Here is a 54,930-nt window from a genome sequence, read left to right as displayed (position 1 = left end):
ATTCTTTAATATAAATAGAAAAACCCGAAGCTTTAGAAGTTTCGGGTTTTTTGATAATAAATTATTGCCTTTTACAAATATATAAATTAATCTTTTGGAGATTTAAATCTATAATGTAAGTATGTGTAAGCATCTCTAGGTATAATAGTAATCCACTTTTTATGTTTTAAATACCATTTAAAACGAATAGAATTTACGCCTTTTAATAAATAGGCAGCAATAAAAGGATGCAAGTGTAATTGTATCTTTTTATTCTTTGGATTAGAGATAAATTTCTCTAAATCTGCTTCAATTTTGTCTAATAAGACAATTGGCGCTTCTACATCTCCATTTTTATTTGGGTTGGCTTCGGTAGTTTTTATACTTAACTCTGGTCTAACCCTTTGTCTTGTAATTTGTACCAATCCAAACTTACTTGGAGGTAATATTTTGTGTTTTGTTCTGTCGAAAGCCATTTGCTCTTTCAGATGTTGAAACAATTTATTTCTGTTTTCAACTTTGTGCATATCAATAAAATCTACAACTATAATTCCGCCCATATCACGCAATTGTAATTGACGTGCTACTTCTGTCGCTGAAATTAGATTTACTTCTAATGCAGTATCTTCTTGCGAACCAGCTTTGTTAGAACGGTTTCCGCTATTTACATCAATAACGTGCAAAGCCTCTGTGTGTTCTATTACTAGATACGCACCTTTGCTCATAGAAACTGTTTTACCAAATGATGTTTTTATTTGTCTTTCTATTCCGTACTTCTCAAAAATAGGAATTTCAGATCTATGCAATTTTACTATTTTTTCCTTTTCAGGATAAATTTCTTGCAAATACTCTTTAATTTCTTCTTGAAGAGTCTCATCATTGGTTACAATACTTGTAAACGATTCATTCATAACATCTCTTAAAATAGAAGATGCTCTGTTTAATTCACTCAAAATTTTTGTTGGCGTATTTGTATTCGCGATACTTTTACACATCTTTTTCCAACGCTCTAATGAGTTTTGCAAATCTTTATCTAGTTCTGCTACTTTTTTTCCTTCGGCAACAGTTCTTAGAATAACGCCAAAACCTTTTGGTTTTATGCTTTTTGCTAATCTTTTTAATCGTTCTTTTTCTTTTGGGTCTTCAATTTTTTGAGAAACTGAAACTCTGTTAGAAAAAGGAACTAATACCAAAAATCTACCTGCTATAGATAACTCGGAACTTAACCTTGGTCCTTTTGTAGATATTGGTTCTTTTACAATTTGTACTAATAGGTTTTGCCCCGATTTTAGTACATTATTTACACTACCGTCTTTGTTAATGTCTTCCTCAAATCGGAAGTTTTTTAAAGTGAATTCTTTATAATTACCTGTGCTTACTTTCTTAATGAATGCATTTAATGAATTTACCTGCGCACCTAAATCATGATAATGTAAAAACCCGTCTTTTGGGTAGCCTACATTTACAAAAGCTGCATTTAAACCTGTTAACACCTTTCCTATTTTAGCTAAAAAAATATCGCCAACAGAAAATTTATTACCAGTTGTTTCATTATTTAATTCAATAAGTTTTCCATCTCTTAATAAGGCAAAATCAATATCAGATGAATTTGAACGAATTATTAATTCTGTTTTCATACTGAATTTGGTTTTAACACTGCACTTTATTGTGCAAATGGATTAATACTGTCAGGTATTTTGTAATACCGTGAGAAGATTTACTGCCTTACACAACGAGTAAATCTTCGAATGTCAATGAACTTTTTTAATTGATTGATTCTTTTCGTTAGATAATAAACGAAAAAGTAAGCATTAGCTTACTTTTTCTTTTTGTGTCTATTTGCTCTAGCTCTTTTCTTTCTTTTGTGTGTAGAGATTTTTGCTCTCTTTCTTTTTTTACCACTTGGCATAATGTTTCGGTTTTTTTTTAAATCCGTTAAGACTTAGATTAGTATTGTATTAATGTTATTTTACAGCAACTTTACTTTTTACCCCTTCAGTAAAAGTTTTTGCTGGTTTAAAAGCTGGAATATTATGAGAAGGAATCTTAATAGTTGTATTCTTTGAAATATTTCTACCAGTTTTTTCTGCTCTTGTTTTGATAATAAAACTACCAAAACCTCTTAAATAAACGTTATCCCCATTTTCTAAGGCATCTTTAACTTCAGTCATAAATGCTTCCACTGTTGCTAAAACATCTGTTTTTTCAATTCCTGATTTATCTGAAATTTTAGATACGATATCTGCTTTCGTCATGTCTCTATTTTTACTATATTTTTATTAATTTACTTCCAAAAATGCGGATGCAAATATATGATAATTAATCAATTCCGAAAAGATAAAGACTTAATTTTATCTTAATTTTAAAATGTAATATTGCAATTCTATTTTTTATCGATGAAATTTTCTAACACATTAGTATACTGGTATTTACAAAACAACAGAACGCTTCCTTGGCGCAAAAGTAAGAACCCATATTTTATTTGGCTAAGCGAAATCATGTTGCAACAAACAAGAGTTGCTCAAGGTTTGTCTTATTATTCGGAATTTACAACCACTTTTCCAACAGTTTTTGACCTTGCAAAAGCAGACGAAAGTACTGTTTTAAAAATGTGGCAAGGACTGGGTTATTATTCGAGGGCAAGAAATTTACATTTTTCTGCAAAACAGATTGTAGAAGAGCTAAATGGCGAATTTCCATCAACTTATAAAGAAATAATAAAGTTAAAAGGAATTGGAGATTACACAGCATCTGCAATCGCATCAATTTGTTTTAACGAACCAACTGCAGTTGTAGACGGAAACGTTTACAGGGTGCTTTCTCGCTACTTTGGCATTCACACAGCAATCAACTCAACTTCTGGCATTAAGGAGTTTAAAACCCTTGCACAATCTCTTATAGATAAAACGCAACCTGGTACTTTTAATCAGGCTATTATGGATTTTGGCGCACTACACTGCAAACCACAAAATCCGCTATGTGACACCTGTCCTCTTTCTAATAGTTGCATCGCTTTAGAAAAAAACCTGACCAAAGAATTGCCCGTAAAAGAGAAGAAAATAAAAGTTAGAAAACGTTATTTTAATTTTTTGGTGATAAAAACTGATAATAATAAAACAATGCTAACAGAAAGAAAAGGAAAAGGCATTTGGCAAGGATTATATCAATTTCCATTAATTGAAAGCGAGAAGAGCATCGACCAAAAAGAAATTATTTCTTCAGATACTTTTATCGAACTATTCCCAGAAGAAACAACCATTTCACTTTTTAACGAAAAAGAAATTGTTCATAAATTATCTCATCAACATTTATACACACAATTTTGGGTTGTAGAAACCAAAACACTTAAAAATGCTGATGTTTTTTGGAAGAACATTCAAGATTTTCCTGTTCCTGTCTTAATTGCCAATTTTTTAGAAGCTTATCAAGCTAAAAAGTAATTGATATTTTTGTACATTTGATTTGTTTAAAAATTTGAAAATATGGCAGCAGGAACAATAAATAAAGTAATACTTATTGGTAATTTAGGTGATGACGTAAAAATGCATTATTTTGATGATAAAAATAGTGTTGGGCGTTTCCCTATTGCAACTTCAGAAAGCTACACAAGCAAACAAACAGGTGAAAAAGTAACCAATACAGATTGGCACAATATTGTAGTTCGAAATAAACTAGCAGAAATTTGTGAGAAATATTTATCGAAAGGAGATAAGGTTTATGTAGAAGGAAAATTAAAAAATAGGCAATGGGAACAAGATGGTGTAAAGCGTTATTCCACAGAAGTTATTGTTACAGAAATGACCATGCTAAGCACTAAAAAGAACTCAGAAAACAGCGTTGCTACTCCACAACAAAACACACCAACTACCAGTGAACCAAAAACGGTTGCACCAGAAGAAAACGACGATTTACCTTTTTAACAATTATAAACTTTTAAACCTTGGACCCAGATCCCGAACATTTATTTTTTTTATTAGCTTCCTTCGATTTTATTACAGTTTTAAACGGAATTGTTTTAATTGCACTACTTGTTAGTTCTGCATTAATTTCTGGTTCTGAAATTGCTTTTTTCTCATTAAATCAAACAGATATAAATCAACTTTCTAACAACGGAAAAGAAGAAAACATTGTTGTGAATTTATTAGACAGACCTAGAAGACTACTAGCCACTATCTTAATTACCAACAATTTTATAAATATTTTAATTGTACTTTTATTTGCTTCTTTAGCAGAAACTTTATTTGGCAATTTCGACCTTACTTTAGATTTATACTTCTTTACACTTCCTGTTCGGTTTGTCTTAGAAGTAATCTTAATAACTTTCTTAATTCTATTATTTGGCGAAGTCTTACCAAAAGTATATGCTTCTAGAAATGCATTGCCTTTTGCTAAGAAAATGTCTAAATTTATTCATGCTGTTAATATTTTATTAACGCCTTTTAGCATGCCGTTAATTGCAATTACAAAATGGGTTGAGAAAAAATTTGGTAGTAAAGCCAGAAATTTCTCGGTAGAAACCCTGTCTCAAGCTTTAGAATTAACATCACAAGGTGCAACAAGCAAAGACGAACAAAAAATCTTACAAGGAATTGTAAACTTCGGAAACACAGAAACAGTGCAAATAATGAAACCGAGAATAGACATTTTTGCAATTTCTGATGATGAATCTTATGAAGAAATTTTAAATAAAATTCAAACAAAAGGTTACTCTAGGAACCCTGTTTACAAAGAAAATATAGATAATATCACAGGTGTTTTATATGCAAAAGATTTGTTAGCACACCTAGATAAGAAATCTTTTAAATGGCAAACCCTACTAAGAGAACCATTCTTTGTGCCAGAAAATAAAAAGCTAGATGATTTATTAGTAGATTTTAGAGCAAAGAAAAATCACTTGGCAATCGTTGTAGATGAATACGGTGGAACTAGTGGATTAGTGACCCTAGAAGACGTTATAGAAGAGATTGTTGGAGACATAAATGATGAGTTTGATGACGAAGACTTATCTTATTCTAGAATAGACAACAACAATTATGTTTTTGAAGGAAAAACATCTATAAAAGATTTCTGTAGAGTTTTAGATGATGAAGATGAAGAAATTTTTGAGGAAGAAAAAGGAGAAAGCGAAACTTTAGCTGGTTTTATTTTAGAGATTTCCGGAAAATTCCCAAAAAGAGGTGAGAAAATAATCTTTAAGAATTATACGTTTACTATTGAAGCGTTAGATAAAAAACGCATAAAACAAGTAAAAGCAACCAGAAATGCGTAACCTATTTTTACTCTTTTTTTTACCTATTTTTCTTTCGTGCAAAAACGATGTTTTTCCAAAACCAAAAGCGTATTTGAGTTTAACGTATGCAGAAAAAACCTACGAGAGTTTAAAGCTTAAAAGACCTTACACTTTTAAAGTTTTACAAAACACAACCATTATTGATGATGAAAATAATTGGCTCACAATTAAATACCCCAAATTAAAAGCATCAATAGATATTACCTACAGACCTGTAAATAACAATATAAAAGAATTACTTACTGAAGCAGAAAAACTCGTTTTTAAGCACACGGCAAAGGCAGAACAAATTATACCAAAAGACTTTATAAATGAAGAAAAAAAAGTTTTTGGTAGCATTTATGAAATTACAGGAAACGCGGCTTCTCACATTCAATTTCATGTTACAGACAGCACAAAAAACTTCATTAAAGGCTCTCTGTATTTCTACGCAAAACCAAACTACGATTCCATTTTACCTGCCTTAAACTATATTAAAGAAGACATTTTACGTTTGGTAGAAACTTTAGAATGGAAAGAGTAAATTATTTTCACGCTTCTTAATAAGACTTAAAAAATTTTATTTTATAATACATTTCACTAAATTACTCACACTACCTCTTGTCTCTACGACATTATATAATTTCCATTTTGTGTAATAAGAAAGAAGCATTCATATTTTTACAAATTCCGTTTTTTAACGTGTAATCGAAATGTAATTCGTTGTCTATAATTTCAGCATCAAAATAGTAGTTTTTAACAGTAGGAAACTCATTTTCTAATTCACACAAACTCACATCATGCGTCGCTATAATTCCTGTAGATTTAGATTTCGTTAATTTTTCTACAAACTTCTTAGAACCAATAGCCTTATCTTTACTGTTGGTTCCTTTTAGAATTTCATCTAAAATTATAAAATAATCTTCCTCTTTAATTTCATCAACAATAAACTTTAAACGTTTTAATTCTGAATAAAAATAAGACTCATCTTCCGTTAAAGAATCTGTAGTTCTCATACTTGTAATCAGTTTTATTGGCGAATATTTAAAAGACGTTGCACAAACAGGCAAACCACAATTTGCCATTACAATAGATAAAGAAATAGTTCTTAAGAACGTACTTTTTCCAGCCATATTTGCTCCTGTAACAATAAAAAACTCTTCTTTTTTAATATTGAAATCATTATCTATTCTTTTATCCGTTTTTAATAAAGGATGTCCTAAATTGGTTCCTTTAATCACTTCTTTTTCTGAAGTTATTTCTGGAAAAATAAATTTTGGGTGATTAAAGTGATAATTTGCTAATGAGTTTTCTGCATCAAAAAAAGCAACTACTTCAAACCATTTATCGACTGTATGTTTATAAGTAGAAATCCATTTTTCTACCTTGCAAGCACTTTTTATATCCCAAAGTAACAATGCATTTCCAAAAACAGCAATCACTAAATTATTTCTTTGATCGAAACTATCTAAAACTTTAGAAAACTCTTTAAAAATTAGAGAAGCTTTTTTATTTTCAGACTTAATAATTTCTTGCTTTTTTGTTAATATTTCTGAAGTGAAAGATTCATTTTCAATCTCATCTAACAAAACATGATATTGTTTAAATGTCTCTCTAACTTTACCTGTTTCTACATACAAGTTGTTCGTTTTTTTCAAGAACCTTCCTGTAACAAAAAGTCCAAAGAAAAACCAAATTATTAGATATGAAAACGGAACAATTCCGAAGGAAACCGAGATAATTAAAACTAAAGAAAGTACAGAAAAGCCTACTTGAATTTTCGCTAAATATTTAGGGAAAACTGAAGCATAATTAAAAATCCAATCTACAATAGATTTAGAAGTATTTTTCACAGAAACTAAACCTGCTAAAGCCCCAAAATGTTGTCTCCAAGCAACTTTTTCAGAAAGCTCTTTTAGCGCACTTTGTTTCTCTAAAATTGCTGTTATTTTATTTTCTGTCAACAAATTTGCTAAAATAACTTTACCATCATTTGTTTTCGTTCTATTCATATATTGAAAGAAAGATCCTTTGCCAAATAAATCGATATCATTGCTATAAAAATGCGCAGGATTTACAAAGTCTTCTCCTGTTTCTAAATGATGAAAATCGCGATTTAGAACACTAATTTCTGTCTTATTAATTTGAATTTTCTCATCAACAATATTTCTTTTTCTTTTAAGATTGATGTGCTTTGAAACCAAAAACCCAAACAATAAAAAACCCAAAAAAGCAATAATAAAAACATCTGGATAAGAACCAAAAGTTAAATAAATTAGAAAACAAGTGCCTAGAAAAACAGCAAATCTAAAAACACTTAAATTAACCGATTTACGTTTTAAAATGGCTGCTTCTTTCTCTAGTTCAGCTTTTGTACTTATATAAAAATCTATAGGATTTTGCATTTAATTATTCTCTATTTTATATTTAGAAATTCCGCCAACCAAACTAAAAACGTTTAGTTCCGGATATTTATTTTTCATCATTTTTGTGGCAATGTAGCTATTTACACCTCTTTGGCAAACCATAACATAGATTTTATTAAAATCTACTATAATCTTTTCTGGCTTAAATTTCTGGATAGGAATTACCTGCTGCACATTAAAAGGCAATTTTAAATTTGGTAAAACCGCAATTAATTCTAAATTTTTATCTTCAAGTTTACTTTTTAAATCTACAGAAGTAATTAACAAATTGTTATTTTGAGTTGCACAAACAGCATCAAAATAAGTTTGTACTTTAAATAATTTTGCTATTTTTTCTTTTAAAACAGTCGGTTTTAACTTCATTTTTAACTGTGTATTTTGAAGTGAATTGTAAATTAATAATTGATTTATTAACGGTTTTCCAATTCCTGTAATCAATTTTAAAACTTCATTTACTTGTTGTGTAGCAATAATACCAACAATAGAGTTTAAAGTTCCCGCTTCCTCGCAATTAGGAATGTCTGTTGCAATTTTTGGGAAAGCATCTCGCAAATTTGCGGAATAACTTCCGTCTTTTTGCAAGACATTAAAGGTAGCAACATACCCATCAAACTTATACAAAGAACCATAAACCATTGGCTTATTTTTAAGAACACAAGCATCGTTTAAAAGATATTTTGTTGGTAATGAATCTGTTCCATCAACCACAATATCTACGTTTTCTAGCAACTCGAAAACATTCTCTTTTGTAATTGGTTTGGTTGTAAAACTTACTGCTGTAAAAGGTGCTCTTTTTTTTATAAATGTTGATAAAACTTCGGCTTTAGATTTACCAACATCCTCTAAAGAAAAGAAAACTTGTCTGTGTAAGTTAGTGATATCAATTGTATCAAAATCTACCAAATGAATTTTCCCAATTCCGCTAGAAGCTAAATACACCGCAATCGGACTTCCCAAACCGCCACAACCAACTACTAAAACAGAAGCGTTTTGTAATTTTTGTTGTCCGACTTCTCCAATTTCTTGTAAAGTAGTCTGACGTTTAAAAAGTTCTTTTTTTGTTGGTTTCATTTTTTGTCATTGTGAGGAACGAAGCAATTAATTTATTCAATATTCGTTCTTTTAATTAACAGATTACTTCGTCATTTTTCCTCCCAAAGACGAATTCGAGAGTTCCTTTTTAGCCACTTCAAATTCTTCAGGCGTATTTATATTTCTGATAAAATAATCGTCAATTTCTACAATTTCAACATCAGAATTAATTAACATTTTACGCGGACAAGAATATCCTTGTGCTAAATATTGTAATAAAATCGGATACGCTTTTGGTTCGTAAATAGTAATTAAAGGTTCTGGAAACTCCTTGCCTTTTCCTTTAATTGCTGTGGCTACTTTACTCGGATTTCTGTGTTGTAATAAAGCCTGAATAATTTCTTCATTTATAAAAGGAACATCTGTTGCTAGTACAAACCAAGCAGTATTTGGATCTTTTTGAAATGCAGAACAAATGCCACCAAAAGGACCAAGATTGATGAATTTATCTGAAATCTCATTTTCTTTATTTAATGAATTTTGAACCGAATAAAAGGTTTCTAAATTATTATTTTCTAATAATTCTTTAGCAGCTTCCTTTTGAGGTTTTCCAAAATAATTCAAATCCGATTTATCTTGCCCCATTCTAGTGCTTTTTCCACCAACTAAAACCAACCCTTTTACAGGTGCAATTTTTTCTTGAATCAGATTATTAATATGATTTGAAATTTTATCAACTTCATCGATTGTATAGCAAATCATGTTTTTTATGTTCGGAATTTTTTCTTCAAGAAAAGAAAAATACGCTGTGTCTTTCGTTAACTTTATGACAAACTGAATACGGTCTAATTGTGTTAATCTTTTTAATACAGAAGCTTCTTTAGCTTCATCTAAAACTAAAATTTGTTTTGCGCCTTGATAATGATTTCCGTTTATAAAAACACAATCGAATTGAGCAAAATCTAAACGTTGCTGAAACTTATTTACATTGCCAGAAGTGGTTATTTGTACATTTCCTTCGTGGTGAAATACATATTCCGACAACTTGTTTTTTTTGACATCTTTTGCATGAGAAGCATCAAAATAAGCTAATTTATATTTAGATAATTTCTGTGATACTTTATGAACTAAATCTGAAATAGCATTACAATTTGTACCTAAAACTGAAATTTCATTTGGTGCAAAAGTATCATTATTTCGTCTTTCTAAATTTGTATGTTTTTGGTGTTTATCCATTTTTTATATCAGATTTTCCTCCCGTTTTTTCTACTAATTTCACTTCTTTAATCACCATTTTCTGACTGATACTTTTACACATATCATAAATAGTTAAACACGTAATATTTGCGCCTGTTAAAGCTTCCATTTCTACACCAGTTTTCCCTTCGATGGTTACTTCGCAAAAAACTTCTATATTTTCTGAATCTATAATATTAATATCGATATCTACGCCATTAATTAATAACGGATGACACATTGGTATTAATTCTGATGTTTTTTTTACACCTTGAATTCCGGCAATAATTGCTGTTTGAAAAACAGGTCCTTTTTTGGTAATTAACTCATCGTTTGTAAAATGAGCAATTACTTCTTTTCCTAAAAACATGGTTGCTTTTGCAATTGCTGTTCTTTTGGTAATTTTCTTGTCAGAAACATTTACCATTTTAGGATTGTTTTTAGAATTTAAATGTGTAAAAGTCATTTAAATAGTTTTTAGTTTTAAATGTTTAGTTTTTAGTTAGATTGCTTTGAGAAGTTTTAACAATAGAAGTTAAAATTCTAATTAATTCATGAATATCTAAAATTAAAGAATCTACTTCTAAATTTGTTAACTCACTTTCTTTTAGTAAACGTAACCAATATTTAGTTTCTCTTGCTTCTTTTGAAGAAATAGACATTTTTGCAGTAAAATCTCTCTTACTTTGTCCTGCTAAAGCTTCCTCTATGTTTGACCAATTGAAGTCCCACTTCTCAAAATTTGATTTGAAATTACAAATTCTTTTTCTCGTTGTAATTTTTTATAAAGAGAAATGATTTTTAATGAAAATTCAAAACTCTTTTTCTGAACAATACTTTCTTTCATAGCTGTATTTTAAACTTAAAACTCAAACCTAAACATTTATAACTATAATTAGCGATAGCGAATTATATTAAAAATCTCTCCACTTTTAAATTCTGTTTTATCATTTGGTAACTTAATAAAAGCATCTGTTTTTACCAAACTTGCTAAATCTCCAGAACCATTTCCTGAAACAGGAAACGCAATTAGTTCACCGTTTTCAATCTGTAATCTTACTTGTAAAAAAAACACTAAATTAGGTCTAAAAGAAACATCTTCTCCTAAAACAGCCATTTCTTGTTTTGTTTCTACTCCTACAGATTTATAATACCAAGGATAAAAATACGCTAAACAATTTACAAAAGTCGAAATCGGGTTCCCTGGAAACCCGAACACGATTGTGTTCTTATGATATTTATCAATTGCCTCTAAATTCGAATCGCCTGTACTTAAAAAAGTTTTTTGTCCGAACCAAAAAGGTTTACCTGGTCTTTGGGCAACTTTATGAAATAGTTTTTCTACACCTAAATCATCAAAAACTTCTGGTAAAAAATCGTATTTTCCTTTGCTAACTGCTCCACTAAAAAGTAATACATCGTATTCTTTTAGATAGGCTTTAATTTTAGCTTTTAAAGCTGATTTATCATCTGTTATATGAGCTGTTTCAGAAGGAATATTTAATCTTTCTAATAACGAAACCAACGTAAAAACATTGCTTCTTCTTATTTGATGTTCCAACGGAGTTTCATCAACGCCAACCAATTCATCTCCCGTAGAAACAATCATTACTTTTGGTTGTTTTGCTACTTTTACAAACGATTTTCCTACAGTTGCCAAAACCCCAATTTCTGCTGCTGAGATTCGTGTGTTTTCTTCAATTAATAAATCGCCACTTCTTCCATCTTTTCCTTTTGAATGAATATTTTGGGCATCGAAAATACCTTCAGCTATTATTTTTGCATAACCATTGTTCGTTTCTACATCTTCATAACGAATAACTGTATTCGCTTTGTTTGGCAAAACTGCACCTGTCATTACTTCAATACAATTTTCAGGATTTTTAAGAGTCAATTGCTCTCTTCCTGCTGCTTGAACTCCTTCAATTTTAAAAGCTCTTTGTCCGCTTTTAAATAAAGTATAGTCAATTGCAATTCCGTCCATAGAAACTCTATTAAATGGCGGAAAATCTCTATCTGCTCTAATTTCTTCTTTTAAAATTCTACCTACAGATTTCATAAACGGAATTTCTTCAATTCCAAAATCTTGAGTTGAATTTAAAACGGTTTCTAAAGCTTGGGTTAGTGAAATCATTTTTTAAGATATGTAATTGTTTAACCTTTTTTTACCCTCCAATTGTACTCATACTTTCTGAAGCACCACCATCTTTTCTATTTGCTTCAGCAATAAAACCATTTTCTGGTTTCTGCTTTACCAAACCTAAAAAAAGTTCTTTTAAATCGTCATTAGATGCTCCTTCTCTTATAAAATCTCTCAGATTAAAAACACCATCATCAAACAAACAATTTTTAAATGTTCCTGTAGAAGTAATTCTAATTCGATTGCAATCGTTACAAATAGTTCTTGTAAAAGCAGGAATTATTCCAAAGGTTCCTAGATGATTATCTATTCTATAATTTCTAGAAGTTGATGATTTTTCAGATTGAATTTCTTTGACATCAAACTCGGTTTTCACTTCGTCTAAAATCTTCTTAAACGTCCAGTTTTCTTCCATTTCACGTTGCCCTTTTCCGTTAAAAGGCATTTCTTCAATAAAACGAACCGCAACATTTTTATCTTTTGTTAATCTTACAAAGTCAACAATTTCATCCGTATTAAAACCAGATTGTACCACTACATTCAGTTTTAAATTTAAACTACTTTTTTCTAATAATTCAAACGTTTCATAAACCTCCGGAAAAAGATCTCTTCTTGTAATTTTAGCAAACTTTTCTCGCTGTAAACTATCGATACTTAAATTGATATGTTTTACTTTTTCTAATTGCTCTATTCTATAAATATGCTTAGAAATCATCGCGCCATTTGTGGTGATATTAATTGCTTCTAATAAATCATTATAAGACAACATTTCTAAAAAACCAACAAAATCTTTACGCACAAAAGGTTCGCCACCAGTTAAACGAACTTTATTAACGCCCAATTCTGTTAATACACGAATTAGACGGTACATTTCTTTAAAGGTGAGTAATTCTTGTCTCGGAACAATTTCTATTCCTTGAGCAGGCATACAATATTGGCAACGCAAGTTACAACGATCGGTAACTGCCAATCGCACATACTCCATTTGTCGCCCAAAATTGTCTGTTAATTTACTCATTTAGTTTGGCAATTTTTTACTTAATAATCCGTAAATAAATGCGCCCAAAAGTGCACCGAACAATAAAATTAAAGCAGGAATTAATTTAAACCCAAGAATTACAAAAATGGGTGCTGCACAAGCGCCAGAAATCCCCCAACCTAAACCAAAAAAGGTACCTCCTAAAAGGGTACTTATAAAACCTTTTTTCTTTGGTTTTGGTACGATTTTATTTCCGTTGATATCTTTTATTTTCCCACTTTTAAACAATTGCATAAATACTGCAGAAATTACAACTGCACCTCCAATAATTCCGAACATATGAAAAGATTGAAACTTAAACATTTCATAAAAACGATACCAAGAAATGGCTTGCGTTTTACTTAATACAATTGCGAAAAAAATTCCTAATATTAAAAATCTAATGTTTTTCATTTATATATTTTATTTACACTTCGATAAGCTCAGTGTGACATTTTTTTTATCAATTATTTATCGTTGACTTAAAACAGCATTGGAATTATAAACCAAGTTGCAATAATTCCTCCTACAAAGAAACCTATTACCGCCAATAAAGAAGGAAATTGCAAACTGCTTAAACCTGTAATTGCGTGCCCAGAAGTACAACCACCAGCATAACGCGTTCCGAAACCAATTAAAATTCCTGATACTATTAAAATTAAAAATCCCTTAACTGAGGAAAATGCCTCAACTCCAAAAATTTCGTCAGGAAAATATTGATTTCCAACATTTAAAAATCCTAAATCTGTTAATTCTTTGACCGTTGTTGGATTTAAATCGATGGCCGGATTCGGAATTAAGTACCATGCAGAAATAAAACCACCAATAATTAACCCAACTACAAATAGTAGTGCAAAATCGCGTTCTTTCCAATCTTTCTTAAAATAATCTGACACTTTTCCTGCGCCAGCCATTGTACATAAAGTTTCAAAATTTGTTGATGCTCCAAAATTCTTTCCGAAGTAAAAATACAATAGCAAAGAAATTGCTATTAGTGGTCCGCCAATGTACCATGGCCAAGGTTGTAAAATAAAATCCATAATATGTTTAATCTCTTTTTAGATTTAGACTGTCTATAACCAGACATTCATTCAAATAATTCATTATCAAATTTGTTGCTCCCAGATGATCTTGAATATACCTTTTATTAATAATTCCTGTTAAATTCCTAAAACTTACATCTTTTTTTAAATTGATAAAGCTCTTATTAAATTCTTCTTGATTTTTTATTGATATACAACCTCCTATTTTTACGAGATCTACAGCTTCTTTAAATTTATCATATCTATTTCCAATAATTACAGGAATTCCGAAAGTTGCTGGCTCTAAAATATTATGCAATCCCGTTTTTAATCCCCCACCAACATAAGCAATATTTGCTTCTGCATATATCTTTGTAAGAAGACCTATGGTATCGATAATAAGAACTTGTTTATTAGATAGGTTTTTACCTTTTTTTTCTGAAAATAAAACAACTTGTTTATTGATAGCTTTCTGCAACTCTAAAATTGCATCCTTTTTAATATTATGTGGCGCAATAATAAATTTCTCATCTTCTGTTGCTTCATTATTAATATAGTTTATCAATAATTCTTCATCTTCTTTCCAAGTACTTCCTGCAACAGTAGTGTATTTATCCTCTTTAAATTCATTAATAAAATCGAGTGAATTATCTTGTTCTAAAATTTCTAAAACTCTATCGAATCTTGTATCTCCAGCAATTGTTACATTTTTAAAGTTGATTGAATTCAGTAACTCTTTAGAGCTATTGTCTTGTACAAAGAAGTGACTGAAAGCTTCTAGAGATTTTCTCATAAAACCACCATAGCTTTTAAAGAATAATTGCTCTTTTCTTAAAATTCCTGAAACTAAAATAGTTTTAATTTCTTTCTTTTTTAATTCATTTAAGAGGTTTGGCCAAAATTCATATTTTATAAATATAGCAAATTCTATATTTAAAGCTGCAATAAATTTTATAGCATTCTTCTTCGAATCTAAAGGTAAATAACAAACTACATCTGCTAAATTATAGTTCTTTCTAATTTCATAACCAGAAGGAGAAAAAAAGGTAACTAAAATTTTATAGTTTTTATGTTTCTTTTTTAACGCTTCTATAATTGGTCTTGCCTGCTCAAACTCTCCTAAAGAAGCGGCATGAAACCAAATAGTTTTCTCATTTTTTAATTCAGTAATTTTAGAAAAAGTTTCTTTTCTTCCTTCAGTAAAAAGTTTTATTTTTTTACTGAACAAAGCTATTACCGGTAATATTAAACCCGCTAAAAATAGTACAAAATTGTAGATAAATTTCATTCGAGTAAAAGTACAAAATAGAATGCATAAAAAAAGCTATCCAAACAAGGATAGCTTTTTTTTACTAATATTTTAAGAGTTATAAAGCACCTACATCCCCCCGAATAAAGTGCTTTAAAACTCTAAAGATTAATCAAATATATATTAAAATACTTTTGTTCTACTAAAAATGTTCTAAACAGTAAGTTTTCCGTTCTAAATTAAATTAATTCTTTTAACAATATCCTCTCTATATTTTCTTCCAACGGGAATTTCTTCCCCTTTTATTTTAACTAAAGTGTGGTTTATTTGCGTTAAATATTTTGTATTAATAATGTAGCATCTATGAACTCTCACAAAAGAACTATCTAAGCTTTCTAAGATATTATTTAAACTTGTTCTCACTACAAATTTTTGAGTATCCTCTAACATGATTTCAATGTAAACGTGTGAGCTTTTTAAATAAAGAATATCTTTAAAACTCACTTTAGTAAAGTAACCCTTATTCTTTACAAAAAGAGAATCTTTAATAATAAGACTGTCTTCTAAAACATTTCCTATATTATTAGAAAAATTATGCAGCGCAATCTCTATAGAACTATAAAGTTCTTCTTTAGAAAAAGGTTTTATTAAGTACGCAGGCGGCATTACTTCTTTCGCCAAATCTATTGTGTGTTTATCTGAGTTTGAAGTTAAAAAAATAAAAGGAAAATCGTTTTTTTCTTTTATTTTTCTTGCAAGATCTATTCCTGTTTTTTTTCCTGAAAGCTGAATATCTAAAATAGCAATATCTGGTTTTTCTTTTTCTATAGTTGCAAGTGCCTCTGTATAATTAATTGCTGGCTCTAAAGCTTCATAACCTAAATCCTTTAGTGCATCGCAGATATTATCTGCAATAATTACCTCATCCTCTACCACTAAAACCTTAACCTTACTCATGTTTTTAACTCATTTGTTTACTAATTTAAGACATAAACCCACTCTTCTAGAAAAATATTCTAAACACTTATTTACCATCATTTAATTCACCAACTTTCTAGCATTATCATCTTTAAATAGAATTTCAAATCTAGCACCATTTACATTTGTTTGATTTAGTTTTCCGTATAATTGCTTCACTAACCTATTCACCAAACGTAGGCCTAAACTTGTTGCTTTTTTCGCATCAAAACCGACAGGCAAACCCGGACCGTTATCTTCAATAATGAGCTTATAATCCTCATTCATTACCTTGTTTATTGATATAGAAAGTTTATTTTCTTTATCATTTTTAAAAGCATATTTATAAGAATTTGTAATAATTTCATTGATTATTAATCCTAAAGGAATTGCTGTATCTACATCAAACAACATGTTTTTTGACGAAATAAATGTTTCAACATTTTCTTTTGAATTATATAAACAAGAAAGTTCTTTTGTTAATTGTTGAATATATTCATCGAAATCTACTAAACCAGAATTGTTTTGATATAATTTTTGATGAATTAATGCCATAGATTTCACTCTGTTTTTGCCCTCATTTGCTAACTCCAAAGCTTTTTCATCCTCTATTCCCTTGCTCTGTAATTCTAGCAAACTAGAAACAATTTGAAAATTATTTTTAACCCTATGATGCACCTCTTTTACTAACAGTTCTTTCTCTTTAATTGTTTCTTTAATAACTTTATTTTTAGCTGAAAGTTCTTTAGATTGCTTCTTTACTTTTCTAATAACAAACAAAGATATTAAAAAGAAAAAAACTGCAATTACAGCAATGATACTATATAATTTTGTTTTTTGTTTTTCATATTCAATTTCTAGCTCTTTCTTTTTAACTGCTTGTTCTGTTTTAAAGCTTGCTAAAGATTTAGACAAATCTTCTGAATATGTTTTTCTGGTTATTACAATTGCTTTCTCTATATATGCAAGTGCTTCTTTATAAAAACCATAAGACTCTAAAACATTTGAACTATTACGATAAAACTTATAAAGATCATTAGAATTCAAATCTTTTCCTAATATTTCAAATTTTGTGATCAGTTCTGAAATATTCTTTACTTCAAATTTTTGTAAAATCTCTTTTTCTACTAATGATTTCTTCTTTAACTTAACAATTAACTTCAAATACAAACTGTAGGTATAAATATTTGTATCATTATCTTCACTTAGAATGTTAATCAACGCTAACACTCTTTCATTTTTACCACCTTTAAAGATATAAGCATCTACTAAGTGTTCTATCGTACTGTGGTAATAAGAGCTTTTTTTTGTAAACTCCTTTTCTATTTGAAGACTTTCTTCACTAATTGCTATATACGCATCTAAGTTTCTTTCTAGGAGTAAAAAATCTGACAAATGGTATAAAAAAGTTATTTCTAATTTCTTGTCTTTTAGTTTTCTTGCCGTTTCCAGGCTTTTTAAAGCGAGTATTTTTCCGTTTTTTACATCTTTTTGAATTAAATACATCACAATAGGGTGGGTATTAATTTTCACTTTTGATCTTAAAACATCTGTATCAAGGTCGCTAAATTTATTAATATATCTTTCTAATTTCTCTTGCTCTAAAGACGCTTCATCCAAACTAACATTATCTCTTAGCTTTGTAACTTGAATCCATTTTATATCAACATAACTTAAATTAATCTTCTTTGTATCTGTAGGTTCTTTTATATAGCTGTTAATATAGTTAGATACTTTACTAAAATTTAAAGAATGTCTATTTCCTTGTCTTGATATAAAATTACTAAACTCTGAATAAGAAATTTTTTTTCTGTCAATTAACTTATTGTAAATCTCAGTATCTGTATCTGTTTCTAATTGTTTCAAATAAAATGAGATAGAATCAAGTTTATTTTCAACAATAGCTACTTCAATTTTAGTTTTAATTTTTTCTATTGATAATTGCCCTTCTTGCGAAAAACTAAAAACAGAAAAGAGTAGAAACAATAAACTTAAAAATAATTTCATTTTTCAGCAGTTTAAATGATCAGTTAATAAAACATTTAACATACAACAAAAAGCGCTAACAAATAAATGTTAACGCTTTTTTATAATTTTATTTAAAACTTAGTTACTAAGCTTCAAATGGAGTTATAGAAACATAAGACCTGTTGTCTTTTTTCTTTCTAAATTCAACTACTCCATCAACCTTTGCATGTAAAGTATGATCTTTACCCATGTAAACGTTTTCTCCTGGATTGTGAGTTGTACCTCTTTGACGAACAATAATGTTACCTGCAATTGCAGCTTGTCCTCCAAATATTTTTACTCCTAGACGTTTCGATTCTGATTCTCTACCATTCTTCGAACTACCTACTCCTTTTTTATGTGCCATGATGTTATGGTTTTAAAATTTGTAAATTCTTATTTAGTTAAAGCTTCTATTAACTCAGCTTTCTTTAAAGAAGTATATCCAGAGATATCTTGTTCTTTAGCTAGAGCTTTTAATTCAGCAACAGTCATAGAACTTAAATCGTTAGATGCTGTTTCTGCCTTTGGAGCTTCTGCTTTTTTAGAAGCAGTTTTCTTAGCACCTGAAGCAGCAATAGATTCAATTTGAATCTCGCTTAGAGCTTGTCTATGTCCATTTTTCTTTTGGTAACCTTTTCTTCTTTTCTTCTTGAAAACGATTACTTTATCACCTTTTAAGTGACCTAAAATTGTTGCCGTTACTGCGGCTCCTTTTATAGCTGGGGCGCCAATAGACACACTTCCATTATCATCAAGTAAAAGAACGTTATCAAAAGTAACTTTTGATCCTTCTTCTCCTTGTAAACGATGAACGTATACTTTTTGGTCTTTTGCAACTTTAAACTGCTGCCCTGCTATCTCTACGATTGCGTACATACTATTTGTTTTGCGTATTAATACTAATTAAAACATCTTCTTTCATGAAAATGCGGATGCAAATATACATCTTTTTTAGAAAGCTACAACATTGCTTCAAAAAAAATAAAAGCATTAAAATCAAGCGAATAAATAGTTTTTTAACTCTTATTTTAGACAGATTCTTACTATTTTTGGTGAAACCTTATAAAAAATGTTAATTTGTTGTAACAAAGAGAATTTCTCGACGTCAAATAAAGCATCTATTATTAATTAAACAAAAATTAAATGAAAAAAAGTATTTTAACTCTTGCTTCAGCCCTATTGGTTGCATTTTCATCAAGTGGACAAAAAGTTGAATTTGAAGAGTACAAATTAGACAATGGAATGCATGTAATATTGCACCAAGACAAATCTGCACCTGTTGTAATTACTTCTGTAATGTATGGTGTTGGTGGTAAAGACGGCAGTAGAGAAAGAACTGGTTTCGCCCACTTCTTTGAACATTTACTATTTGAAGGAACTGAAAATATAGGAAGAGGAGAATGGATGAAAATTGTATCTTCTAACGGTGGTAAAGTAAATGCCAATACTTCTAAAGATAGAACTTATTATTACGAAATATTTCCTTCTAACAAACTAGAATTAGGTTTATGGCTAGAATCTGCACGTTTATTTCATCCAATTATTGGACAGGAAGGTGTAGACACACAAAATGAAGTTGTAAAAGAAGAAAAAAGACAACGTACAAGACCTTATTCTCAAATTGTAGATGAAATAAGTAAAAACTTATTTAAAGTACACCCATATAAAGACCCAAATGTTGGGTACATGAAAGATTTAGATGCTGCAACATTAGCAGAGTTCTTAGCTTTTAATAAAAAATATTATGTACCAAACAACGCTACTTTAGTAGTTGCTGGTGATATTGACTTTACTGCAACTAAAAAAATGATTAAAGATTATTTTGGCCCAATACCTAGAGGTGCAGATGTTGTTAGAGAGTTTCCTAAAGAAGCACCAATAACAGAGGAATTTAGAGCTAAAGCTTATGACGAAAACATTCAAATACCCGCAGTAATTGCTGCATATAGAACACCTTCTTTTAAAACTAGAGATTCTAAAATTCTAGATATGATATCTACTTATTTAAGTGGTGGAAAGAGTTCTATACTTTATAAAAAAATGGTTGACACTAAAAAAATGGCACTTGCTGTACAAGCAGTAAATATTAGCCAGCAAGATTATGGTATTTATGCACTTTTTTCTCTTCCTTTAGGAGAAGTAACGCTAGATGATTTAATAACAGAAATGGACGAAGAAGTTTTAAAAATTCAAACAGATTTAATTTCAGAAAGAGATTTTCAGAAAATACAAAATCAGTTTGAAAACAATTATGTAAATTCTAACTCTAGCGTTGTTGGTATTGCGAATTCTTTGGCTAGGTACCATGTAATGTATGGAAATACTAATTTAATTAATTCAGAAATTGAGGTATACAGATCTGTTACTCGTGAAGAAATTAGAGCAGTTGCAAAGAAATACTTAAACAAAAATCAAAGATTAATCTTAGAGTATTTACCTAAGAAAAAATAATAAGAAAGATGAAGACAAAAATTTTATCAATTATAGCAGTTGTATCTATGTCTTTTGCCACAAATGCGCAAATAGACAGAAGTAAAATGCCTACTCCAGGACCAGATCCTGTAGTAAAATTAGGAAGTGCAGACAAGTTTTCTTTAGATAACGGTTTAACAGTAATTATGGTAGAAAACCATAAATTACCAAGAGTATCTGCAACTTTAAGAATAGACAACAAACCTTATTTAGAAGGAAATATTGCTGGTGTTTCTAGCATAATGGGAAGTTTATTAGGTAGAGGAACTACAAATATTAGTAAAGATGATTTTAACGAAAAAGTAGACTTTTTAGGAGCTAATGTAGACTTTTTTAGCTCTGGTGCTTCTGCAAGATCTTTAGAAAAATATTTCCCAGAAGTATTAGGTCTAATGGCAGATGGTGTTAAAAACTCTCAATTTTCTCAAGAAGAATTTGACAAAGAAGTAGAAGTAACTTTAGAGAACATAAAATCTACTGAAAAAAATGTACCTGCTATTGCTGGTAGAGTTCAAAGTATTTTAGTTTATGGTAAAAATCATCCTTATGGTGAATATACAAGTAAAACTACTGTAAACAACATTACTTTAGATGCCATAAAAAGCAACTACAACACGTATTATAAACCAAATAATGCGTATTTAATTATTGTTGGAGATATTAACCCAAAAGAGACTAAAAAATTAGTTCAAAAATTATTTGCAGATTGGACAAAAGGAGAAATTCCTGTTTCTAACTTTCCAACTCCAGAAAATCTTTCTACAGCACAAATTAGTTTTGTAGATATGCCAAATGCAAATCAGTCTGAAATTGCAGTTGTTAATACTGTAGATTTAACTTTAGGAGACAAAGATTATTATGCTGCTTTATTAGCAAATAAAATTCTTGGTGGTGGTGGTTCTGCTAGACTTTTCAACAACTTAAGAGAAGACAAAGCATACACTTATGGTTCATATTCTGGTATTAGCCAAAATAGAGAAAAAAATACAGGTACTTTTAGAGCTACAGCAAGTGTAAGAAACATGGTTACAGATAGTTCTATTGTAGAAATACAAAAAGAAATAAACAAGATTCGTTACCAACAAGTTACTGAAAAAGAATTACAAGATGCCAAAGAAGAATATATTGGTAGTTTTGTAATGGACGTTCAAAAACCCGCTACTGCAGCAAGCTATGCTTTAAACATTGCACTTTACAACTTGCCAGAAGATTTTTATGCGAACTATATTAAAAACATTAATTCTGTAACTGTAGATGATGTACAAAATGCAGCTATTAAATATTTTAGAGGAGACAAAGCTAGAATAATGGTTACAGGTAAAGGAATTGAGGTTCTTAAAAACTTAGAGAAGACAGATTATGTAATCAATTATTTTGATACTGAAGGAAACCCGACAGAAAAGCCAGCAATGACAATGCCAATTCCTGCAGGAATAACCGCTAAAACTGTTGTTAACAAATATCTTGAAGCAATTGGAGGTAAGGACAAAGTTATGGCTGTTAAAACAACGATGATGATTGCAAATGCAACAATACAGGGAACACCTTTGGTTATGACCATGAAAGCATCTACACCTAATAAAACTTCACAAGTTATTTCTGTAATGGGTAATGTAGCATCAAAAACTGTTTTTGATGGAACTGTAGGTTATTCTGAATCTAGAGGTCAAAAAGTAGACATGACTGCTGCACAAATTACTGAAGCAAAAAACGGAAACGCATTATTTAGTGATTTAGAATATGATTCTGGAGAATTAGTAAGAATTGAGCCTTTAGAAGGAAAAAATGCAATTGTTTTAAAACACAATGATACTGAGATTTATTATGATATGTCTTCTGGTTTAAAAGTAAAGCAAGTAAAAACTACCAAAACACCAGATGGTAAAGAAGTAAAGACACCAACTGTATTTTCTGATTATAAAGAAGTAAACGGAGTTAAATTCCCTCATTCTATAGGAATTAAATCTGGACCAATGAACTTAGACTTTATTGTAAAAGAAGTTAAAATAAACGAAGGTGTTTCTGATGCAGATTTTAAATAATCAACCTTAGAAATATTTTTAAAATAAGAGAGTCAAGATTTAGTTCTTGGCTCTTTTTTTATACTGATTTTTAAATATCTGTAAAATTGAAATACCTCAACTTAAATTTCATCTTTAAAGACTACTTTTTCCTATTCACCAAATAAACACCAATTAGAATAACAACTCCTCCGAAAACCTGAAGCGTACTTAATTTTTCACCATCTAAAACGCCCCAAAAAATTGCCACTAACGGAATTAAATAAGTTACAGAAGATGAAAAAACAGGATCTGAAATATGAACCAATTTATTATAAATAGTTTTTGCAATTCCTGTTCCTACAATTGATAAAATTGCCAAATATCCTAAAGATTGCATTAACACTTCATTTTCAACATCAAACGTAGCAAAGAAATCTGTAAAACTTAAAACAACAATTGCCGGAATAATTAATAATAGAAAATTACCCGTTACAATAGAAAGTGCATTTAAGTCGTTTAAATATTTCTTCACCATATTTGCATTGAATGCGTACCCAACAGAAGCTATAATTATTAAAAAAGCGTACCAATAATTCTGATCTGGATTTAAAGCAGCGCCTTTTAAAATGAGAATTAAGGTTCCTAATAAGCCAATTAAAATTCCGTACAATTGTCTTCTTTTAAAAGCAAAACCAAATACCATTGCACCAAAAATTAACGTATAAAAAGGTGTTAATGAATTTAGAATAGACACAATAGAACTGTCTATTGTTGTAATTGCAAAAGCAAACAGAAATCCTGGAATAAAAGTACCTACAAGAGAAGTATAAACAATGTATTTATAATGCTTCTTCCTTATTTTTTTTAAGGATGGAAAAGCAACCGTTAATAAAAAGACTGCCGTAAAAATCATTCTTAAAGCACCTAACTGAATAGGTGTTACACCCAATAGTGCTTTTTTCATTAAAATAAATGAGCTTCCCCAAACCAACGAAAGTAACGTAAGGTAAAACCATTTTTGTTGTTGATTATTCATACTTCAAAAAATTAAAGCTGTAAAAGTCTTACAATTATTGAAATATGAGCCTGATTATTAATAAATTTGTAGCATAATCTAATAACTAAATATGATGACTACTAAAAAAATATTATTTTCGATAGCTATTGCTTGTTTTGTTTTTATAGGATGTAATAAAGAAGTGAAAAAAGAAAAAGTATCTCTTGCCATTTCTGGAATGACTTGTGAGATCGGTTGCGCAAAAACCATTCAATCTAAATTATCTAAAAAAGAAGGTGTAATAAACGCAAAAGTTGTTTTTGTAGATAGTATCGCAAATATTGAGTTCGATGCCAACACAACCTCTAAAAAAGACTTAATTGCTTATGTAGACGGTATTGCTGGTGGAGATTTGTACAAAGCTTCAGAAAGCACTAAAGAAGTTTCTAGTAAGGCTGAAAAGTCTGAGTAAATATTCTTATTTTATAGAATAAAAAAAGCAGGCTTAAAGCCTGCTTTTTTTATTCTATAAATACTATTAGACTACAAACCTGCACTTTTCCATGTCCAAGTAGAAACATCTACTTTAGTACCTGTCTTATACTCTGCAGTTGTTGTAGCAGCAGAACCATCTATAATAACATTTGCTAGAGGCCCATCATCTTTCATATCGATGTTTTTAGCATATCCTTCTAAATAAAGGTTTGTTATTGTTCCTCCAGATTTTTTCTTAAACTGTAACGCTGTTCCACCAGTAGTAGAAATAGCTGTAATGTTTTTAAATTTAGGATTTCCATTATCTTTATCTCCTTCAAAAACTGTAGAAAAACTTGCAATTGTATGAGAAATATAAGCATTTTCTACAGTACCATTCCACCCTTCTGTCCAATCTACAGAATCATCTTCATTGTTTACTAGGTATAAGTTTTTAGCAGAAACTGTTCCTCCAAAAAATTCTACACCATCATCTGCACCATCTATTACAGAAATATTTTCAACCATGGTTCCAGAGCCAACTGCATAAAAAGAAACTCCATTATACTGAGATTCTGAGTTAATTTGAGCTCCTGTTCCTTTAATTACTAAATATTTAATAGAACCTGAGTTATCTGTATCATTAGTACCTCCATATATGAATCCACCAACCTCTGCTTCTGCATTAACACCAGCAGTTGTTGTTGCATTACCACAAATTGTTAAACCTCCCCAATCTCCAGGAGTTCCTGATGCTGATGAAATTACAACTGGATTAGTTGATGTACCTTTAATATCTATTTTACCACCTTGTAATACTGCGATATAAACTCCAGTTCCTCCGTTTCTAGCTGTAATTTTTGTTCCAGCAGGAATGGTTAATGTAGCGCCAGACTGCACAATGTAAGATGAATTTAATGTATAACTTACAGAAGCGTCTAAAGTAACATTTGTAGTTACTGCACCTTGCAAAGTAGCACTGTCAAATGTTAAATCTGTAGGTACCCAATCAAAGTCTGAAGCATTAACGGTTGGTATAACACTTGTGTTTAAAGTATAAAAGTAATCTCCTGAAGCTGCCATTTCTTCTTCTTTAGCAAGTGCTACTGGTTTATAGCCATCAGAAAAAACGACATTTGAGGTATTACCACCATCTGCCATATCTAAATCTACATCATAACCACTTAAAGATAAACCAGAAATTGTACCTCCAGATTGTTTTTTAAACTGTAATGCTTTACCACCTACTGTAGAAATTGCAGTAATATTGTTAAATTTAGGTTTTCCGTTATCTTTATCTCCTTCAAAAACTGTAGAAAAACCAGATTTAGTATGAGAGATATAAGCTTTGTTAACACTACCGTTCCATCCTTCTGTCCAATCTATTGAATCATCTTCGTTATTTTCTAAATATAAATTAGAAACAGAAACTGTACCTCCAAAAAACTCTATACCGTCATCAGAACCATCAATTACAGCTACGTTACTTATTGTAGTTTCAGAACCAACAGCATATAAAGAAACTCCGTTGTACTGAGATGTTAAACTAATTTGAGCACCAGTACCTTTAATTACTAAATAATTAATAGAACCAGAGTTATCTTGATCATTTGAACCTCCATAGATAAAACCACCAACTTCTGCTTCTGCGTTTACACCAGCAGTTGTTGTTGCGTTACCGCAGATTGTTAAACCTCCCCAATCTCCAGGATTACCAGAAGCAGAAGACATAATAACTGGTGATGAAGCTGTACCTTGAATATCTATTTTACCACCTTGTAAAACTGCAATAAAAACACTTGTACCACCATTTAAAGCCTGAATTTTTGTTCCTGCAGGAACTGTTAATTTTGCTCCAGAGGCAACCGTAAAAGAAGAATTTAAATTATAAGCAATTCCAGAATCTAATGTGTAGTCTTCATCTAGACTACCTTTCATAATTCCTGCTTTTAAGTTTTCTATTACTTCAGACCCTTCAACTGGTAAAATAATCTCTGGTTCTTCACCACAACTAGTTAGCGCTAAAGTAGCTACAGAAAAAGCTACAATATTAAGAATTTTAAAAATTGATTTTTTCATTTTAATTTTGTTTAATTTTATTTAATTTTTACAAAGAAAGTACCTTAACCTTTCTTTTTCTTTACCTAAAGATTAATAGTATGTTAGGGTTTTTATTAATTTAATAGCTTTGTTAAGTAATAGTTAATAACTAGAATGTATACTTAATACTAAATGTTAACTGACTTCCTTTTTTATAAGATGATACAGTTTCATTCGTTTCTATATTAGAAATTATACTTCTTACTTTTTGTGTTTGGTTTATTTCTGGGTTTAATAAATTTTTACCTACTAATTTTACTGTAAAGTTTTTTGTTAATTCTTTACTTACAACTAAATCTAGTGTTACAAAACCTTTTTCTATAATCTCATCATTATACAACTCTGCACTATTTGCAAAATCTTCTGGAGAACCTAATACAAAAATTTTGTCTGAAGAATAATTACCAGTTAGCGTTGCAATAAATTCTTTTTCTTTTTTATTACTAAAACTTAAAGATCCATTAGCTATAAAATCTGATGCCCCTTGTAAACTAGATTTTGTAATATTTTTATATTGAAAATCTTCTAGCAAATCTTGCTTTAACCACATTTTAGTAATATTACCTGTTAGGTTTAAAACTCCTTCATCATCAGCATTTTTAATTAAATCAGTTTTAGCTTCTAATTCAAAACCATAAACACTTGCTTCTTTACCGCTATTTGAATACACAAAGTTACCAGAAGAACCTCTTGATTGTGCTAAAGTAATTGGATTCTTAATTTGTTTATAAAATGCTGTTCCTGAAAACAATTGCCCTCTTTTAGGAAAGACTTCATATTTTAAATCAAAATTATAAATATCAGATTTTTCTAAATTAGGATTTCCTTTTATGACTCTACCCGTTGGAGAAACATACTCAAAAGGAGCTAATTCTTTAAATTCTGGTAGAGTTTGTGTTACACTTGAAGCAAAACGTAAATATTGATTTTCTTTTAACTCATACTTTAAATTTACACTTGGGTACAAACTTTCATACACTCTATTAAAAGTACCAAGTCTACCAACGTAATTGGTAACATCCCACGTTACATCTAATTCATCTCTTTCAAAACGCAATCCTAAATTACCTGATAAATTATTATCTAAACTAAAATCGAAATTCACAAAACCTGCAAGAATATCTAAATCTGCATTATATCTATCTGTCTCACCGACCCTTAACCTTAGACCATTATTAAAACCTGCTGTTGTAAATGTTTCTGACAACTCATCTATAGACGGAGCCTTGAACCCTTTAGCCCTTACACCAACAAATAACGACTTAAAAGTTCTTTCTTTATGTCTATAGTTTAATCCGTAGTTTAAAGAATAAGGTTTATTATCATCTTCATCCTTAAAACCTAAAGCCCACCTATTTTCTACAAAAGCAGTATATTCTGTATCTTGTATTTTTTGACTAGATTTTCTTTGTTGATAATCGCCAACATGAGAGTATTGTATCTCTGGAGATGTTGTAATATCTAAAATATTTATTTCGTTTCTAATTCTATTTGGCTCTTCTGCTAAAACAAAATTGTAACCTCCAGCCCAATTTAAAGTGTTGTTTTCACTCCATTCATGCTCTCCTAATAACTGATTTACAAACATTGTTGTTTGTTTAAAGTTTTGATCTCTAACAAAAGCGCCTTCTTCTTGAGGATCTTGATCAAAAACATACCCCAAACCATTTCTACCTTGCTCATACAAATTGTCTGTACCTGTATTTACAAAAAGTGTATTATATTTTAACTTATTACTGTCGTTTAATTTTAATCTAAAATTCACATAACCTGTAGTGTTTGCTACAGCACCATACTCTTCCGCATCTGTAAAATCGCTATTTAAAACATTCGATCTGTACGTTTTAAAAATTCCTTTTTGGTGTGTAAAAGATTTAGAATGTGACCCTGTTAAGAAGACAGCTACTTCTTTTCCTAGAACTTGAAACTTCTGTCCTGCAGAAAAAGAACCACTAAAATTAATTGGAGTAGAGATTGTTTCTGTATCCCAACCTTGAAGAGTTATTAAGTTCTGTAATGCATAAGTTTTATTATGAAACCCTAAACTAACATCATTATTAATAATTGTTGTTCTAAAGTCATTTGAAAGGTTTAAAACATTTGTATTTACACCTCCTGACAACGATACAGAATATGCATTAGAAATAAATTCTTTTGAATTAATATCTACATTACCAGAACCTTGATCTGCATAACTAGCAGTTGTATATGTTTTACTAATACCCACATTCTTAATAACGTTTGTAGAAAATAGATTTAAATTAATATTTTTGTTTGAGACATCATCCGAAGGAATTGGCAAACCATTCATAGTCGTTGATAAATATCTATCTCCTAAACCTCTAATATAAATACTACCAGAGCTTTCACTTTTAGTAACTCCAGAAATTTTAGTAGTAGCACTTGCTGCGTTAGAAACGCCTATTTTTGCTAAGGTTTGTGCTCCAATGCTTTCTTTTATTACTGTCGCTTTTTTTTGTTCTAATAAAAGAGCATTGGCAGACTCTTTACTAGTAGAAGATTTAATTACAATTTCATCTAAACCAACACCTTCTTCTGCAGACATAATTTGGTTTATTTCTAAAGTCTCTCCTACCTTTATAGTAAAGGTTTTCTCTACTGTTTTATAACCTAAAAAACTAAAAGAGACTACATGTGTACCTGTAGGAATTTTAAAAGAGTAATTCCCATCAAAATCAGTAGTTGCCCCAAATGTAGTTCCTTTAATAAATACGTTTGCAAAAGGCAAAGGCTCATTATTTGTTTCTTTGTCCCTTAATAAGCCTTTCAAAGTTCCTTTGTCTTGGCCTATTAATACTTGACTTAGTGCTATAAAAGCAATAAATAATATTTTCTTCATTATAGTTCGTTATTTATATCGGCAAAAGTCCGTTTGTTTTGTAAACTATATGTTAGCTTTAAATTATGCTTGTATTACTGAAACATTACCTATATGTTAAGTCTTAATATTTATTAACAATTTATTAATTTAAAGAATACATCAATTTTAAATATTGACTAGATATTTGTAACATCTTTCTAGATAGAATGTCATCATAAATTAATTAGTTTTTGTCAACTATTTTATATGACTTACTGCCTTTGGCCAAGGCAGTTTTTATTTTTTAATGTTATTTTAACATTAACTTAACATTGTTAGTAGTTCTTTGTCGCGACAAAAACTATTAATTATGAGATTACCAATACTACACAACGTAGTAATGCTAGCTTGTGCGTGCACTTTTCTAAGCACTAATGCACAAGAAACTAATATACCCAATGCACCTAAATTTGGAAAAGGACTCTTTAATTTGATTGGAAAAGACAGTACTTGGTCTATGAAAATTGGTTTAAGGTTTCAAACTCTTGCCACTTCTAGTTGGGATGTTAGTAATGGTCTTTCTAATTCTGCTACTTCTTTTTTAATTAGAAGATCTCGTTTAAAGTTTGATGGATTTGCATATTCACCCAAATTAAAATATAAACTTGAATTAGGTTTATCTAATAGAGACCAATCTGGTGCGTCGAAATACACTAGTAATGCTCCAAGATATATTTTAGATGCTGTTTTAAAATGGAATTTCTCTGGAAACTTTTTTTTGTGGTTCGGGCAAACAAAACTACCAGGAAATAGAGAGCGTATTATTTCATCTGCAAACTTGCAACAAGTAGACAGGTCTCTATTAAATAGCAGATTTACTATAGATCGAGATATTGGAATTCAATTAAGACATTATTTTAACCTTACAGATACATTTTTAGTAAAAGAAATTTTTTCTATAGCACAAGGCGAAGGAAGAAATATTACTACCGGAAATATTGGTGGTTATCAATACACAACAAGGGTCGAATTATTCCCTTTCGGAGATTTTAAAAGTAAAGGAGATTATAAAGGAAGTGATTTAAAGTTTGAACAGCACCCAAAACTATCTCTCGGATTTGGATATGATTTTAATAACAATGCCTCTAAAACAAGAAGTAACCAAGGTTCTTATATGGTAAATGACATTGGTTTTTATACAACAAACATATCTACACTTTTTATTGACGCCATGTACAAACACAAAGGATTTTCTTTTATGGCAGAATACGCAAATAGAAATGCCACAGATGCTTTGGCAAAAAACTCAGACGGATCTTTAACAGGTAATGAAGTACAAATTGGTAATGGCTTAAATTTACAAACAGGTTATTTAGTGTCTAAAACGGTAGAAGTTTCTGCACGTTACACAAACGTAACTTTAGACAGAAATATTACAGGAAAAGGTGCAGAAAATCAATACACTTTAGGGCTATCTAAATATATTTCGGGCCATAAACTAAAAATTCAAACAGACGTAGGCTATACAGACATTGGCTTTAAAGCAAATCAATTGCTTTATAGACTGCAAGTAGATATTCATTTTTAATATCAGTTAACATAACATAAACATAACATTCACAACTTTTTGTGTTTGTAAATTTGCAAAACTTAATTTAATCAAACAAAATGGGAGATCCATATATTTTAATGTTAGTAGCTCTAGCTGTTTTAGCTATAGTAGATTTAGTAGTAGGAGTTAGTAATGATGCTGTTAACTTTTTAAATTCAGCAATTGGATCTAAAGCAATATCAGTAAGAAATATTATGATTATTGCTAGTTTGGGTGTATTCATGGGAGCTATTACTTCTAGCGGTATGATGGAAGTTGCACGTAAAGGTATTTTTAATCCTAGCATGTTTATGTTTCAAGACATCATGTTCATCTTTATGGCGGTAATGATTACAGATATTCTTTTACTAGATATTTTTAATTCTTTAGGAATGCCCACTTCTACAACAGTTTCTATTGTTTTTGAATTATTAGGAGCAGCGGTTTGTATTTCTTTAATAAAAATTTCTGCAAATGATGCACATTCTTTTAGCGATATTTGGAACTACATAAACCACGAAACAGCAACTAAAATTATTCTAGGAATTCTCCTTTCTGTAATTGTTGCATTTTCAATTGGTGCTATTGTTCAGTTTGTTTCTAGACTAATATATTCATTTAATTTTGATAAAAGACCAACATACATAAGTGCTTTATTTGGTGGTTTCGCTATAACAGCAATTACTTATTTCATCATTATAAAAGGAATGAAAGGAACTCCTTTTTATAAAGATGTAAAGTTTTTAATTGAAGGAAATACATTAACAATTATTGCGGGAAGTTTTCTTGTTTGGTCAGTTATTTCACAAATATTAATACAAGCGTTTAAAGTAAATATCTTAAAATTAATTATTGGTATTGGAACCTTCTCTTTAGCAATGGCATTTTCTGGTAATGATTTGGTAAACTTTGTTGGCGTACCAATTGCAGCATGGAACTCTTACCAAGCTTGGGAAGTTTCTGGTGTTGCAGCAGATGCTTTTTCAATGGGTGTTTTAGCTAAAAAAGTACCATCTAATGTTTGGTTATTACTTGTTGCTGGTGCTGTTATGGTAGTAACATTATGGACCTCTAGTAAAGCACAGAACGTTATTAAAACAGGTATCGATTTATCTAGACAAGGGGAAGGACACGAGAAATTTAAACCAAACCCGCTATCTAGAGTTACCGTAAGAACTGCTATGGCAATAAATGTAGGAATTAGATACATTTTACCAAAACCTACCTTAGCATATATAGACTCTAAGTTTACAAAACCTGTAATAGAATTACCAAAAGATAAAACATACGAGTTACCTGCTTTCGATTTAGTAAGAGCTTCTGTAAATTTAATTGTTGCTGGTATTTTAATATCTATTGCAACCTCTATGAAACTACCATTATCTACAACTTATGTAACATTTATGGTGGCTATGGGTACTTCTTTAGCAGATAGAGCTTGGGGAAGAGAAAGCGCAGTATATAGAGTAGCTGGTGTTTTAAATGTAATTGGTGGTTGGTTTCTAACTGCAATAACAGCATTCTTAGCCGCGGCCTTAGTTGCTTATTTAATTAGCTGGGACATGGTTATGATTCCTATTTTATTAGCAGTTGTTGCTTTTTTAATTGGAAGAAACTCTTTAATTCACAGAAGAAAAACAAAAGAAGAGAAAAAACAGGTATATATAGAAAGAGCGGAGTTAATTACAATAAATGGTGTAATAGAAGAAAGTGCAGATCATATTTCGGGTGTTGCAGATAGAGTAAATAAATTATACACTAATGTTGTAAACGATTTAGCAAATCATGATTTAAATAAATTACGTAAAACAGATAAACATGTTGGTAAATTAAATGATGAGATAGACGGATTAAAAGACGGTGTTTTCTATTTTATTAAATCTTTAGACGAAACCTCTGTACAAGCAAGTAGGTTTTATATTATGGTCTTAGGTTATTTACAAGATGTTGCACAGTCTATTAGTTATATCTCTAGAGCAAGTTACAAACACGTAAACAACAATCATAAAAATTTAAAGAAAGGTCAGTTAAAAGATTTAAAGCATATAGATGAAGAATTGTCTTCTTTATTATTAAAAGTTGCAGATGTTTTTGAAAAAAGAACTTTTGATAATTTAAGTGATATTTTAATCGAGAAGCAAGAGTTATTCAAAAATGTATCCGCATCTATAGAAAAGCAAGTAGCAAGAATTAGAACAGATGAAACAAGTCCTAAAAACACAACACTTTATTTTAGTTTGTTATTAGAAACAAAAGATTTAATTTCTGCTTTAATGAACCTCTTAAACACATATGAAGAATTCTATTTAAGTACAAAACAGAATAATTAGAGTTTAAACATTATATAACTTTAAAAAAACCATGATGAATTTCATGGTTTTTTTTATGCGTTTTATTTAAAACCAAAACCCTAAATTAAACAACCAATACCCTTCTGTATGATCTGGTGTCCAACTATATTTTAGCTCTATAGGCCCCAAAAAGGAATCATAACTGTAACCAACTGCGTATCCAGATTTTATATTATCAAAAAGATTAATATCTCTAAAAACATTATCCTCTAACCTTGCATAGTTTGCTATTAATGAAAAGTAATGTGAGCTTCCAACTCTGTATCTTAAATCTAACTGCGTTTTTATAAAGGAGTTATCAGATAAATCTGAAAACTTATAACCGTACATAGAAACAAAGGTGTTTATATAATTCTGATTATAACCACCAAGGTAAAAATCGAATGTATTAGAAGTTGGGCTACCAAGCGTAAAACCTGCTTCACTTGTCATTTGAAATGTAAACCGGTCTGCAAGAGTTGTTGCAAAACCCAAGGTACCTTTTGCTTGAGAAAACATTCTAAAATCGTTATTATAGTCAGATGAAGCTACATACCATTTAAAATTTAAGTCAGCAAAATACCCTTTAGTTGCAAAATATTTTTTATTATACGTATCTAATTTTAAATACCCAAAAGCACTTAAATAATTACTTTTATCTAGAATTGTTTCGGGGCTTGTTGTAGAAGCTAGTGTTTCTGTAGAAGCTTTTAACCATTTATGCTCCGCACCCAAACCCAACGCAAACTTTCTATTAAATGTTGTTTGAAAAAATACTTGATTGCTAAGGTCTGAATAACTCAAATTAATACTACTTACGTTTGGTAAGCCAGAAACCTGATTAAATTTAGAGTTACTTCTAAAATGGTTATATCTAGATCTAAAACCATAACTTATATAAAAACCATTATCTACAAAATAAGTTAAGTTGTACCTTAAGTTATCTCCTAAAATCATATTTAAAGAAAATAAATCATTATTTTTAAATAAATGTTTTTGATTATAATTTGCCAAAACACTAGATTTATACAATAAATCATAATGAACACCAAGCTTTAAATTGGCATTTTCATTAGATTCTTTTAATTGAAAATCTAATAAATAACTACCTTTTATTTTTTTAATTAAATTGTATTCAATTCTATTATAATTTCTTGTTGCAGAGAGCAGGTGTATTTTTTTAGTAATGTCAGCTCTAGATAAACTATCTCCTTCTTTAATATTTAACTTACCTAAAACATAAGCTCTAGTGTAATTAGATGCTCCTTGTATACCAATACTTGATATTAATAACCTCTCTGTACTAAATTTGATCGTTTTTCTTTTCTTTTTCACAGTTTGTTTCGCTGCTATTTCTTCAAAAACTTTTGCAAATTTCTCTGCTTCAACAGTTCCTTTTTCTAGAATTTCATTTTTTTTGTCAAAATCTACCACGTTATAATTAAATATTTCTGGATGAATATAGACATCTAACTTTTTTATTTCTTCATCTGATTTGCGATACATCTGGTAACTCATAATCTGATTTAACAAAGCAACTACAGAATTAATTTTTTCTTTCTGAAATAATTTTCCTTCGACATCTACGCCAATTACAATATCCATTCCTTTGTCTTTCATAATACTTACAGGAAAATTATTTGCAATACCACCATCAACTAAAAGCTTACCTTCAACTTCGACGGGGTTTAAAAGTGATGGAAAAGAACCACTAGCTCTTAAAGCAATTGGTAAAGAACCACTCTCTAATATTACCGGAGAACCATTTTCTACATCTGTAGCAATACAGAAAAAAGGAATAGGAAGTTTAGAGAAATCTTGATTTCCGTCTACAGAATCGAATAATTCTAATAATAGATTTAATACATTTTGTCCTTTAGAAATTGCTCTTGGTAATCCTATTTTCCCTTTATTTACAGGAAGCGTAATTACTGTTTTCTCTCCAAATTCTTTTTCAAAAAAAGTTTCTGAATTTCTTGGTAAGCGATCTCTAATCAACGTTAAAAAATCTGTTTTTAAAATAACTTCTTCTATTTGGTTTGCAGAATAGCCCGCAGCATATAAACCACCAATAATAGCACCCATACTTGTACCACCAACATAATCTATTTGTATACCAGCTTTGTCTATTGCTTTTAAAACACCAATATGTGCAAATCCTTTGGCTCCACCACCACTTAAAACCAAACCAACCTTAGGTTGCTTATTTTGACTAAAAATTACGGTTGTAAAAATTAAAAACAAGTAAATTAATTTCTTTTTCATTATTTCTTTTGGTGATAATATTCGTACACTTTCATAGCCCTAGAATGGCCAATTTCTATTTTTAAATCCTCTAAAGAAGCTTCTTTAACACGTTTTGCCGACTTAAATTTACGCAATAAAGTTGTAATTGTCTGTGCTCCTACATCCGGAATTTGCTCTAACTCAGATTTTATAGCACTTTTACTCCGTTTATTTCGGTGAAACGTAATTCCAAATCTATGTGCTTCGTTTCTTAAATACTGAGTAATCTTTAATGTTTCAGACTTTTTATCTAAATACAAAGGAATCGGATCATCTGGGTAATAAATTTCTTCTAACCTTTTCGCAATACCAATGATAGCAATTTTACCTCGCAAACCTAAAACCTCTAAACTTTTTAATGCAGATGATAATTGTCCTTTTCCTCCATCTACAATAATTAATTGTGGCAAAGACTGTTCTTCTTCTAACAAACGCTTATATCTTCTATAAACCACCTCTTCCATAGAACCAAAGTCATCGGGCCCAACAACCGTTTTTATATTGTAATGGCGGTATTCTTTTTTACTTGGTTTTCCGTCTCTAAAAACTACGCAAGCTGCAACAGGGTGTGTTCCTTGAATATTCGAGTTATCGAAACATTCTATATGACGTGGCTCTACAGAAAGACGTAAATCTTTTTTCATTTGCGCCATTATCCGTTTCACATGCCTGTCTGGATCTACAATTTGTACTTGCTTAAATTGCTCCATTCTATAATATTTTGCATTTCTTTCAGACAGTTCTACAATGCGTTTTTTGTCTCCTAATTTAGGAACCGTAACTTTTACACTTTCACCCATATTCACTTTAAAAGGTGCATAAATTTCTGGCGATTGAGAATTGAAACGCTGTCTTATTTCAACAATAAAAAGCTCTAATAACTCTTTATCTGTTTCATCTAATTTTTTCTTAATTTCTGTAGTGTGAGATTGAATAATAGATCCATTAGAAATCTTTAAAAAATTTGCATAACCATGGGTTTCATCAGAAATAATAGAAAAAACGTCTACGTTATTTATAGACGGATTTATAATGGTACTTTTTGATTGATAATTACCTAATAAATCAAGTTTTTCTTTAATTTTCTGTGCCTCCTCAAACTCCATTTTTTCTGCAAAATCTAACATCATTTCTTGAAACTTATCTAAACTTTCTTTAAAATTCCCTTTAATAATATTTCTAATTTCTTTAATAGAATTGTTATAATGACTTTCGGTTTCTAAGCCTTCACAAGCACCTTTGCAATTTTTTAAATGATATTCTAAACAGACTTTATATTTGCCTTCATTTATATTCTGATAACTTAAATCGTAATTACAAGTTCTTAACGGATACAGCTCTTTTATTAAATCTAATAAAACTCTAACCGTTCTAATAGATGTATAAGGGCCAAAATATTCTGAACCATCTTTTATAACGCTACGGGTCATAAAAATTCTAGGAAAACGTTCTTTTTTAATACACAACCAAGGGTAACTTTTATCGTCTTTTAATAGAATATTGTAACGTGGTTTGTATTTTTTTATTAGGTTATTCTCTAATAATAAAGCGTCTGTTTCTGTATCTACAACAATATGTTTTATCTGTACAATTTTTTTTACTAGAACTCTAGTTTTACCATTTTCATGATTTTTATTGAAGTAAGAAGAAACCCTTTTCTTTAAATTTTTAGCTTTACCAACGTAAATAATTACATCGTTTTTATCAAAATACTGATAAACACCCGGTTCATTTGGTAAGGTTTTTACTTGAAGTTCTAAAGATGCAGACATGGTACGAAATTACACAATTTTTAAATATTGAATAAAGTATAACACCTAAAAATATTAATTTATAAAATAGGTGAAAACACCTGTTTTACATTAAAATACAGGTATTAAGACATCGTTTCTATTTATTTTTATTTAGTTTTATCATCTAATCAAACTTTTTTATAAATTTTAAAACTATTTAACATGGAAAAACAACCAAACGACGTACCAAAACCGAACCCTAGAAACACTATTAGTTTAAAAACTGCAAAAGAATGGACTAAAAGATGGCGTACAATGGAGTCTTCTTATAACGCACATCAAGACTGTAGAGCTTTTAACATTCCTTTAAAAGATTTAAAAGAAGCTATTTTAGAAGGTGCCGCAAGTGTTAGAGCTTATATTGGTGTAGAAAAATTAAAAGTTGAAGGTGAAAATGTATATATAGAAAAACTAATGATTGTTGGTGTAGATAAAAATGGTAAAGACATGATTTCTTCTTTAGACGGAATTAGTTTAGATGATGAAGGTGGAGAAATTTACGATTTTTCAGAGCCTTGTCCATCTAGTTGTGATCCAGATAGCCCTTTAAATGGCCCTAATTAATGACTTTTAAATATGTATTAATATATTTAGGCTATTTTATTTTAGCTCTTAATACAATTCTTTATTTTAAAAGCTATCGACAAAAATCGATAGCTTTTAAAATAATCTGTTATTATCTTTTGTTTTGTCTTATTCTACAAATGCGTGTTTCCTATTTAAGTCGTCAACAAATATCTAATCTTTTTTTATCTCATTATTATTTTGTGGGGCAATTTTTATTTTTGAGTTTTTTTTATAAATCTATCTTAAAATCTAAAATTAAAAAAAGATTAATTAACCTATTCTTATTTATCATCCCTTTTTTAATTATTATAATTTATTATATAAACCCTCTAGATTATTTTAAATTTAATTTAACAGAAGTCATCATAACCTCTTTACCTTTAGTCTTCTATTCTATCTTATTCTTTTCAGAAAACTTAAATGCTACAAAAAAATTTATTTATCTAAATTCTGGTGTTTTTATTTATTTAATTTCTAGTACTTTTTTATTCTCTGTTGGTAATCTTATTAACGGTTCAACTTCAGAACATTCTTTCAAAAATTATATTTGGCTCTTAAATGCCTTTATTTATTTAGTTTATCAAATCTTAATTTTTACAGAATGGTATAAAAACTTTAGAAAATCCTTAAACACAATTAATTAATATACAGCTACTTGAGGTTAATTAACAAAACCAAGTATAAATACCCGATTTTTATAAAGCGTTATAAATACAGCATATAATCTACTATATTTACGATAACTTATTTTTCCGTAATTTTGTTTTGTCTTACAAAATCCCCTAATGGAAGAACTCTTAACTCAAGAAAACCAAGTGATTGCTATTGTATTAACAGGTGTTTTATTGCTCCTCCTAATGGGGGTTGCTCTTTTACTATTTTTCTTTTTCTCAAGAAAAAAGATAGTAGAAAAAGAGTTGGAGAAAAAAAACCTAGAAATTAATCATCAAAAAGAAATTATACAAGCTATTATTGTTACGCAAGAAGATGAGCGTAAACGTATTGCACAAGATTTACATGATGATATTAGTTCTAAACTAAATGTAATTAATTTAAATGCCAACCTTTTAAAAGATGGAGAATTAAGCCCCGAAGAATATTCACTTGTAAATGATAGTATTTTAAAGGCAACCGATAAAACATTAGAAAGTGCTCGAAAAATTGCGCACAACTTGTTACCTCCTATTTTAAGTGAATTCGGCCTTAAAGACGCTATAGAAGAACTTGCAGATTCATTTAACAATAGCAGAAAAGTTACCATAGAATACAATTTAAAATATCCAAAAAAATACTTAGTCCCAGAAAAAGAATTACACTTATTTAGAATTACACAAGAGTTAATTAATAATTCTATAAGACACGGTAATGCAAAGAATAGTACTATACATATAATTACAAAAAACAACACCTTACTTTTTAATTATACTGATGATGGTATTGGTTTTAATGCAAACGATCTAAACCGTAAAAAAGGGTTAGGAATGAAAAATATTGAAAGTAGAGTAGCACTTTTACAAGGAAGCTTCACTATTAATACCGCAAAAAATAAAGGTTTTAAAATATCAATAATAGTATAAGCCCCCCTATAAGATGAATATAATTAATATAGTTATTGCAGACGATGAACAACTTTTTAGAAGTGGAATTCATTTTTTACTAAACAGAGAAAAGAACTTCAATGTTATTTTTGAAGCTGAAAATGGAAAAGAATTAGTAGACTTTATAGCAAATACAGAAGAATTTCCTGATGTTATTTTAATGGATTTAAAAATGCCAGAAATGAATGGTGTAGAAGCTACTAAGGTTATTCATAAGACACACCCAAACATTAAGATCATTGCATTAACTAGTTATGATGGCAAATCTTTTATTACTAATATGATTGACGTTGGTGCATCTTCTTACCTTCTAAAAACCACAAGTCCAAAAATGGTTATTCACACCATAAACCAAGTACATGAAAAAGGATTTTATTACGATGAAAAAGTATTAAAAATTATTCATGAAAACATTATATCATCTAGTGGAAAACGAATAAAAAGCGATCTAGATAAAAATCTGCTTTCTAAAAGAGAATTTGAAGTTTTAGAACTTATTTGTGAACAAAATACTACTACAGAAATTGCAGAGAAGCTTTTTATAAGTCCGAGAACAGTAGAAGGCCATAGAAACAATTTACTTTTAAAAACACAATCTAAAAATGTAGCAGGTTTGGTTATTTATGGCATTCAAAAAAAATTAATAGAAATTACTCCAGACTTTAACATATAACAGTCTTCACTTTAACTTTAAGAACATAAACACATACTTACCAGGTATTTATACCCTTTTTACTTATCAGTCATTTAAACTCTAAAATCCATTAGCTGATATTTATAGATTTGAAAAAAAATATTAACCACTTAAATTTATAACTATGGATCCATTTATAGGACAAATTCAGCCATTTGGTTTTAGTTTTGCACCAAGAACTTGGGCAAAATGTGACGGACAAATACAGGCTATTTCATCTAATTCTGCATTATTTTCTCTTTTAGGCACCACTTTTGGTGGAGATGGAAGAACAACTTTTGCTTTACCAGATTTACGTGGAAGAAGTATAGTACATACTGGTCATGGACCAGGACTTTCTACAATTGCTTGGGGCCAAAGAGGAGGTACAGAAGATTTATATGTTACTCAAGCAAATATGCCTTCGCATGCACATTCTTTAATTAACGGAACCGCAAGCGTAGATGTTTATACAACTAACAACGATAACGATACTAGCGAATCTGGAGAAGGAGCAAATTCATTAGGTACTGACGGCTCAATGCCAACCATTTATAGAGAAGATCCAAATGCAACCGACAAACTTGGCGGTGTAGTAATTTCTGGAACAACTAGTCTTGCTGGTAGTAGCTTACCTATTCACTCTAGAAACCCTTTCTTAGGAATTAATGTTTGTATTGCTTTATTCGGAATTTTCCCATCAAGAAGTTAATCATCTATTTTAAATAAAGGAGATATTTAATGCTCTCCTTTAATTTTATATACAAAATGGAAAATAAAATTGGTGTTATATTACCTCAATCTAATGCGCATAAACAAATAGGAAAATCTTTTACCAATGGTTTAAAACTTGGTTTAAAAGACATTTCTTATAAACTATTAATTGAAGGTACAGGTTTTGGTTCAGACCCAAAACAAATTATAAATAGCATTCAAAAATTAAATATCCAAGAAGAAGTTAAGTTAACAACTGGCTTATTTGGACATTATGGGTTTGCCGAAATAGCAGAATTTGTTTCGCAAAATGAAGAAATATTAATTGCCGCAAATTTTGGAACTAATTTTGCAATAAAACCACCAACTGGTGTTTATCAAAACACTTTAGGTCTTCAAGATTCATTAATTAAATTAATAGCCCACTTTTCTAAAAATAATATTGAAAAAATTACAACCTCTTCTTGTTATTACGAATCTGGCTACGGTTTTATAAAAGGATTAGAAATTGGAATAAAAAACCAAGAAACTACCCAATTTGCAGGTCATTATATTACCCCGCACAAACCTCATAAAAATGAAAGTGAACTGATGAATCTTTTTATTAAAAAATCTAACCCAGAAGCAATTGTTGCTTTCCACAACGGAATATTTGCGGAAGAGCATCTAGATTTTATCGAAAAAAACAATATTCATAACAAATATCCCATATACGCTTTACCATTTTCTTCAGAAGATCGCTTAGTTAAAAAATCTCCTGAAACATTTAAAGCAATTAAAACAATATCAAGCTGGTACAAAGACATTAAGAACGATTCTAATAAGAAATTTACAGATATGTACCTAAAAACGTATGACAAAGTACCAGATTTTTTTGCATTACTTGGTTATGAAAACGGTTTGGTTATTAAAAATACATTACAGCAAAAAAATCAATCATTAAAAAAATCAATAGAAGAAATTAATATTGATGGTCCTCGAGGAAAAATAAATTTTAACAATCCATTTAATAAAACAAATTTTGCGCACTATATCTGGGATCAAGAAGTAGATAAAAACAATAATGTTATTCGAAAACAAATCATAGAATTACCCAAAAACAATCTATTTAACTTAGCAAAACTTACAGAAGAAGAAAGTACAAGCCAAGGGTGGTTTAATTCTTATCTATGTCATTAATTTTTAATAAGTTAAGCTATTGGTTAAAAAAACAGGTATAAATACCTATTTTTTTAACCAATAGCTTAACTTATTTTTGACATCAATAAATTATAAACTGTTGTTTAATAAATTTTTAATCAAACAATTATGAAAAAACTACTACTTATTTGCTCATTATTTTTAACAAGTTATTTTTTGCAAGCGCAAATGGCTGTTGGAGATATCGCTTTTATTGGCTACAATACAGATGTTTCAGACAACTTTGCATTTATAACTTTAAATAGTATTCCTGCTAACGAAGTTATATTCTTTACCGAAGAAGGTTGGAATACTGTAGGTATCGGATCTTGGGCAGGAACTACCGAAGGACATATAAAATACACAGCACCTGCTGCCGGACTTCCTTGTGGTACAGTTGTTCACATTAACGAAACTGGCATTAGTACTTTTACAATTGAGTGTAATGTTTCAGGAGCAACAGCAACTTTAGAATCTGGCGCAAGTTGGAGTCTTACTGGCGGTGACCAAGTATTAGCTTATCAAGCAGCAACTGCAGAGCCAGTAACCACGCCAACTTTTATTTCTGGTGTAAACGGTGATGACGGAAATGGAACTCCACTAGCTCTAGATAACACTACCAAATGGAATGATCCTACTGTAGCCCCATTAGGTACAGCTAGATCAGCACTACCTACTGGCTTAACAAATGGTACCAATTGTGTTTCTTTATTCCCTTCAATTGGAACGGAAAAAGACAATGCAAAATATATAGGTACATTAACAGGAACAGCTGCTGCTATTAGAGCCCAGATAAATGATTATACAAACTGGAGCCATGACAACAATACACCCTTTGCTATAACACCTTCTAATTATAGCCCAAATATTACTTGTCCTCCTCCTTGTACAAACCCAGACGTACCGTCACTATCTTCTGCTCCTGGTACAATTTGTAGCGGAAACAGCGCTCTTTTGAGTATCTCAGGAAACAAAAATGATGCTACAGAATGGAAAGTTTATACAGGTTCTTGTGGAGGAACTCTTGTAGCTACAGTTACTGGTTCTTCAACAATAGTTACACCTAACTCTACAGGAACCACTACATATTACGTTAGAGGTGAAGGTGGATGTGTTACACCAGGCTCATGTGCTTCCATAGACATTACAGTAACACCTAGAGAAGATGCTTCGTTTAGTTATGATGCTGCTGCATATTGTATCGATGCTGCTGATCCTACACCAACAATTACAGGTGTATCTGGCGGTAACTTTAGTTCTGCAACTGGCTTAAGTATTAATACAAATACTGGAACCGTAGACTTATCAGCGTCTACTCCTGGGACATACACAATTTCTTATAACACACTAGGTTTATGTGATGGTACCGAAAGTTTTTCGATAACAGTTAATGCTATAGATGATGCTTCATTTAGTTATAGTTCTGCTAACTATGCAATTAACGATACAGACCCAACACCTACAATTACAGGAATAGCTGGAGGTACATTCTCCTCTACAGCTGGTTTAAGTATTAATGCAAGTACTGGAGAAATTGACCTTTCTGCTTCTACTATTGCTACTTACACTGTTACTTATACAACTACAGGTACTTGTTCTAATTCTTCCACAACTAATGTTACAATTCAATCACCTCCAGTTTATACCTGGACAGGAGCATTTAATAATACTTGGGGAATCTCATTAAACTGGAGTACCAATGTTGTCCCTACAACAAATGCAAACATTATTATTCCAAATGGATTAACAAATTACCCAACAGCTACTTCTGCTGTAACATTTAATAATTTAACAATTAATTCTGGAGCGTCATTTATACCACAAAGCTCTGTTACAGGTACTATAACTTATAAAAGAAATATAACAGATACAAATTGGCATTTAATTTCTTCACCTGTTGCAGGTGAAACTTTGCAAAATATTATCAGTAATACAACTTTTGCTACAGGAACCGGTTCTAATATTGGTATTGGGTTTTACTCAAATACTATAGGTGCACCTTGGCTTTATGCACAACTTGGCATATCAGGTGCTGTAACTCCTGGAATTGGTTTATCTGTGAAATTAGCAACTGCTACAGACCTGTCTATTACAGGAACAATAAATACAACACCTGTTAATTATGGAATAGCTACAGGCTCAAGAAATAATTTCAACTTAATTGGTAATCCGTTTACAGCTTTTGTAAACTCTGCAACATTTGCTGCAACAAATACAAGTTTGCTTAGTGAAGAAACTATTTGGGTATGGAACGGAACATCTTACACAACATACAACAATGTAAGCCCAGTAGAAATTGCCCCAGGACAAGGGTTCTTTGTAGAAGCAGCTTCTAATGGAAATGTTACTTTTGCTACCTCTAATCAAAGTCATCAAAATTCAGATACTTTTATGAGACAAGCTCCTAAACCGTCTTTTGAGTTATTTGTTCAAAATAATGAAGATAAAAAATCTACCAAAGTTTTTTACGTAGAGAACAAAACAAAAGGATTTGATAATGGGTATGATTCTAAAATATTTGATGGTGTAGCTTCTGATTTTTCAGTATTTACAGAATTACTTGCTAATAATGAAGGTAAAAAATTAGCAATACAAACATTACCAAATGCTGATCTTGAAAACATGGTGATTCCTGTTGGTGTAAAAGCGGCAGCTGGCAAAAAAATGATATTCTCTTTAAACGCTACTAACTTTTCTACAGACATAAAGTTATTTTTAGAAGATAGAGAAACAAATACTTTTACACGTTTAGATAAAGCCAAAAGTACTTACAAAATTACTTTAAATGAAGCACTAAGTGGAACTGGGAGGTTTTACATACATACTACTGCTCAAAAATCTTTAAGTGTAGATAAAAATGTTGCTTTAGAAAATGTAAGTATTTATAAATTAGACAATGCTAATTTAAGAATAACTGGTTTACCAAAAGGAGCTTCTACTATTACCATGTACAGTGTGCTTGGTAAACAAGTAATGAAATCTTCTTTTAATTCTACTGGTGTTAAAGATATTTCTTTACCACAATTGTCTAAAGGTATTTACTTAGTAAAACTTGAAACAGAAAACGGGAAATTAAACAAAAAAATAATCTTAGAATAATAACGAGAATTTTAAAGACAAAATATCATGAAAAAACAAAACGAAAATACTCACGATAAATCACAAGAAATTACTCGTAAAGATGCTATTAAGAAAATTGGAAACTATGGTAAATATGCAGCCCTAACTGCATTAGGAACTTATATGATATTAAGTCCGCAGAAAGCTCAAGCTGCAAGCCCAGAAGCTCCTGGAAGCGGATTCTAATAATTAAGTATTAATATTGGGGGATAATAGTACTTATAAACGAAGGTTGCCATAATAACATGGCAACCTTTTTCTATTTAAAAATTATTCCTTTTTTGACCTATAGAAAATACTAAAAAAGTATGAATTGAATTATCTATAGCATGCAATCATAAATAACAGAAAATTGATAATATTTAGAACCCTTTTTTTTAAAAAAAAAAAACAAATTCATCTAAATTTAATTTGAATAGCATCCTTTGTAAAATCTACAAAGACTTTTTGAACTAAAAAATAAACTAAAAGCATCTCTTTTTAATTAAAAAAAATCATTCACGACAAAAAAGTGCCCACTCACGACATTTTTTTGGAACTCTCTTGTTTGTTATTTAGCTTTGATTTTAAAACTATTCCCAACAACTAAATATTAAAAGACATGAAAAAAATTACTCATTTTTTATTTTTATCAGCAACTTCTCGTTTGCTCAAACCACGGAAGATTTTGAGACTGAAAGTTAATAGAAATGACTCCAGATTTTAGTTTAGAATTATATTCTAAAAAAAAGAATACAAATACATAATGAACAGGTATTTATACCCCCATTTACTTTTTAGGTATAAGTACTCTAAAACCAATAAAGCATTAATAATAAATTTGAAACACCTTAACCAACAAAATTTCTTACATTATGAAACTAAAAATTAAATTTATCGCTTTACTCTTTATCTGTCTACTATCAAACACAGAAGGTAACGCACAAGACACTCCTCTTATAGGGGAAATAAAAATATTTGCTGGGAATTTTGCTCCTAGAGGATGGGCCTATTGTGATGGTCAATTATTGTCTATTTCTCAAAACCAAGCCCTTTTTGCTATACTTGGAACTACTTACGGTGGTGATGGAAGAACATCTTTTGCGCTACCAGATTTACGTGGTAGAGTTGCTATAGGACCTAGAAATGGACCAGGCTTACCTAGTTATAAATTGGGACAAAGAGGAGGTGCCCCAACCAATAAATTAACAATTCTTGAAATGCCTTCTCATAATCATTTAACTAGTAATAGTGCAGCTGCAGACCAACACGCACAATTAAGTACTAAAACTGCTGTTAATGAAACTCCTCAAGCTGGAGATGTTCCAGCAATTGCAAATATACCAGCTAGCTTAGGTGTTCAAAATGTTAAATCTTTTGGTCCACCAGCAGCTGGTAGTGTTGTAAATGGGCAAACTTTAAGCGGAAATGCTGATTTAACTATTTTAAACAATGGAGGAAGCCAAGCACATAATATTATGCAACCATATTTAACAATAAATTACATTATTGCCTTAGTAGGTATTTTTCCTTCAAGAAACTAACAATATTCAATTATATTAAAAATAAACCAACACTAATAAAAAATTTATTGCTGTTGGTTTATTAGCATGATTTCACATAAACAATTCCAACTAAAAAACTATCTTATGCAACAACTTTACAATTTTTTATTTTTTAGCAGTAAAAGCAAAAAAATTAGAAAGAATGTCTTTCTATCTCTATTTTTCATTTCTTTTTGTTTAACAACCAATTCACAAACCTTTGACCTTACACCTGCAACAACAACAGACAATACACCAACTGATGTAACAGAAACAATTTCTGGAATAACAATGACCATAGTTACTAAAAACAGTGGAGCTAACAATACTGCTATTGCAAATGTTCCAGCATTTGGTACAAATCAAATAGCTTTCCATAATAGCGGATCAACAAATACTGAAGAAATGATTATTTCTTTTAGCATACCTGTAAACGTAAATACCATTAGAGTTATTAGTGCTCAAACAATTCACTCAAGAACCTGGACATTTACACCAACAGGAGGCACAAATACCGCTGTTAATGAAACTAATACCTTTGCTTCTTCAACTGATGTTGCACTGGGTTTTATTGGAGTAAACTCGATTACAATTACTTCTAATTTTTCAGGAGGTAATCAAGAACAAATAGTTTTTGATCAATTAACTTTAGGATCAGTAAATAATGCTCCAATAGCAACTGCATTTCCTGCACCAACAGTAGCCGAAGATGATACAAATATCGCTTTAGATGACACTGTAAGTATTACAGACGCAGAAGCAGGAGATACACAAACAGCAACATTTACCATTACAGGAGGTATTTTAACTTTGGGTACTTCAGGTATCACCTTTGGAGGCGCAGGTAATGGATCTGCTAGTTTTACAGCAGAAGGTTCATTAACTGACATAAACAAGGCTTTAGATGCAGCAACGTTTACACCAACAGCGGGTTTGAATGGTACTTTAGCTGGAATAATAGCCTTTACAACAAATGATGGTACAGCTAATTCCAACAATGCAACAGTAACTTTTGACATTACTGCAGTAAATGACGAACCAAGTTTTACAGTAAGAACGCAAGAAGTGGTTGATGAAGATGCAGGCCCACAAACTGTAACAGGTTTTGCAACAGCTTTAGAAGATGGAGATGCAGAAGTAACACAAACACTTCTTTTTAATGTGTCTAATAATAATAATGGCTTATTTAGTGCACAACCAGCTATTGATGCATCAGGTAATTTAACCTATACTACAGCAACTAATCTTTTTGGTACTGCAACAGTTATGGTAAACATTATGGATAATGGTGGCACAGCGAATGTTGGTGACGATGACACTTCAGATAATAGAACATTTACTATTACAGTAAATCAAGTAAATAATACTCCTGTTGTTATTACAAGTATTTCTGATGATACAGGAGCAAGTACTACTGATTATATTACCAATGATAATAAACCAACTGTAAATGGTACAGCAGAACCAGGTAGTATAATTACTTTAATTATAAACGGTACTCCAACAACTACTTTTGGAGTAACAGGAACAACAAATTCAATGGGAGTTTTCGCTTTTCGTTTTCCTGCCGTTTTTGGTTCTTTGCGAAACAACGCTACAGCTACGATATCAGCGCGTGCTGAATTGAATCGTATAACTTTAAGCTCACCAAATCAATCTGTAACTGTTGATACAGATGATCCTGCAGTTCCAACAGTTGTTCAACAAACAACCAATGACACAACTCCTACTATTACAGGAACAAACGCTTTAGGCACTGCTTTACCTACAGGTGAAACCATGACAGTTACTGTAAATGGAGCAACATATAATGTAGTCCCAAATGCTAGTGGTAATTGGAGCCTAGATATAGGATCTGATACACCTGCTGCTGGTTCAATAGGTACTTTTATAGGTGGAGTTAGTTTTGAAGTAGTTGCTACCGTAACAGATCTAGCTGGAAATACCGCTACTGATATTAGTAATTTTGAAATAACTATAGATACTACAGATCCTACAGTTCCAACAGTTGTTGCACAAACGACAAATAATGTAACACCTACTATTACAGGAACAAACGCTTTAGGTACTGCTTTACCTAGTAGTGAAACGATGACTGTTATTGTAAATGGGGCAACATATAATGTAGTACCTAACGGAACTGGAAATTGGACTGTAAATGTAGGGACCGATACACCTGCCGCTGGTACATTAGGTACTTTTGTAAATGGAGTAAGTTATGAAGTAGTTGCTACTGTTACAGACTTAGCTGGTAACACAGCTACTGATGCAACGAGTTTTGAATTAACGATAGATAATACTGCCGGTCCAACAGACCCAGTAGTTACTACTCCTGCTAGTGCAATAACTGTAGGTACCACTACACAAACAATTTCGGGTACACATACTGAAAATGGAGTTACTGTAAACGCTTACGCAGATGCTAATAACGACGGAACTGCTGATAATGCAACTTCTTTAGGTTCTGCAACTGTAATAGGAAATACTTGGAGTTTTGCTGTGAGCTTAACCGCAGAAAGTAATAATAATTTTGTAGTAGCAGCAGAAGATACCGCTGGAAATACATCTAATGATGTAGATGTTTCTACAGTTACTCAAACCAATACAGTAACTTGGATAGGAGTAACAAATATTAATTGGTCTGAACCTTCTAACTGGAATACCAATACGGTTCCTACCAGTACATCTGATGTTATTATTCCTGCTGGAACACCGTTTCCTGTAACTACCTATACATCAGTTACTGTAAACACCATAAACATTAGTTCTGGCGCTTCTTTAATTGCAAATTCAACAGTAAATGCAAAGGTAACCTATACTAGAAATTTACCAACAACCAACTGGTACTTAGTAGCAACTCCTTTTAATAATACAACGCAAGATGATTTAATTGCCAACAATACCTTTGCTTCAGGAACAGGAAGTAATATAGGTGTGGCTTTATATAACAACGATGGAAGCAATCCTTGGACGTACGCAAACGCGGCCTCTACAGGCCCTGTAGTACGTGGGTATGGTGCCTCAGTAAAGTTAGCGACTCCTGGTAATATAGCTATTACTGGTAACATAAATCCTTTTAATGTAACTGTTCCTATTACAACTGGCTCAAGAAATAATTTTAACTTATTAGGAAATCCATATACTTCTTTTATCAATTCTTTTACACTTACGAATCAGAATTCATCGAAATTGGAAGAACAAACAATTTGGCTTTGGGATGGTACACAATACACAACTCGTAATGCCATGACTCCTTTAGAAATTGCACCTACACAAGGTTTCTTTGTAGAAGCATTTAATGCATTACCAGGAGGAACAATGAATCTTACATATTCTAGCTCTAATCAAAGTCATCAATCAGATACATTTTCGAAAAAAGAACCTGCACCATCTTTTGAACTATTTATTGAAAATGATGGAGATAAAAAATCTACAAGAGTATTTTATGCAGAAAATAAGACCAAAGGCTTTGACAATGGATATGATTCTAAAATGTTTGGTGGTGTAACATATGATTTAGCTGTATATACTCAATTATTAAGTGATAACGATGGTAGAAAACTAGCAATTCAAACACTACCTAAAAGTAATTATGAAGACATGGTAATACCTATAGGAATTATTGCTAAAGCGAACGAAACTTTAACACTTTCTATTGAAAGCTTAAATTTACCTGAAAATATAAATGTTTTCTTAGAAGATAGAGTAAATAATAAGTTTATTAATCTTACAGAAAAAGACTATAAAATAACTTTAGAAGAAGATAGTAAAGATGTAGGTCAATTTTACATACATACTACTTCTAGCAAATCTTTAAGTATAGAAAATAACTTAAACTTAGACAATGTTAGCGTATATAAAACTAACAATTCTAACTTAAGACTTACAGGTTTACCTTTAGGAAATACAAACTTAACTATTTATAATATCTTAGGGAAACAAGTAAAACAAACCTCTTTTAATTCTAATGGTGTTAAAGATATTTCTTTACCACAATTGTCTAAAGGTATTTACTTAGTAAAACTTGAAACAGAAAACGGCAAATTGAATAAGAAAATAATTTTAGAATAATTACAGTAATTTTAAAAGACAAAACATCATGAAAAAACAAAACGAAAATACTCACGATAAACCGCAAGAAATTACTCGTAAAGATGCTATTAAGAAAATTGGAAGCTATGGTAAATATGCAGCCCTAACTGCATTAGGAACCTATATGATCTTAAGTCCACAGAAAGCACAAGCTGCAAGCCCTGAGGCTCCTGGAAGCGGATTTTAATAATTAAGTATTAATATTGGGGGATAATAGTACTTATAAACAAAGGTTGCCATAATAACATGGCAACCTTTTTCTATTTAAAATTATTCCTTTTTTAATCTACAGAAACGACTAAATAAGCATCAATTGAATTATCCACAACATAAAATTGATGATTTTTAGAACCTTTTTCAAAAAAACAAATTCATCTAAATTTAATTTGAATAGCATCCTTTGTAAAATCTACAAAGACTTTTTAAACTAAAAAATAAACTAAAGCATCTCTTTTTAACCAAAAAAAATCATTCACGACAAAAAAGGGTTCACTCACGACATTTTTTTGGAACTCTCTTGTTTGTTATTTAGCTTTGTTTGTAAAACTATTCCTCAACAACTAAATATTAAAAGACATGAAAAAAATTACTCATTTTTTATTTTTATTTATTTTAATTAGCAACTTCTCGTTTGCTCAAACTACGGAAGATTTTGAGACTGAAACTACTGGCTCAAGATCTTTTACCAATAATGGCCAGGTATTTAATATAACTTCTACTTCTCCAGGAGATTTATATAATATAGAATTATTCAATGGTGCTGGTTGGAATGGTAGTGGTGCAGATAATAAATTTATAGACAATAAAAGTCAATATATTGAAAATGACGGAACTAACTTTACAATAAAAACTAATAATACAAATTATTTTACCGTAAAAGAATTATATCTTTTTTGTTCCAGAAAAACATTGAGTGCACATACTGGCACCTTAACAATAATTGGTAAAAAAGATGGTAATACCACTCCAGTTTTCACAATTACTAAAACTAATGGTTTTGCAGATGTAAAACCTAATTTTACTCCTAGTAATGGTTATACACATATTAATTTTGTTTCAGAAGGAGGTGTAGATAATTCTAACAAAATAATAGATGAATTAGTTTTTTCTGGAACTGGAAATTTAGATTATTTAGGTTTAGATGCTTTTAAATGGGATGCAGTTGTTGCGAACACAGTTCCAGTAATTGGTGGTACTTCTGCAGGACAAACAGTAAATGACAATGCTACTCTAACTCCCTTTTCTTCCATAACAACTTCAGATGCAGATGGAGATAACCTATCTGCAACTATAACTTTAGATGATAATGCAAAAGGTGTTTTAACTGGTACTAGTTTAACTGGTTCAGGACCTTATGTTATAGCAAGTACTTCTCCTTTAGATTTACAAGCTAAATTAAGAGCATTATCCTTTAACCCAACAGACAACAGAACAAGCACTTCAGAAATTACAACTTTTACAGTTGCTGTTAATGATAGTGCAGATACAACTACAGATAATACAACTACGGTTATATCAAGTGCAGTAGCACCTATTATAAATGGTGTAAGCTCTTTTACATCTAATGGAACGTACGGTACTGGTAATGATATAATAATTAGTGTTATATTCTCAGAAAACGTAACTGTTTCTGGTACACCTCAATTAACTTTAGAAACTGGTACAATAGATAGAACCATTAATTATAATGGAACTGGTAGTGGTAGTAATACCCTTTTCTTTACATATACTGTTCAAGCGGGAGATGAAAGTGCAGATTTAGATTATACGGCAATAAACTCATTAACTGCAGGAACTAGTATTCAGGATGCTGGTGGTAGTAATGCTACATTAACATTAGCTTCTCCAGGTGCTGCTAACTCTTTAGGTGCTAATACAGCTATCGCTATTGATGGTATTGCTCCTGGTATTACAAGTATTACTCGTCAAAGCCCAACAACTAGTGCAACAAATGCTGATGCTTTAGCTTGGGATGTAACTTTTGATAGCGCTGTAGTAAATGTAAGTGAAAATGATTTTTCAGTTAACGGAACAACTGCATCAATTGCATCGGTAACTAACCCAAATGGGAATGTATACAGAGTAACAACTTCTGGTGGAAATTTAGCAAGTTTAAATGCAACAGTTACCTTAGTTTTTGCAAGTGGACAAAATATTACTGATGCTTCTAGTAATGTATTAACTAATTTAACACCAACTGGTACAAACAATAATACGTTTGTATTAGATAATACTAATCCACTTATTAGCAGTATTACTCGTCAAAGCCCTACAACAAGCCCTACAAATGCAGATGCCTTAGTATGGGATGTAACTTTTGATAGCGCTGTAGTAAATGTAAGTGCAGATGATTTTTCAGTTAACGGAACAACCGCATCAATTGCATCGGTAACTAACCCAAGTGGGAATGTTTACAGAGTAACAACTTCTGGTGGAAATTTAGCAAGTTTAAACGCAACAGTTACCTTAGCTTTTGCAAGTGGACAAAATATTACTGATATAGTTGGTAATGTATTAACTAATTTAACATCAACAGGAACGAACAATAATACGTTTGTTGTAGATAATGCTGGCCCAACTTTAACTTCCTCTAACCCTACAGACGACTCAACAGGAGTAGTTCTTAACCAAAATATTACATTAACATTTAATGAAAATATTAGTAAGGGAACAGGATATATATTTATAAGACAGACATCAGATGATAGATCTTTTGAAGTTATAGATGTTACTACAGCTGCTGTTACTGTAGAGACTAATACTGTGACTATAAATCTTTCTTCTGATTTTGATTTAAATACAGGCTATTATATTCAAATAAGTAATACAGCTTTTAAAGATGCTCTTGGTAATAATTATGCAGGTATTGCTCTTACTGATGCTACTTCTTTAAATTTCACAACACAAGCAAATCAAACAAATTTATTTATCCCAGCATTTGGAGTGTGGTCAGTTCTTAGTAACTGGTCATTAGGAAGATTACCTATTAGCACAGATAATGTTGATGTAGCTACTAAAATTATTTTCTTAGATAAAACAAATGTTACTGTGAACGATTTAAGTATAAGTATAGGTGGAGTTTTGTATATAGTAGAAGGTTATTCTATAACAATCAACGGTAATTTGAACCAAAATGGAGAATTAACTATATTATCAAATTGGGGTACTAACGGTTCTTTAATACTTAAAGGAAATCATACAGGAATTAGTAATGTTAATTATAAGAGAGATTTAAGTGCAAACTGGCATTTAATTTCCGCTCCAATTTCAGGTATAAACATTAGTAGTCATTCTGGAAAGGTTAATACTAGTGGAAATAAATATGCAATTGCTCCTTATGTAAATAACGTTGTAAGTGCTTCTCGTTGGAACTACTACACAGGTGCAACAGGTATAGGAACAGGTGCAAACCCCCTAACTACTGCAGGAACATATACTGCAGGTAAAGGATATTCAATACAAAAAAGTACTGCAGGTAACTTAATTTTCTCAGGAACTTTAAATACTACTGATAAAACTTACCCTATTACTGATGGTGGAGATAACCCTGCAGGAAATAGATGGAACTTAGTAGGTAACCCATATACAGCACCTTTAAGTGGTAGTAATACTGCTGATGCAACGAATAACTTTTTGAAAGTAAATATTGATGCCGAAAACCTTGATCCTTCAAGAGCTGGTTTATATTTATGGGATGGAACAAATTATGTAGAAAAATCTGTAGATGATGCAGCCTTCTATATTGCTCCAGGACAAGGATTTTTTGTTCATGCTCCTGATGCAGGTGGTACTTATGTTAGTTTTACTGAAGACATGCAAAATCACCATTCTGGAGATATTTTTCTAAAAAGTGGTACAAGCTATCCAGAAATTATTTTACAACTTACTGATGGAACTAAAAACTCTTCAACAAAAATTAGATATATAGAAAACAAAACTATTGGTTTAGACCCTGGTTCTGATATAGGTACTTTTACAGGAGTAAGTTCTAATTTTAATATTTTTACACATTTACCAAGTAATAGTAATGGTGTAAATTTTGCCATACAAGCTTTACCAAACGCAAACTACGAAGACATGGTAGTACCTGTTGGAGTTATTGCTAAATCACAAGAAGTCTTAACATTTTCTATAGAAGGTTTAAATCTACCTGAAAATATAAATGTTTTCTTAGAAGATAGAGTAAATAATAAGTTTATTAATCTTACAGAAAAAGACTATAAAATAACTTTAGAAGAAGATAGTAAAGATATTGGTCA

The 54,930-nt window shown here is 30.6% G+C and carries 40 protein-coding genes and 1 pseudogene (1 of these 41 running past the window's edge); 20 read left to right on the top strand and 21 right to left on the bottom strand.

Features of this window, described 5'->3' with window-relative positions; translation table 11 throughout:
• Positions 1 to 86: 86 nt before the first annotated feature.
• Together CW731_RS12040 and CW731_RS12035 are read right to left on the bottom strand one after the other, a co-directional pair.
• Complete coding sequence (locus CW731_RS12040; protein ID WP_100946966.1) at positions 87 to 1,616, bottom strand: Rne/Rng family ribonuclease; 1,530 nt, start codon at positions 1,614 to 1,616, stop codon at positions 87 to 89.
• A gap of 327 nt (positions 1,617 to 1,943) precedes the next feature.
• The gene (locus CW731_RS12035; protein WP_100946965.1) at positions 1,944 to 2,234 is read right to left on the bottom strand and encodes an HU family DNA-binding protein; all 291 of its coding nucleotides are present in this window, start codon (positions 2,232 to 2,234) and stop codon (positions 1,944 to 1,946) included.
• A 141-nt stretch (positions 2,235 to 2,375) separates the two neighbouring features.
• On the opposite strand from CW731_RS12035, the gene mutY reads away from it, so the two are divergent.
• The 4 genes from mutY to gldD are packed head-to-tail and all read left to right on the top strand — an operon-like array spanning position 2,376 to position 5,792.
• Positions 2,376 to 3,419, top strand: a complete 1,044-nt coding sequence (gene mutY, locus CW731_RS12030; protein ID WP_100946964.1) for an A/G-specific adenine glycosylase — start codon at positions 2,376 to 2,378, stop codon at positions 3,417 to 3,419.
• 42 nt (positions 3,420 to 3,461) lie between these two features.
• The gene (locus tag CW731_RS12025) at positions 3,462 to 3,899 is read left to right on the top strand and encodes a single-stranded DNA-binding protein (RefSeq protein WP_100946963.1); all 438 of its coding nucleotides are present in this window, start codon (positions 3,462 to 3,464) and stop codon (positions 3,897 to 3,899) included.
• Positions 3,900 to 3,919: 20 nt separating this feature from the next.
• On the top strand, positions 3,920 to 5,248 hold the full coding sequence (locus CW731_RS12020; protein WP_100946962.1) for a gliding motility-associated protein GldE: 1,329 nt from the start codon (positions 3,920 to 3,922) through the stop codon (positions 5,246 to 5,248).
• On the top strand, positions 5,241 to 5,792 hold the full coding sequence (gene gldD / locus CW731_RS12015) for a gliding motility lipoprotein GldD (RefSeq protein WP_100946961.1): 552 nt from the start codon (positions 5,241 to 5,243) through the stop codon (positions 5,790 to 5,792). Before CW731_RS12020 ends, gldD begins: the two co-directional genes overlap by 8 nt.
• Before the next feature lie 91 nt (positions 5,793 to 5,883).
• Here the strand turns inward: gldD and CW731_RS12010 are convergent, their stop codons facing one another.
• The 14 genes and pseudogenes from CW731_RS12010 to rplU form a co-directional block, all read right to left on the bottom strand.
• Positions 5,884 to 7,653, bottom strand: coding sequence for a DNA mismatch repair protein MutS (locus CW731_RS12010; protein WP_100946960.1), 1,770 nt, complete (start codon positions 7,651 to 7,653; stop codon positions 5,884 to 5,886).
• Positions 7,654 to 8,745 (bottom strand): ThiF family adenylyltransferase, encoded by a 1,092-nt coding sequence (locus tag CW731_RS12005; protein WP_100946959.1) that lies wholly within the window; start codon positions 8,743 to 8,745, stop codon positions 7,654 to 7,656.
• A gap of 63 nt (positions 8,746 to 8,808) precedes the next feature.
• The gene (locus CW731_RS12000; RefSeq protein WP_100946958.1) at positions 8,809 to 9,942 is read right to left on the bottom strand and encodes an NTP transferase domain-containing protein; all 1,134 of its coding nucleotides are present in this window, start codon (positions 9,940 to 9,942) and stop codon (positions 8,809 to 8,811) included.
• Positions 9,935 to 10,408 (bottom strand): cyclic pyranopterin monophosphate synthase MoaC, encoded by a 474-nt coding sequence (moaC, locus tag CW731_RS11995; protein WP_100946957.1) that lies wholly within the window; start codon positions 10,406 to 10,408, stop codon positions 9,935 to 9,937. The genes CW731_RS12000 and moaC overlap by 8 nt, the downstream gene beginning before the upstream one ends.
• Before the next feature lie 25 nt (positions 10,409 to 10,433).
• Positions 10,434 to 10,789: pseudogene (locus CW731_RS11990) on the bottom strand (four helix bundle protein).
• Between the two features lie 48 nt (positions 10,790 to 10,837).
• Entirely contained in the window at positions 10,838 to 12,076 is a 1,239-nt protein-coding gene (locus tag CW731_RS11985) for a molybdopterin molybdotransferase MoeA (protein WP_100946956.1), read from the bottom strand.
• A 31-nt stretch (positions 12,077 to 12,107) separates the two neighbouring features.
• A complete protein-coding gene (gene moaA / locus CW731_RS11980) occupies positions 12,108 to 13,100 on the bottom strand; it encodes a GTP 3',8-cyclase MoaA (protein ID WP_100946955.1) in 993 nt (330 codons plus the stop codon).
• Entirely contained in the window at positions 13,101 to 13,514 is a 414-nt protein-coding gene (locus CW731_RS11975; RefSeq protein WP_100946954.1) for a YeeE/YedE thiosulfate transporter family protein, read from the bottom strand.
• 68 nt (positions 13,515 to 13,582) lie between these two features.
• Entirely contained in the window at positions 13,583 to 14,140 is a 558-nt protein-coding gene (locus tag CW731_RS11970) for a YeeE/YedE family protein (protein ID WP_100946953.1), read from the bottom strand.
• Positions 14,141 to 14,147: 7 nt separating this feature from the next.
• The gene (locus CW731_RS11965) at positions 14,148 to 15,410 is read right to left on the bottom strand and encodes a 3-deoxy-D-manno-octulosonic acid transferase (protein WP_100946952.1); all 1,263 of its coding nucleotides are present in this window, start codon (positions 15,408 to 15,410) and stop codon (positions 14,148 to 14,150) included.
• 195 nt (positions 15,411 to 15,605) lie between these two features.
• Complete coding sequence (locus CW731_RS11960) at positions 15,606 to 16,328, bottom strand: LytTR family DNA-binding domain-containing protein (RefSeq protein ID WP_100946951.1); 723 nt, start codon at positions 16,326 to 16,328, stop codon at positions 15,606 to 15,608.
• A gap of 81 nt (positions 16,329 to 16,409) precedes the next feature.
• Positions 16,410 to 18,335 (bottom strand): sensor histidine kinase, encoded by a 1,926-nt coding sequence (locus CW731_RS11955; protein ID WP_100946950.1) that lies wholly within the window; start codon positions 18,333 to 18,335, stop codon positions 16,410 to 16,412.
• A gap of 106 nt (positions 18,336 to 18,441) precedes the next feature.
• On the bottom strand, positions 18,442 to 18,702 hold the full coding sequence (gene rpmA / locus CW731_RS11950) for a 50S ribosomal protein L27 (RefSeq protein WP_036782547.1): 261 nt from the start codon (positions 18,700 to 18,702) through the stop codon (positions 18,442 to 18,444).
• A gap of 29 nt (positions 18,703 to 18,731) precedes the next feature.
• Complete coding sequence (rplU, locus tag CW731_RS11945) at positions 18,732 to 19,214, bottom strand: 50S ribosomal protein L21 (protein WP_100946949.1); 483 nt, start codon at positions 19,212 to 19,214, stop codon at positions 18,732 to 18,734.
• Between the two features lie 267 nt (positions 19,215 to 19,481).
• Here rplU and CW731_RS11940 point away from each other — a divergent pair, with 267 nt between their 5' ends.
• The gene (locus tag CW731_RS11940) at positions 19,482 to 20,789 is read left to right on the top strand and encodes a pitrilysin family protein (protein ID WP_100946948.1); all 1,308 of its coding nucleotides are present in this window, start codon (positions 19,482 to 19,484) and stop codon (positions 20,787 to 20,789) included.
• 8 nt (positions 20,790 to 20,797) lie between these two features.
• Complete coding sequence (locus CW731_RS11935; protein WP_100946947.1) at positions 20,798 to 22,852, top strand: pitrilysin family protein; 2,055 nt, start codon at positions 20,798 to 20,800, stop codon at positions 22,850 to 22,852.
• Between the two features lie 121 nt (positions 22,853 to 22,973).
• On the opposite strand, the gene CW731_RS11930 is transcribed toward CW731_RS11935, so the two are convergent.
• Positions 22,974 to 23,849, bottom strand: a complete 876-nt coding sequence (locus CW731_RS11930; protein ID WP_100946946.1) for a DMT family transporter — start codon at positions 23,847 to 23,849, stop codon at positions 22,974 to 22,976.
• Positions 23,850 to 23,943: 94 nt separating this feature from the next.
• Here CW731_RS11930 and CW731_RS11925 point away from each other — a divergent pair, with 94 nt between their 5' ends.
• The gene (locus CW731_RS11925) at positions 23,944 to 24,282 is read left to right on the top strand and encodes a cation transporter (RefSeq protein ID WP_100946945.1); all 339 of its coding nucleotides are present in this window, start codon (positions 23,944 to 23,946) and stop codon (positions 24,280 to 24,282) included.
• 71 nt (positions 24,283 to 24,353) lie between these two features.
• Here CW731_RS11925 and CW731_RS11920 read toward each other — a convergent pair whose 3' ends face one another.
• Both CW731_RS11920 and CW731_RS11915 read right to left on the bottom strand, forming a co-directional pair.
• Positions 24,354 to 26,363, bottom strand: coding sequence for a hypothetical protein (locus tag CW731_RS11920; RefSeq protein WP_100946944.1), 2,010 nt, complete (start codon positions 26,361 to 26,363; stop codon positions 24,354 to 24,356).
• Positions 26,364 to 26,493: 130 nt separating this feature from the next.
• On the bottom strand, positions 26,494 to 29,244 hold the full coding sequence (locus CW731_RS11915; protein WP_100946943.1) for a TonB-dependent receptor: 2,751 nt from the start codon (positions 29,242 to 29,244) through the stop codon (positions 26,494 to 26,496).
• Positions 29,245 to 29,575: 331 nt separating this feature from the next.
• Here CW731_RS11915 and CW731_RS11910 point away from each other — a divergent pair, with 331 nt between their 5' ends.
• On the top strand, positions 29,576 to 30,793 hold the full coding sequence (locus CW731_RS11910; RefSeq protein ID WP_100946942.1) for a porin: 1,218 nt from the start codon (positions 29,576 to 29,578) through the stop codon (positions 30,791 to 30,793).
• Between the two features lie 80 nt (positions 30,794 to 30,873).
• Complete coding sequence (locus tag CW731_RS11905; protein ID WP_100946941.1) at positions 30,874 to 33,126, top strand: inorganic phosphate transporter; 2,253 nt, start codon at positions 30,874 to 30,876, stop codon at positions 33,124 to 33,126.
• 66 nt (positions 33,127 to 33,192) lie between these two features.
• Here CW731_RS11905 and CW731_RS11900 read toward each other — a convergent pair whose 3' ends face one another.
• Positions 33,193 to 35,391: a patatin-like phospholipase family protein gene (locus tag CW731_RS11900; RefSeq protein ID WP_100946940.1), complete on the bottom strand. Its 2,199-nt coding sequence runs from the start codon at positions 35,389 to 35,391 to the stop codon at positions 33,193 to 33,195.
• Positions 35,391 to 37,184, bottom strand: coding sequence for an excinuclease ABC subunit UvrC (gene uvrC, locus CW731_RS11895; RefSeq protein ID WP_100946939.1), 1,794 nt, complete (start codon positions 37,182 to 37,184; stop codon positions 35,391 to 35,393). The genes CW731_RS11900 and uvrC overlap by 1 nt, the downstream gene beginning before the upstream one ends.
• Positions 37,185 to 37,367: 183 nt before the next feature.
• On the opposite strand from uvrC, the gene CW731_RS11890 reads away from it, so the two are divergent.
• The 11 genes from CW731_RS11890 to CW731_RS11835 form a co-directional block, all read left to right on the top strand.
• Positions 37,368 to 37,769, top strand: coding sequence for a hypothetical protein (locus CW731_RS11890; protein WP_100946938.1), 402 nt, complete (start codon positions 37,368 to 37,370; stop codon positions 37,767 to 37,769).
• A 788-nt stretch (positions 37,770 to 38,557) separates the two neighbouring features.
• Positions 38,558 to 39,349: a sensor histidine kinase gene (locus tag CW731_RS11880; protein ID WP_100946936.1), complete on the top strand. Its 792-nt coding sequence runs from the start codon at positions 38,558 to 38,560 to the stop codon at positions 39,347 to 39,349.
• A 13-nt stretch (positions 39,350 to 39,362) separates the two neighbouring features.
• The gene (locus tag CW731_RS11875; RefSeq protein WP_100946935.1) at positions 39,363 to 40,043 is read left to right on the top strand and encodes a response regulator transcription factor; all 681 of its coding nucleotides are present in this window, start codon (positions 39,363 to 39,365) and stop codon (positions 40,041 to 40,043) included.
• Between the two features lie 145 nt (positions 40,044 to 40,188).
• Entirely contained in the window at positions 40,189 to 40,755 is a 567-nt protein-coding gene (locus tag CW731_RS11870) for a phage tail protein (RefSeq protein ID WP_100946934.1), read from the top strand.
• Between the two features lie 56 nt (positions 40,756 to 40,811).
• Positions 40,812 to 41,936 carry an ABC transporter substrate-binding protein gene (locus tag CW731_RS11865; protein WP_157812226.1) on the top strand — a complete coding sequence of 375 codons (1,125 nt, stop codon included), beginning with the start codon at positions 40,812 to 40,814 and terminating at the stop codon, positions 41,934 to 41,936.
• Between the two features lie 129 nt (positions 41,937 to 42,065).
• Positions 42,066 to 45,035 (top strand): T9SS type A sorting domain-containing protein, encoded by a 2,970-nt coding sequence (locus CW731_RS11860; protein WP_100946932.1) that lies wholly within the window; start codon positions 42,066 to 42,068, stop codon positions 45,033 to 45,035.
• Between the two features lie 27 nt (positions 45,036 to 45,062).
• Complete coding sequence (locus tag CW731_RS11855; protein ID WP_100946931.1) at positions 45,063 to 45,242, top strand: hypothetical protein; 180 nt, start codon at positions 45,063 to 45,065, stop codon at positions 45,240 to 45,242.
• A 668-nt stretch (positions 45,243 to 45,910) separates the two neighbouring features.
• Entirely contained in the window at positions 45,911 to 46,579 is a 669-nt protein-coding gene (locus tag CW731_RS11850) for a phage tail protein (protein ID WP_100946930.1), read from the top strand.
• Positions 46,580 to 46,684: 105 nt separating this feature from the next.
• Positions 46,685 to 50,650 (top strand): Ig-like domain-containing protein, encoded by a 3,966-nt coding sequence (locus CW731_RS11845; protein ID WP_157812225.1) that lies wholly within the window; start codon positions 46,685 to 46,687, stop codon positions 50,648 to 50,650.
• Between the two features lie 28 nt (positions 50,651 to 50,678).
• On the top strand, positions 50,679 to 50,858 hold the full coding sequence (locus CW731_RS11840; protein ID WP_100946928.1) for a hypothetical protein: 180 nt from the start codon (positions 50,679 to 50,681) through the stop codon (positions 50,856 to 50,858).
• Between the two features lie 389 nt (positions 50,859 to 51,247).
• Positions 51,248 to 54,930: the 5' portion of an Ig-like domain-containing protein gene (locus CW731_RS11835; RefSeq protein ID WP_100946927.1), read on the top strand. The gene runs 289 nt beyond the window's last position; 3,683 of the gene's 3,972 nt are visible here — the first part of the coding sequence; it begins with the start codon at positions 51,248 to 51,250; its stop codon lies beyond the right edge, outside the window.

The sequence above is a fragment of the Polaribacter sp. ALD11 genome (assembly GCF_002831685.1).
In the GTDB taxonomy this organism is placed as follows: Bacteria; Bacteroidota; Bacteroidia; order Flavobacteriales; family Flavobacteriaceae; genus Polaribacter.
This window is presented reverse-complemented; position numbering and strand designations above follow the sequence as displayed.

Excerpts from the sequence above, each read along its gene's own strand:
- CW731_RS11875 (WP_100946935.1), top strand. The coding sequence starts at position 39,363 with ATGAATATAATTAATATAGTTATTGCAGACGATGAACAACTTTTTAGA.
- CW731_RS11965 (WP_100946952.1), bottom strand. The coding sequence starts at position 15,410 with ATGAAATTTATCTACAATTTTGTACTATTTTTAGCGGGTTTAATATTA.
- CW731_RS12040 (WP_100946966.1), bottom strand. The coding sequence starts at position 1,616 with ATGAAAACAGAATTAATAATTCGTTCAAATTCATCTGATATTGATTTT.
- CW731_RS11845 (WP_157812225.1), top strand. The coding sequence starts at position 46,685 with ATGCAACAACTTTACAATTTTTTATTTTTTAGCAGTAAAAGCAAAAAA.
- rpmA (WP_036782547.1), bottom strand. The coding sequence starts at position 18,702 with ATGGCACATAAAAAAGGAGTAGGTAGTTCGAAGAATGGTAGAGAATCA.
- CW731_RS11870 (WP_100946934.1), top strand. The coding sequence starts at position 40,189 with ATGGATCCATTTATAGGACAAATTCAGCCATTTGGTTTTAGTTTTGCA.
- gldD (WP_100946961.1), top strand. The coding sequence starts at position 5,241 with ATGCGTAACCTATTTTTACTCTTTTTTTTACCTATTTTTCTTTCGTGC.
- CW731_RS11880 (WP_100946936.1), top strand. The coding sequence starts at position 38,558 with ATGGAAGAACTCTTAACTCAAGAAAACCAAGTGATTGCTATTGTATTA.
- CW731_RS11930 (WP_100946946.1), bottom strand. The coding sequence starts at position 23,849 with ATGAATAATCAACAACAAAAATGGTTTTACCTTACGTTACTTTCGTTG.
- CW731_RS11940 (WP_100946948.1), top strand. The coding sequence starts at position 19,482 with ATGAAAAAAAGTATTTTAACTCTTGCTTCAGCCCTATTGGTTGCATTT.
- CW731_RS11900 (WP_100946940.1), bottom strand. The coding sequence starts at position 35,391 with ATGAAAAAGAAATTAATTTACTTGTTTTTAATTTTTACAACCGTAATT.
- CW731_RS11975 (WP_100946954.1), bottom strand. The coding sequence starts at position 13,514 with ATGAAAAACATTAGATTTTTAATATTAGGAATTTTTTTCGCAATTGTA.
- mutY (WP_100946964.1), top strand. The coding sequence starts at position 2,376 with ATGAAATTTTCTAACACATTAGTATACTGGTATTTACAAAACAACAGA.
- CW731_RS11935 (WP_100946947.1), top strand. The coding sequence starts at position 20,798 with ATGAAGACAAAAATTTTATCAATTATAGCAGTTGTATCTATGTCTTTT.
- CW731_RS11840 (WP_100946928.1), top strand. The coding sequence starts at position 50,679 with ATGAAAAAACAAAACGAAAATACTCACGATAAACCGCAAGAAATTACT.
- CW731_RS11910 (WP_100946942.1), top strand. The coding sequence starts at position 29,576 with ATGAGATTACCAATACTACACAACGTAGTAATGCTAGCTTGTGCGTGC.
- CW731_RS11920 (WP_100946944.1), bottom strand. The coding sequence starts at position 26,363 with ATGAAAAAATCAATTTTTAAAATTCTTAATATTGTAGCTTTTTCTGTA.
- uvrC (WP_100946939.1), bottom strand. The coding sequence starts at position 37,184 with ATGTCTGCATCTTTAGAACTTCAAGTAAAAACCTTACCAAATGAACCG.
- CW731_RS12035 (WP_100946965.1), bottom strand. The coding sequence starts at position 2,234 with ATGACGAAAGCAGATATCGTATCTAAAATTTCAGATAAATCAGGAATT.
- CW731_RS11985 (WP_100946956.1), bottom strand. The coding sequence starts at position 12,076 with ATGATTTCACTAACCCAAGCTTTAGAAACCGTTTTAAATTCAACTCAA.
- CW731_RS11960 (WP_100946951.1), bottom strand. The coding sequence starts at position 16,328 with ATGAGTAAGGTTAAGGTTTTAGTGGTAGAGGATGAGGTAATTATTGCA.
- CW731_RS11860 (WP_100946932.1), top strand. The coding sequence starts at position 42,066 with ATGAAAAAACTACTACTTATTTGCTCATTATTTTTAACAAGTTATTTT.
- CW731_RS11955 (WP_100946950.1), bottom strand. The coding sequence starts at position 18,335 with ATGAAATTATTTTTAAGTTTATTGTTTCTACTCTTTTCTGTTTTTAGT.
- CW731_RS11915 (WP_100946943.1), bottom strand. The coding sequence starts at position 29,244 with ATGAAGAAAATATTATTTATTGCTTTTATAGCACTAAGTCAAGTATTA.
- CW731_RS11905 (WP_100946941.1), top strand. The coding sequence starts at position 30,874 with ATGGGAGATCCATATATTTTAATGTTAGTAGCTCTAGCTGTTTTAGCT.
- rplU (WP_100946949.1), bottom strand. The coding sequence starts at position 19,214 with ATGTACGCAATCGTAGAGATAGCAGGGCAGCAGTTTAAAGTTGCAAAA.
- CW731_RS12010 (WP_100946960.1), bottom strand. The coding sequence starts at position 7,653 with ATGCAAAATCCTATAGATTTTTATATAAGTACAAAAGCTGAACTAGAG.
- CW731_RS11850 (WP_100946930.1), top strand. The coding sequence starts at position 45,911 with ATGAAACTAAAAATTAAATTTATCGCTTTACTCTTTATCTGTCTACTA.
- CW731_RS11925 (WP_100946945.1), top strand. The coding sequence starts at position 23,944 with ATGACTACTAAAAAAATATTATTTTCGATAGCTATTGCTTGTTTTGTT.
- CW731_RS11970 (WP_100946953.1), bottom strand. The coding sequence starts at position 14,140 with ATGGATTTTATTTTACAACCTTGGCCATGGTACATTGGCGGACCACTA.
- moaA (WP_100946955.1), bottom strand. The coding sequence starts at position 13,100 with ATGAGTAAATTAACAGACAATTTTGGGCGACAAATGGAGTATGTGCGA.
- CW731_RS11890 (WP_100946938.1), top strand. The coding sequence starts at position 37,368 with ATGGAAAAACAACCAAACGACGTACCAAAACCGAACCCTAGAAACACT.
- CW731_RS11865 (WP_157812226.1), top strand. The coding sequence starts at position 40,812 with ATGGAAAATAAAATTGGTGTTATATTACCTCAATCTAATGCGCATAAA.
- CW731_RS12025 (WP_100946963.1), top strand. The coding sequence starts at position 3,462 with ATGGCAGCAGGAACAATAAATAAAGTAATACTTATTGGTAATTTAGGT.
- CW731_RS11855 (WP_100946931.1), top strand. The coding sequence starts at position 45,063 with ATGAAAAAACAAAACGAAAATACTCACGATAAATCACAAGAAATTACT.
- CW731_RS12000 (WP_100946958.1), bottom strand. The coding sequence starts at position 9,942 with ATGGATAAACACCAAAAACATACAAATTTAGAAAGACGAAATAATGAT.
- CW731_RS12005 (WP_100946959.1), bottom strand. The coding sequence starts at position 8,745 with ATGAAACCAACAAAAAAAGAACTTTTTAAACGTCAGACTACTTTACAA.
- moaC (WP_100946957.1), bottom strand. The coding sequence starts at position 10,408 with ATGACTTTTACACATTTAAATTCTAAAAACAATCCTAAAATGGTAAAT.